Annotated in this window: 49 protein-coding genes, 17 tRNA genes, 1 pseudogene and 1 riboswitch (1 of these 68 only partly in view); of the genes and pseudogenes, 50 read left to right on the top strand and 17 right to left on the bottom strand. The window is 44.9% G+C overall.

The window, feature by feature from the left end; genetic code table 11:
- The first annotated feature begins 3 nt into the window (after nucleotides 1-3).
- The 22 genes and pseudogenes from M0696_RS15540 to glgP all read left to right on the top strand — a co-directional run bounded on the left by M0696_RS15540 (nucleotide 4) and on the right by glgP (nucleotide 9,730).
- Nucleotides 4-78 (top strand) — tRNA-Gly (locus M0696_RS15540).
- A gap of 14 nt (nucleotides 79-92) precedes the next feature.
- Nucleotides 93-178, top strand: a tRNA-Leu gene (locus M0696_RS15535).
- 9 nt (nucleotides 179-187) lie between these two features.
- Nucleotides 188-264, top strand: a tRNA-Arg gene (locus M0696_RS15530).
- 15 nt (nucleotides 265-279) lie between these two features.
- A tRNA-Pro gene (locus tag M0696_RS15525) sits at nucleotides 280-356 on the top strand.
- A gap of 5 nt (nucleotides 357-361) precedes the next feature.
- Nucleotides 362-434 (top strand) — tRNA-Ala (locus M0696_RS15520).
- Nucleotides 435-455: 21 nt separating this feature from the next.
- A tRNA-Met gene (locus M0696_RS15515) sits at nucleotides 456-532 on the top strand.
- Nucleotides 533-534: 2 nt separating this feature from the next.
- Nucleotides 535-611, top strand: a tRNA-Ile gene (locus M0696_RS15510).
- A gap of 6 nt (nucleotides 612-617) precedes the next feature.
- Nucleotides 618-710, top strand: a tRNA-Ser gene (locus M0696_RS15505).
- Nucleotides 711-727: 17 nt separating this feature from the next.
- Nucleotides 728-804: transfer RNA gene (locus M0696_RS15500), tRNA-Met, on the top strand.
- 54 nt (nucleotides 805-858) lie between these two features.
- Nucleotides 859-935 (top strand) — tRNA-Asp (locus M0696_RS15495).
- A 12-nt stretch (nucleotides 936-947) separates the two neighbouring features.
- Nucleotides 948-1,023, top strand: a tRNA-Phe gene (locus M0696_RS15490).
- A 21-nt stretch (nucleotides 1,024-1,044) separates the two neighbouring features.
- Nucleotides 1,045-1,120, top strand: a tRNA-His gene (locus M0696_RS15485).
- An 11-nt stretch (nucleotides 1,121-1,131) separates the two neighbouring features.
- Nucleotides 1,132-1,205: transfer RNA gene (locus M0696_RS15480), tRNA-Gly, on the top strand.
- 15 nt (nucleotides 1,206-1,220) lie between these two features.
- Nucleotides 1,221-1,297, top strand: a tRNA-Ile gene (locus M0696_RS15475).
- An 18-nt stretch (nucleotides 1,298-1,315) separates the two neighbouring features.
- Nucleotides 1,316-1,390: transfer RNA gene (locus M0696_RS15470), tRNA-Asn, on the top strand.
- 3 nt (nucleotides 1,391-1,393) lie between these two features.
- Nucleotides 1,394-1,484, top strand: a tRNA-Ser gene (locus M0696_RS15465).
- Between the two features lie 30 nt (nucleotides 1,485-1,514).
- A tRNA-Glu gene (locus M0696_RS15460) sits at nucleotides 1,515-1,586 on the top strand.
- Between the two features lie 232 nt (nucleotides 1,587-1,818).
- Complete coding sequence (gene glgB / locus M0696_RS15455) at nucleotides 1,819-3,702, top strand: 1,4-alpha-glucan branching enzyme (RefSeq protein WP_222143405.1); 1,884 nt, start codon at nucleotides 1,819-1,821, stop codon at nucleotides 3,700-3,702.
- Nucleotides 3,699-4,841, top strand: a complete 1,143-nt coding sequence (locus M0696_RS15450; protein ID WP_166849246.1) for a glucose-1-phosphate adenylyltransferase — start codon at nucleotides 3,699-3,701, stop codon at nucleotides 4,839-4,841. Before glgB ends, M0696_RS15450 begins: the two co-directional genes overlap by 4 nt.
- 22 nt (nucleotides 4,842-4,863) lie before the next feature.
- A complete protein-coding gene (gene glgD / locus M0696_RS15445; RefSeq protein WP_166849249.1) occupies nucleotides 4,864-5,895 on the top strand; it encodes a glucose-1-phosphate adenylyltransferase subunit GlgD in 1,032 nt (343 codons plus the stop codon).
- A pseudogene (gene glgA / locus M0696_RS15440) lies at nucleotides 5,892-7,347 on the top strand (glycogen synthase GlgA). The gene glgD and the pseudogene glgA overlap by 4 nt, the downstream one beginning before the upstream one ends.
- Nucleotides 7,334-9,730 carry a glycogen phosphorylase GlgP gene (gene glgP, locus M0696_RS15435; RefSeq protein WP_222143403.1) on the top strand — a complete coding sequence of 799 codons (2,397 nt, stop codon included), beginning with the start codon at nucleotides 7,334-7,336 and terminating at the stop codon, nucleotides 9,728-9,730. Before glgA ends, glgP begins: the two are co-directional and overlap by 14 nt.
- A gap of 27 nt (nucleotides 9,731-9,757) precedes the next feature.
- Here glgP and M0696_RS15430 read toward each other — a convergent pair whose 3' ends face one another.
- Both M0696_RS15430 and cotI read right to left on the bottom strand, forming a co-directional pair.
- Nucleotides 9,758-10,225, bottom strand: a complete 468-nt coding sequence (locus M0696_RS15430; protein ID WP_222143402.1) for a TspO/MBR family protein — start codon at nucleotides 10,223-10,225, stop codon at nucleotides 9,758-9,760.
- Nucleotides 10,226-10,316: 91 nt separating this feature from the next.
- Entirely contained in the window at nucleotides 10,317-11,390 is a 1,074-nt protein-coding gene (cotI, locus tag M0696_RS15425) for a spore coat kinase CotI (RefSeq protein ID WP_166849261.1), read from the bottom strand.
- Between the two features lie 189 nt (nucleotides 11,391-11,579).
- On the opposite strand from cotI, the gene cotSA reads away from it, so the two are divergent.
- From cotSA to M0696_RS15410, 3 genes are read left to right on the top strand one after another with little or no spacing between them, the layout of a single operon-like run.
- Nucleotides 11,580-12,713, top strand: a complete 1,134-nt coding sequence (cotSA, locus tag M0696_RS15420; RefSeq protein WP_166849264.1) for a spore coat protein CotSA — start codon at nucleotides 11,580-11,582, stop codon at nucleotides 12,711-12,713.
- A 14-nt stretch (nucleotides 12,714-12,727) separates the two neighbouring features.
- On the top strand, nucleotides 12,728-13,783 hold the full coding sequence (gene cotS, locus M0696_RS15415) for a spore coat putative kinase CotS (RefSeq protein WP_222143401.1): 1,056 nt from the start codon (nucleotides 12,728-12,730) through the stop codon (nucleotides 13,781-13,783).
- 1 nt (nucleotide 13,784) lies between these two features.
- Entirely contained in the window at nucleotides 13,785-14,207 is a 423-nt protein-coding gene (locus M0696_RS15410; protein WP_222143400.1) for a hypothetical protein, read from the top strand.
- A gap of 73 nt (nucleotides 14,208-14,280) precedes the next feature.
- Here M0696_RS15410 and M0696_RS15405 read toward each other — a convergent pair whose 3' ends face one another.
- Genes M0696_RS15405 through M0696_RS15395 form a run of 3 tightly spaced genes read right to left on the bottom strand, consistent with a single transcriptional unit; the run spans nucleotide 14,281 to nucleotide 17,740 of the window.
- A complete protein-coding gene (locus M0696_RS15405; RefSeq protein WP_248602127.1) occupies nucleotides 14,281-15,504 on the bottom strand; it encodes a glycosyltransferase family 4 protein in 1,224 nt (407 codons plus the stop codon).
- Nucleotides 15,505-15,506: 2 nt separating this feature from the next.
- The gene (locus tag M0696_RS15400; RefSeq protein ID WP_222143398.1) at nucleotides 15,507-16,457 is read right to left on the bottom strand and encodes an NAD-dependent epimerase/dehydratase family protein; all 951 of its coding nucleotides are present in this window, start codon (nucleotides 16,455-16,457) and stop codon (nucleotides 15,507-15,509) included.
- Nucleotides 16,454-17,740: a UDP-glucose dehydrogenase family protein gene (locus tag M0696_RS15395; protein WP_166849294.1), complete on the bottom strand. Its 1,287-nt coding sequence runs from the start codon at nucleotides 17,738-17,740 to the stop codon at nucleotides 16,454-16,456. Before M0696_RS15395 ends, M0696_RS15400 begins: the two co-directional genes overlap by 4 nt.
- A 171-nt stretch (nucleotides 17,741-17,911) precedes the next feature.
- Between M0696_RS15395 and M0696_RS15390 the strand changes: the two genes are divergently transcribed.
- On the top strand, nucleotides 17,912-18,715 hold the full coding sequence (locus M0696_RS15390) for a UTP--glucose-1-phosphate uridylyltransferase (RefSeq protein ID WP_248602126.1): 804 nt from the start codon (nucleotides 17,912-17,914) through the stop codon (nucleotides 18,713-18,715).
- Nucleotides 18,716-18,738: 23 nt separating this feature from the next.
- Here the strand turns inward: M0696_RS15390 and M0696_RS15385 are convergent, their stop codons facing one another.
- Entirely contained in the window at nucleotides 18,739-19,458 is a 720-nt protein-coding gene (locus tag M0696_RS15385) for a yteA family sporulation protein (RefSeq protein WP_166849299.1), read from the bottom strand.
- Between the two features lie 291 nt (nucleotides 19,459-19,749).
- Here M0696_RS15385 and M0696_RS15380 point away from each other — a divergent pair, with 291 nt between their 5' ends.
- The 10 genes from M0696_RS15380 (at nucleotide 19,750) to mntD (ending at nucleotide 31,393) form a co-directional block, all read left to right on the top strand.
- Nucleotides 19,750-21,165, top strand: a complete 1,416-nt coding sequence (locus M0696_RS15380) for an isochorismate synthase (RefSeq protein ID WP_166849302.1) — start codon at nucleotides 19,750-19,752, stop codon at nucleotides 21,163-21,165.
- On the top strand, nucleotides 21,162-22,904 hold the full coding sequence (gene menD, locus M0696_RS15375) for a 2-succinyl-5-enolpyruvyl-6-hydroxy-3-cyclohexene-1-carboxylic-acid synthase (RefSeq protein WP_222143395.1): 1,743 nt from the start codon (nucleotides 21,162-21,164) through the stop codon (nucleotides 22,902-22,904). Before M0696_RS15380 ends, menD begins: the two co-directional genes overlap by 4 nt.
- The gene (gene menH, locus M0696_RS15370) at nucleotides 22,892-23,716 is read left to right on the top strand and encodes a 2-succinyl-6-hydroxy-2,4-cyclohexadiene-1-carboxylate synthase (RefSeq protein ID WP_166849309.1); all 825 of its coding nucleotides are present in this window, start codon (nucleotides 22,892-22,894) and stop codon (nucleotides 23,714-23,716) included. Before menD ends, menH begins: the two co-directional genes overlap by 13 nt.
- A 34-nt stretch (nucleotides 23,717-23,750) precedes the next feature.
- Nucleotides 23,751-24,569, top strand: a complete 819-nt coding sequence (gene menB / locus M0696_RS15365; RefSeq protein ID WP_003219322.1) for a 1,4-dihydroxy-2-naphthoyl-CoA synthase — start codon at nucleotides 23,751-23,753, stop codon at nucleotides 24,567-24,569.
- 90 nt (nucleotides 24,570-24,659) lie between these two features.
- A complete protein-coding gene (locus M0696_RS15360; protein WP_166849312.1) occupies nucleotides 24,660-26,120 on the top strand; it encodes an o-succinylbenzoate--CoA ligase in 1,461 nt (486 codons plus the stop codon).
- On the top strand, nucleotides 26,117-27,232 hold the full coding sequence (gene menC / locus M0696_RS15355) for an o-succinylbenzoate synthase (RefSeq protein ID WP_222143394.1): 1,116 nt from the start codon (nucleotides 26,117-26,119) through the stop codon (nucleotides 27,230-27,232). Before M0696_RS15360 ends, menC begins: the two co-directional genes overlap by 4 nt.
- A 280-nt stretch (nucleotides 27,233-27,512) precedes the next feature.
- On the top strand, nucleotides 27,513-28,433 hold the full coding sequence (locus M0696_RS15350) for a metal ABC transporter solute-binding protein, Zn/Mn family (protein ID WP_222143393.1): 921 nt from the start codon (nucleotides 27,513-27,515) through the stop codon (nucleotides 28,431-28,433).
- 17 nt (nucleotides 28,434-28,450) lie between these two features.
- Complete coding sequence (gene mntB, locus M0696_RS15345; RefSeq protein WP_222143392.1) at nucleotides 28,451-29,203, top strand: manganese ABC transporter ATP-binding protein MntB; 753 nt, start codon at nucleotides 28,451-28,453, stop codon at nucleotides 29,201-29,203.
- A gap of 5 nt (nucleotides 29,204-29,208) precedes the next feature.
- A complete protein-coding gene (locus M0696_RS15340) occupies nucleotides 29,209-30,516 on the top strand; it encodes a metal ABC transporter permease (RefSeq protein ID WP_248602125.1) in 1,308 nt (435 codons plus the stop codon).
- Nucleotides 30,506-31,393, top strand: a complete 888-nt coding sequence (mntD, locus tag M0696_RS15335; protein WP_222143390.1) for a manganese ABC transporter permease MntD — start codon at nucleotides 30,506-30,508, stop codon at nucleotides 31,391-31,393. Before M0696_RS15340 ends, mntD begins: the two co-directional genes overlap by 11 nt.
- An 18-nt stretch (nucleotides 31,394-31,411) precedes the next feature.
- Here mntD and M0696_RS15330 read toward each other — a convergent pair whose 3' ends face one another.
- Genes M0696_RS15330 through M0696_RS15320 form a run of 3 tightly spaced genes read right to left on the bottom strand, consistent with a single transcriptional unit; the run spans nucleotide 31,412 to nucleotide 34,038 of the window.
- A complete protein-coding gene (locus tag M0696_RS15330; protein WP_003219337.1) occupies nucleotides 31,412-31,570 on the bottom strand; it encodes a DUF1540 domain-containing protein in 159 nt (52 codons plus the stop codon).
- Nucleotides 31,571-31,623: 53 nt separating this feature from the next.
- The gene (locus M0696_RS15325) at nucleotides 31,624-32,664 is read right to left on the bottom strand and encodes a cytochrome d ubiquinol oxidase subunit II (RefSeq protein WP_248602124.1); all 1,041 of its coding nucleotides are present in this window, start codon (nucleotides 32,662-32,664) and stop codon (nucleotides 31,624-31,626) included.
- 42 nt (nucleotides 32,665-32,706) lie between these two features.
- The gene (locus M0696_RS15320; RefSeq protein WP_248602123.1) at nucleotides 32,707-34,038 is read right to left on the bottom strand and encodes a cytochrome ubiquinol oxidase subunit I; all 1,332 of its coding nucleotides are present in this window, start codon (nucleotides 34,036-34,038) and stop codon (nucleotides 32,707-32,709) included.
- 205 nt (nucleotides 34,039-34,243) lie between these two features.
- On the opposite strand from M0696_RS15320, the gene M0696_RS15315 reads away from it, so the two are divergent.
- The gene (locus M0696_RS15315; RefSeq protein WP_003219346.1) at nucleotides 34,244-34,492 is read left to right on the top strand and encodes a type B 50S ribosomal protein L31; all 249 of its coding nucleotides are present in this window, start codon (nucleotides 34,244-34,246) and stop codon (nucleotides 34,490-34,492) included.
- 118 nt (nucleotides 34,493-34,610) lie between these two features.
- Nucleotides 34,611-35,174, top strand: coding sequence for a beta-class carbonic anhydrase (locus M0696_RS15310; RefSeq protein WP_166849337.1), 564 nt, complete (start codon nucleotides 34,611-34,613; stop codon nucleotides 35,172-35,174).
- Here the strand turns inward: M0696_RS15310 and yidD are convergent.
- A complete protein-coding gene (yidD, locus tag M0696_RS15305; RefSeq protein WP_222143388.1) occupies nucleotides 35,171-35,398 on the bottom strand; it encodes a membrane protein insertion efficiency factor YidD in 228 nt (75 codons plus the stop codon). The genes M0696_RS15310 and yidD overlap by 4 nt on opposite strands.
- Nucleotides 35,399-35,525: 127 nt before the next feature.
- On the opposite strand from yidD, the gene M0696_RS15300 reads away from it, so the two are divergent.
- Together M0696_RS15300 and M0696_RS15295 are read left to right on the top strand one after the other, a co-directional pair.
- Complete coding sequence (locus M0696_RS15300) at nucleotides 35,526-35,999, top strand: S-ribosylhomocysteine lyase (RefSeq protein WP_014114882.1); 474 nt, start codon at nucleotides 35,526-35,528, stop codon at nucleotides 35,997-35,999.
- Nucleotides 36,000-36,118: 119 nt separating this feature from the next.
- Nucleotides 36,119-36,559 (top strand): FixH family protein, encoded by a 441-nt coding sequence (locus M0696_RS15295; RefSeq protein WP_166849339.1) that lies wholly within the window; start codon nucleotides 36,119-36,121, stop codon nucleotides 36,557-36,559.
- Here M0696_RS15295 and ytzI read toward each other — a convergent pair.
- Nucleotides 36,553-36,693 carry a YtzI protein gene (gene ytzI / locus M0696_RS15290; protein ID WP_102702955.1) on the bottom strand — a complete coding sequence of 47 codons (141 nt, stop codon included), beginning with the start codon at nucleotides 36,691-36,693 and terminating at the stop codon, nucleotides 36,553-36,555. The two genes, M0696_RS15295 and ytzI, sit on opposite strands and share 7 nt — an antisense overlap.
- A gap of 130 nt (nucleotides 36,694-36,823) precedes the next feature.
- On the opposite strand from ytzI, the gene M0696_RS15285 reads away from it, so the two are divergent.
- The 3 genes from M0696_RS15285 to ytkD all read left to right on the top strand — a co-directional run bounded on the left by M0696_RS15285 (nucleotide 36,824) and on the right by ytkD (nucleotide 38,518).
- Complete coding sequence (locus tag M0696_RS15285) at nucleotides 36,824-37,261, top strand: Dps family protein (RefSeq protein ID WP_069840179.1); 438 nt, start codon at nucleotides 36,824-36,826, stop codon at nucleotides 37,259-37,261.
- Nucleotides 37,262-37,426: 165 nt separating this feature from the next.
- On the top strand, nucleotides 37,427-37,831 hold the full coding sequence (locus M0696_RS15280) for a phage holin family protein (RefSeq protein WP_166849342.1): 405 nt from the start codon (nucleotides 37,427-37,429) through the stop codon (nucleotides 37,829-37,831).
- A 210-nt stretch (nucleotides 37,832-38,041) separates the two neighbouring features.
- Nucleotides 38,042-38,518 (top strand): RNA deprotection pyrophosphohydrolase, encoded by a 477-nt coding sequence (gene ytkD, locus M0696_RS15275; RefSeq protein ID WP_166849345.1) that lies wholly within the window; start codon nucleotides 38,042-38,044, stop codon nucleotides 38,516-38,518.
- A gap of 26 nt (nucleotides 38,519-38,544) precedes the next feature.
- Here ytkD and M0696_RS15270 read toward each other — a convergent pair whose 3' ends face one another.
- From M0696_RS15270 to M0696_RS15260, 3 genes are read right to left on the bottom strand one after another with little or no spacing between them, the layout of a single operon-like run.
- Nucleotides 38,545-39,357, bottom strand: coding sequence for an ABC transporter permease (locus M0696_RS15270; protein WP_222143387.1), 813 nt, complete (start codon nucleotides 39,355-39,357; stop codon nucleotides 38,545-38,547).
- Nucleotides 39,332-40,114, bottom strand: a complete 783-nt coding sequence (locus M0696_RS15265) for an ABC transporter ATP-binding protein (protein WP_166849350.1) — start codon at nucleotides 40,112-40,114, stop codon at nucleotides 39,332-39,334. The genes M0696_RS15270 and M0696_RS15265 overlap by 26 nt, the downstream gene beginning before the upstream one ends.
- 12 nt (nucleotides 40,115-40,126) lie before the next feature.
- Nucleotides 40,127-41,131, bottom strand: a complete 1,005-nt coding sequence (locus tag M0696_RS15260; protein WP_222143386.1) for an ABC transporter substrate-binding protein — start codon at nucleotides 41,129-41,131, stop codon at nucleotides 40,127-40,129.
- 150 nt (nucleotides 41,132-41,281) lie between these two features.
- Between M0696_RS15260 and M0696_RS15255 the strand changes: the two genes are divergently transcribed.
- The gene (locus M0696_RS15255) at nucleotides 41,282-42,055 is read left to right on the top strand and encodes an alpha/beta hydrolase family protein (RefSeq protein ID WP_248602122.1); all 774 of its coding nucleotides are present in this window, start codon (nucleotides 41,282-41,284) and stop codon (nucleotides 42,053-42,055) included.
- A 51-nt stretch (nucleotides 42,056-42,106) separates the two neighbouring features.
- Nucleotides 42,107-42,349, top strand: coding sequence for a DUF2584 domain-containing protein (locus M0696_RS15250; protein ID WP_003223304.1), 243 nt, complete (start codon nucleotides 42,107-42,109; stop codon nucleotides 42,347-42,349).
- 38 nt (nucleotides 42,350-42,387) lie between these two features.
- Here M0696_RS15250 and pckA read toward each other — a convergent pair whose 3' ends face one another.
- Nucleotides 42,388-43,971, bottom strand: a complete 1,584-nt coding sequence (gene pckA / locus M0696_RS15245; protein WP_222143384.1) for a phosphoenolpyruvate carboxykinase (ATP) — start codon at nucleotides 43,969-43,971, stop codon at nucleotides 42,388-42,390.
- Between the two features lie 197 nt (nucleotides 43,972-44,168).
- Nucleotides 44,169-44,306: riboswitch (SAM riboswitch) on the top strand.
- A gap of 167 nt (nucleotides 44,307-44,473) precedes the next feature.
- Between pckA and metK the strand changes: the two genes are divergently transcribed.
- The 3 genes from metK to alaP all read left to right on the top strand — a co-directional run bounded on the left by metK (nucleotide 44,474) and on the right by alaP (nucleotide 49,251).
- Nucleotides 44,474-45,676 carry a methionine adenosyltransferase gene (metK, locus tag M0696_RS15240; RefSeq protein ID WP_166849363.1) on the top strand — a complete coding sequence of 401 codons (1,203 nt, stop codon included), beginning with the start codon at nucleotides 44,474-44,476 and terminating at the stop codon, nucleotides 45,674-45,676.
- A gap of 148 nt (nucleotides 45,677-45,824) precedes the next feature.
- Nucleotides 45,825-47,723, top strand: coding sequence for an asparagine synthase (glutamine-hydrolyzing) (asnB, locus tag M0696_RS15235; protein ID WP_222143383.1), 1,899 nt, complete (start codon nucleotides 45,825-45,827; stop codon nucleotides 47,721-47,723).
- A gap of 136 nt (nucleotides 47,724-47,859) precedes the next feature.
- The gene (gene alaP, locus M0696_RS15230) at nucleotides 47,860-49,251 is read left to right on the top strand and encodes an alanine permease AlaP (protein ID WP_248602121.1); all 1,392 of its coding nucleotides are present in this window, start codon (nucleotides 47,860-47,862) and stop codon (nucleotides 49,249-49,251) included.
- Nucleotides 49,252-49,507: 256 nt separating this feature from the next.
- On the opposite strand, the gene M0696_RS15225 is transcribed toward alaP, so the two are convergent.
- Nucleotides 49,508-50,023, bottom strand: a complete 516-nt coding sequence (locus M0696_RS15225; RefSeq protein ID WP_166849373.1) for a gamma carbonic anhydrase — start codon at nucleotides 50,021-50,023, stop codon at nucleotides 49,508-49,510.
- A 48-nt stretch (nucleotides 50,024-50,071) separates the two neighbouring features.
- Here M0696_RS15225 and ytpA point away from each other — a divergent pair, with 48 nt between their 5' ends.
- Nucleotides 50,072-50,851 carry a phospholipase YtpA gene (gene ytpA / locus M0696_RS15220; RefSeq protein ID WP_166849377.1) on the top strand — a complete coding sequence of 260 codons (780 nt, stop codon included), beginning with the start codon at nucleotides 50,072-50,074 and terminating at the stop codon, nucleotides 50,849-50,851.
- A gap of 20 nt (nucleotides 50,852-50,871) precedes the next feature.
- On the top strand, nucleotides 50,872-51,975 hold the full coding sequence (gene tbcS / locus M0696_RS15215; RefSeq protein WP_222143381.1) for a tetraprenyl-beta-curcumene synthase: 1,104 nt from the start codon (nucleotides 50,872-50,874) through the stop codon (nucleotides 51,973-51,975).
- On the opposite strand, the gene mnmM is transcribed toward tbcS, so the two are convergent.
- On the bottom strand, nucleotides 51,965-52,465 hold the 3' portion of the coding sequence (gene mnmM / locus M0696_RS15210) for a tRNA 5-(aminomethyl)-2-thiouridylate-methyltransferase MnmM (RefSeq protein WP_248602120.1). 84 nt of this gene lie beyond the right edge of the window; the window shows 501 of its 585 coding nt (coding positions 85-585); the start codon falls outside the window, past its right edge; it ends in the stop codon at nucleotides 51,965-51,967. The two genes, tbcS and mnmM, sit on opposite strands and share 11 nt — an antisense overlap.

Genomic DNA, 52,465 nt, shown 5'->3' with positions numbered 1-52,465 from the left:
TCTGCGGAAGTAGTTCAGTGGTAGAACACCACCTTGCCAAGGTGGGGGTCGCGGGTTCGAATCCCGTCTTCCGCTCCAACTATACCATCCACGCCGGGGTGGTGGAATTGGCAGACACACAGGACTTAAAATCCTGCGGTAGGTGACTACCGTGCCGGTTCAAGTCCGGCCCTCGGCATTAAGTTTTGCGCCCGTAGCTCAATTGGATAGAGCGTTTGACTACGGATCAAAAGGTTAGGGGTTCGACTCCTCTCGGGCGCGCCATGATTTACATGAAATCGGGAAGTAGCTCAGCTTGGTAGAGCACATGGTTTGGGACCATGGGGTCGCAGGTTCGAATCCTGTCTTCCCGACCATTCTTGGGGCCTTAGCTCAGCTGGGAGAGCGCCTGCTTTGCACGCAGGAGGTCAGCGGTTCGATCCCGCTAGGCTCCACTTGGTTTCAATAAAACATTTGGCGGTGTAGCTCAGCTGGCTAGAGCGTACGGTTCATACCCGTGAGGTCGGGGGTTCGATCCCCTCCGCCGCTACCAATGGACCTTTAGCTCAGTTGGTTAGAGCAGACGGCTCATAACCGTCCGGTCGTAGGTTCGAGTCCTACAAGGTCCACCACTATACGGAGGAATACCCAAGTCTGGCTGAAGGGATCGGTCTTGAAAACCGACAGGGGTGTCAAAGCCCGCGGGGGTTCGAATCCCTCTTCCTCCGCCATATATATTCTTAATCATCGCGGGGTGGAGCAGTTCGGTAGCTCGTCGGGCTCATAACCCGAAGGTCGCAGGTTCAAATCCTGCCCCCGCAACCAAAATACATGAATGAATTAAGGTGTACCCGATGGTTCACATGTAGATGTTAAAATGGTCCGGTAGTTCAGTTGGTTAGAATGCCTGCCTGTCACGCAGGAGGTCGCGGGTTCGAGTCCCGTCCGGACCGCCATTTAAATAATAAGGCTCGGTAGCTCAGTTGGTAGAGCAACGGACTGAAAATCCGTGTGTCGGCGGTTCGATTCCGTCCCGAGCCACCATTTATTCATATATATATTTTGGCGGTTGTGGCGAAGTGGTTAACGCACCAGATTGTGGCTCTGGCATTCGTGGGTTCGATTCCCATCAATCGCCCCAAATATAAAATTGCGGGTGTAGTTTAGTGGTAAAACCTCAGCCTTCCAAGCTGATGTCGTGGGTTCGATTCCCATCACCCGCTCCATTTCTATATTGTCATGGGCCTGTAGCTCAGCTGGTTAGAGCGCACGCCTGATAAGCGTGAGGTCGATGGTTCGAGTCCATTCAGGCCCACCATACCATGACCTTTAATATTCCACAGTAGCTCAGTGGTAGAGCTATCGGCTGTTAACCGATCGGTCGCAGGTTCGAATCCTGCCTGTGGAGCCAAATGGAGAAGTACTCAAGTGGCTGAAGAGGCGCCCCTGCTAAGGGTGTAGGTCGTGTAAGCGGCGCGAGGGTTCAAATCCCTCCTTCTCCGCCATATGATTACAGATATAAGTTCTCAACCATCGGCCCGTTGGTCAAGCGGTTAAGACACCGCCCTTTCACGGCGGTAACACGGGTTCGAATCCCGTACGGGTCATCCAAAAAACCTTGCATATCCTGCAAGGTTTTTTATTTTTTATAAATCCTGATATGTCATAGACTTCATTCTTTATTAAATATATAGCAACAAAAATCTCCATATATTTCGTTTTTCTCCGGAAAATGAAGTTAATTGTCAATAAGTATAAGCGCTTTCATGAAAGGGCTTTTTTTTATTTCTCCGAATAAATACTATAAATGAAAACTATGATGTCAGAAAGGATGATTACATGGCCGCTGCCAGCCTTACAGCACATGATGTTTATCTTTTTCACGAAGGCAGTCTGTTTAAAAGCTATCAGCTGTTTGGCTCGCATTACCGCGAGCTGAATGGCAAAAGCGGATATGAATTCTGTGTGTGGGCGCCTCATGCGTCAGAAGTAAGAGTGGCTGGGGATTTTAACAGCTGGTCAGGAGAACAGCATGTGATGCAGAGAGTGAACAATAATGGCATTTGGACGTTGTTTATTCCAGATTTAGGAGAAAAGGAACGATATAAATATGAAATCGTGACAAATAGCGGTGAGATCAGGCTGAAGGCAGATCCATATGCTTTTTATTCAGAAGTCAGGCCAAATACAGCGTCACTTACTTACAATTTGGCAGGATACAACTGGCTAGATCAAAATTGGCAAAAAAAACAGAAGGCCAAGACGCTGTATGAGAAACCTATATTCATTTATGAACTTCATCTCGGTTCCTGGAAGAAACATTCTGATGGCAGGCATTACTCCTATAAAGAATTAGGTGAGTCGCTTATTCCTTATATCAAAGAGCATGGGTTTACACATATCGAACTGCTTCCGGTGTATGAGCACCCTTATGATCGTTCCTGGGGATATCAAGGAACGGGTTATTATAGCCCGACAAGCAGGTTTGGCACGCCGCATGATTTGATGAAGTTCGTGGATGAATGCCATCAAGAAAACATCGGAGTCATTCTGGATTGGGTCCCCGGACATTTTTGTAAAGACGCACATGGTCTTTATATGTTTGATGGAAAGCCACTTTATGAATATCAAGAAGAACGTGATCGGGAGAATTGGCTATGGGGTACGGCAAATTTTGACCTTGGAAAACCGGAAGTTCATAGTTTTTTAATTTCTAATGCGTTGTACTGGGCGGAACTCTATCATATAGATGGATTTAGGGTTGATGCTGTGGCTAATATCCTGTATTGGCCAAATCAGGAGGAACGCCATACGAATCCATATGCTGTTGAATTTTTAAAAAAACTCAATCAAACCATGAGAGAGGCATATCCTCATGTCATGATGATTGCGGAAGATTCCACGGAATGGCCTCAAGTGACAGGTGCCGTTGAGGAAGGAGGGCTCGGTTTTCATTTTAAATGGAATATGGGCTGGATGAATGACGTACTGAAATACATGGAGACACCGCCAGAAGAAAGGCGGTATTGTCATCAGCTTATCTCTTTTTCATTACTATATGCGTTTAGTGAACATTTTGTATTACCGTTTTCTCATGATGAAGTCGTATACGGAAAAAAATCACTTCTTAATAAAATGCCTGGCGACTATTGGCAGAAATTTGCCCAGTATCGGCTTTTGCTCGTTTATATGACGGCTCATCCCGGAAAGAAATTGATTTTTATGGGATCAGAATTTGCTCAATTTGATGAATGGAAAGATACAGAACAGCTAGATTGGTTTTTAGAATCCTTCCCCATGCATCAGAAAGCCAGCGTTTTTACGCAAGATCTTCTCCGCTTTTATCAAAAAAGCAAAATCCTTTATGAACATGATCATCGTGCACAATCGTTTGAATGGATTGATGTCCATAATGACGAACAATCAATCTTTTCTTTTATTCGTTATGGCAAAAGGCACGGTGAGGCGCTTGTCATCATTTGTAATTTTACTCCCGCGGTCTATCATCAATATGATGTTGGAGTTCCTTTCCTTACACAATACATCGAGGTGCTGAACAGCGACAGTGAAGCTTATGGAGGCTCAGGACAAATCAACAAAAAGCCGTTAACGGCCAAAAAGGGAGCTCTTCATCATAAACCATGTTATATCACGATGACCATCCCACCTTACGGCATTTCGATTTTACGGGCGGTTAAAAAAAGAGGAGAGATAAAAAGATGAAAAAACAATGTGTAGCCATGCTCCTTGCCGGCGGGAAGGGCAGCCGTCTCAGCGGATTAACAAAAAATATGGCCAAACCGGCTGTATCTTTCGGGGGAAAATACAGGATTATTGATTTTACCCTCAGCAATTGTTCCAATTCAGGCATAGACACAGTCGGGATTTTAACACAATATCAGCCGCTTGAGCTGAATTCCTATATTGGCATCGGCAGTGCATGGGACCTTGACAGATATAATGGCGGCGTGACGGTTTTACCCCCTTATGCCGAGTCATCAGAAGTCAAATGGTATAAAGGGACGGCAAGCGCCATTTATGAAAATCTCAATTATTTAAATCAGTACGATCCTGAGTATGTGCTGATTTTATCAGGAGATCACATATACAAAATGGACTACGGCAAAATGCTTGATTTTCACATTGAAAAGAAAGCGGATGTGACCATCTCTGTCATCGAGGTGGGCTGGGAGGAAGCAAGCAGGTTTGGCATCATGAAAACCAATGCAGATGGGATGATCACACATTTCGATGAAAAACCCAAATTCCCTAAGAGCAATCTTGCCTCAATGGGAATTTATATATTCAATTGGCCGCTTTTGAAACAGTATCTTGAGATGGACGACCGGAATCCTTATTCAAGCCACGACTTCGGCAAAGACATTATTCCTCTGCTTTTGGAGGAGAAAAAGAAGCTTTCTGCTTATCCGTTCAAAGGATATTGGAAGGATGTCGGAACAGTGCAGAGCTTGTGGGAAGCCAATATGGATTTGTTAAAAGAGGAATCGGAGCTGAAGCTGTTTGAACGGAAGTGGAAAATTTACTCCGTCAATCCGAATCAGCCTCCGCAATTTATTTCATCTGACGCACAGGTACATGATTCGCTTGTGAACGAAGGCTGTGTTGTGTATGGAAATGTGTCTCATTCCGTTCTTTTTCAAGGTGTTACTGTCGGTAAGCATGCGAATGTCACATCGTCAGTCATTATGCCGGATGTGACGATCGGCGAGCATGTAGTGATTGAAAATGCTATCGTTCCTAAGGGTCTGGTGCTGCCGGATGGCGCAGTGATCCGATCCGAAAACGACATTCGGGAGGTGCTGCTTGTTTCAGAGGAATTTGTAGAAAAAGAATTGATCTAATACTGAAGAGGGGGCAGAGTCAGTGTTCAATAATCAAATGTTAGGTGTTATAGATGAAACCACATACAAGCATTCTCTTCAGGATTTAACGGCACAGCGGTCGCTGGGGGCGATCCCTTTTGCCGGGAGGTACCGTCTGATCGATTTTATGCTTTCCAACATGGTGAATGCGGATATTAGGAGTGTTGCGATTTTTCCGAAGTATCGCTATCGTTCGCTTATGGATCATCTTGGAGCGGGCAAGGAATGGGATTTGCATCGAAAAAAGGATGGCCTCTTTTTTTTCCCGTCCCCACACCTTCACCAAGAATACGATGAATTCGGTTCGTTTCGCCAGTTTTCCGACCATCTTGATTACTTCCACAGAAGCACACAGCAATATGCAGTCATCTCCAACAGCCATACCGTATGCAACATTCAATTTCAGTATGTGCTGAAACGCCATCAGGAGGTTGGCTGCGACGTCACCGAGGTATTTCAGGACGGCCAGTCGCTGCAAATCTATATCATGTCTACAACGCTTTTAAAGGATCTGATCTACGGGCATAGTGAAAAAGGCTATAAAACCATTCAGGAAGCTGTTGAAAAAGAATCCTCTTCCTTGACCATTTGCCCTTATGAATATTCGGGTTATGCGGCTGTCATTGATTCGGTGGAAAAGTATTATACCCACAGTATGGAGCTCATACAGCCTCGTTATTGGCAGCAGGTGTTTTTGCCGCAGCAGCCGATCTATACAAAAGTGAAGGATGAGCCGCCGACGAAATACGGAAAACACAGCACTGTCAAAAATTCTTTGGTGGCAAACGGCTGTGTGCTTGAAGGAGAGGTTGAAAACTGCATTTTGTTCAGGGCGGTTCATGTCGGAAAGGGTACGAAGCTGAAAAACTGCATTATTATGCAAAAAACGCAGATTGGCGAAGATTGCCTGCTTGAGCAGGTCATTTCTGATAAGGACGTTAAAATCGGCAATGCGACTGAGGCTGCGGGAACAGCTGAGCAGCCGCTTGTATTAAGAAAAGGTTTGGTGCAAGGAGAGCTGATGAATTCTTGAAGGTATTATTTGCTGTTTCTGAATGTACTCCGTTTGTTAAGTCAGGAGGTCTAGCCGATGTAGCCGGAGCTCTGCCAAAGGCACTTGCACGATTAGGGAATGAAGTAGCTGTGATGCTTCCGAAGTACAGCCGAAATACCTGAGCGATGGAAGAAGCGCATGGGAAAAACGGCTGAGTGTACGGTAGCCGTCGGCTGGCGTCAGCAATATTGCGGAATTGAACATATGACCGAAGATGATGTGAATTATTATTTCATCGACAATGAATATTATTTTAATAGGGATTCGTTGTACGGGCATTATGATGATGGTGAACGGTTTGCCTTTTTTTCAAGAGCTGTGCTGGAAGCCGCCTTAGCTATAAATATTCAAGCTGATATTGTTCATACTCACGACTGGCATACAGCGATGGTCAATTATTTGCTGAAGGAGGAATACAAAAAGCATCCTTTTTATGAGCAGATGAGAAGCGTGTTCACAATCCACAACCTGCAGTTTCAAGGCATATTTCCGCCTGATGTCACTCATGACTTGCTAGGGCTTGAGATGGATCATTTTCATTATGAAAGGTTAGAATGCAACGGATTTGTTAATTTTATGAAGGCGGGCATCATTGCGGCTGATCATGTAACAACTGTGAGCCCCACTTACAGAAATGAAATATTGACGCCATATTACGGTGAACAGCTTGAGCAGGTTTTGCGATATAGAGAAAATGATGTAACCGGTATATTAAACGGCATTGATGATACTTTCTATCAGCCGAAAAGCGATCCCTATATAGAGGCGCATTACGATTCGGAGCATCTTGCATGCAAGGAAGAAAATAAAACGAAGCTTCAGCGGCGGATGGGGCTTCCAGAGCGAAATGATATTCCTCTAATCAGTATGGTGACAAGGCTCACGAAACAAAAGGGGCTTGATCTTGTCCGCAGAATTATGCACGAACTTCTTGAGGAGCAAGACATACAGCTGATTGTGCTGGGCACAGGGGAACGTGAATTTGAAGATTATTTCCGATATACAGAATTTGCTTTTCATGAGAAGTGCCGAGCGTATATTGGATTTGACGAGCCGCTTGCCCATCAAATTTATGCGGGCTCTGATATGTTTTTGATGCCGTCGAAATTTGAGCCGTGCGGCTTGGGTCAGCTCATTGCTCTCCAATATGGCGCCATTCCGATCGTCAGGGAGACGGGCGGTCTTTACGACACTGTCCGTTCCTATCAGGAGGAAGAGGGAACGGGCAATGGCTTTACGTTTTCAGCTTTCAATGCGCATGATCTGAAATTTACGATTGAGAGGGCGCTGTCGTTTTATCGCCAAAAGGATGTATGGAAGAGCATCATGAAGACCGCAATGAATGCAGATTACAGCTGGGAGAAGTCAGCTAAAGAGTATCAGCGCATTTTCGAGCATGTGACAAGGAGTGGACGGGATGTTCTCGAGTAAAGAACGCTTTGCAGCCTTATTTTTGAAGCGTCTGGAAATGACGTGCGGAAAAAGCTTCAAGGACTCTGCCAAACTGGATCAATATAAAACGTTGGGCAATATGGTCAGAGAGTATATCAGCGCTGATTGGATCCAGACGAATGAAAAAAGCAGGTCCAATTCCGGGAAGCAGACATATTATTTGTCAATCGAATTTCTGCTGGGTCAGCTCCTTGAACAAAATTTAATGAATCTTGGCGTTCGTGATGTTGTAGAAGCTGGCTTGAAGGAAATCGGCATTCATTTAGAGGAGATCCTTCAAATGGAGAGTGATGCAGGTCTCGGAAACGGCGGACTTGGGCGTTTGGCCGCTTGCTTTTTAGATTCTCTCGCTTCATTGAATTTACCGGGGCACGGGATGGGTATTCGTTATAAGCATGGCTTGTTTGAACAAAAAATTGTAGACGGGCATCAAGTGGAGCTGCCTGAGCAATGGCTGAAAAACGGGAATGTATGGGAAGTAAGAAATGCGGATCAATCAGTTGACGTGCCGTTTTGGGGCGAGGTGCATATGACAGAAAAAAACGGGCGTCTGCATTTTCGCCACGAGCAAGCTACAATTGTTACCGCCGTTCCTTATGATATCCCGATCATCGGCTATAAAACGGGCACCGTCAATACGTTAAGGCTTTGGAACGCCGAACCCTATGCTCATTATCATGGCGGCAATATTTTGTCTTATAAGCGGGAGACAGAAGCCGTTTCTGAATTTTTATATCCTGATGATACTCATGACGAGGGGAAAATTTTACGGCTGAAGCAGCAGTATTTTTTAGTATGCGCAAGCTTAAAAAGCATTGTGAACAACTACCGAAAAACAAATAATTCTTTATCCGGCCTGCATAAAAAAGTAAGTATTCATATTAATGATACCCATCCTGCGCTGGCGGTGCCTGAGCTGATGCGGATTTTACTCGATGAAGAGAACATGAGCTGGGAAGAGGCCTGGCATATCACCGTACATACGATTTCTTATACAAATCATACGACATTGTCAGAAGCGCTTGAGAAATGGCCGATTCATTTGTTTAAGCCGCTGCTCCCACGAATGTACATGATTATTGAAGAGATCAATGAAAGGTTTTGCCGTGCGGTGTGGGAAAAGTATCCGGGAGACTGGAAAAGGATAGAGGACATGGCGATTACAGCGCATGGTGTTGTCAAAATGGCTCATCTGGCCATAGTAGGCAGCTACAGTGTAAATGGCGTTGCAAAAATTCATTCCGATATATTAAAGGAAAGGGAGATGCGCGACTTTCACTTGCTGTTCCCGAATCGTTTTAACAATAAGACGAATGGAATTGCCCACAGGCGCTGGCTGTTAAAAGCGAATCCAGGCTTGTCTGCCATCATTACAGAGGCGATCGGCGATGAATGGGTCAAACAGCCGGAATCACTGATCCGTTTAGAACCGTATGCCTCTGATCCTGCATTTATTGAACAGTTTCAAAACAACAAAAGCAAGAAAAAACAAGAGCTTGCCGATTTGATATTTTGCACGGCGGGGGTGGTTGTGAATCCTGACAGCATATTCGACGTTCAGGTGAAACGGCTTCATGCATATAAACGGCAGCTGCTGAATGTTCTGCACATTATGTATTTGTATAACCGTCTCAAGGAGGACTCTGGATTTTCAATCTACCCGCAAACCTTTATTTTCGGGGCAAAGGCTTCACCAAGCTATTATTATGCCAAGAAAATTATTAAGCTGATCCACTCTGTCGCGGAAAAGGTCAACTATGATCCGGCAGTCAAACAGCTGATCAAGATTGTTTTTTTGGAAAATTACGGAGTTTCTATGGCTGAGCGGATTTTTCCGGCCTCAGATGTAAGTGAACAAATTTCAACCGCAAGCAAGGAAGCATCTGGTACAGGAAATATGAAGTTTATGATGAACGGCGCTTTGACCATCGGCACGCATGACGGCGCAAATATTGAGATTCTTGAGCGGGTGGGGTCTGAATGTATTTATACATTTGGTTTAAAGGCAGATGACGTTCTATCGTACCAGGAAAACGGCGGCTATAGATCGAGGGAATATTATCAGCATGACCGCAGAATCAGACAAGTAGCAGATCAGCTGATCAACGGTTTTTTTGAAGGGGAAGCAGATGAATTTGAATCGATCTATGACTCGCTGCTCCCGCATAATGATGAGTATTTTGTACTTAAGGATTTCAGCTCATACGCAGATGCGCAGGAGCGTATTCAAGCTGATTATCGCGATCGGCGGAAATGGTCTGAGCGTTCGATTTTAAACATTGCCCATTCTGGATATTTCTCAAGTGACCGCACGATACAGGAATATGCGAAAAATATTTGGGGAATCCAGCCGATGATGTGAAAAAGCCGCTGTATAAGCGGCTTTTTTTTACAAATTCATTGAATAGATTGTAAAGGATAAGAACGTCGCAAATGCACTCCATAAAAAATAAGGCAATAGAAGATAGCTTGCAGCTCTGTTGTATTTTTTCGCTACGATCATTAATATGAGTGCTGTGATCGAGACAAGCAGGCAGTCAATCGATGCAGCCAGCAGATTCTTTTGGGTAAATTGAAAATAGCTGAAAGACTGATTAAGCACATAATTAATCAAAAGTGTAAGCCAAAAGCTTTTCGCATCTTTAAATGAAAACGCGGCATACACAATGGCAGCTGAAAGGGAGATCAGGGCAAACAGGATGGCCCAAATGATGCCAATCACAGATCCGGGTGGCGTCCAGTCCGGTTTTTTCAGTGAATTGTACCATTCTTGGTCAATTGGAAACAGATAGTCTGCGGCTGAAAACAGCGCATATGTAATCACAAAAACCGCGATGGCGCCGATAATCTTCTTCATATTTGAACCTCCGTATGTATTTATTTTACATTTGCACTTACCCTTTATTTTATAAAAATCAAACCCCCGATATGCGGGGGAAATGATGGTCTTAGATCAGCTGCTGCAATGCGTTCGCTTTAATGCGTTCATATTCAAATGCTGACTCTAATTCTTCCTTCGGTAAAGCAGACTTGCGGACATATTTTTCGCGAATGACATCGTAAAGCTCATAAGGAAACAGCATATCAATAAACATGACTTGTTTTTGTTCGTTAGTTAATGGGGCCCTGGATTCGTATGCGTTCAGCATGACATGAAATGTTTCTTCATCCCAAACGCCCGTCGTATCTAAAAGCGGAATAATCATTTTGCGCAAATCTCGAATAGGAAGATCAAATGATACGGTATCCAAGTCGATGACCCAAATTTGTTCATTTTCCCCCAAGAGGGTATTTCCGGTTCCGTAATCCTGGTGGCAAAGGTTAGGGCTTTTTTTCAGCTGTTCAGTCCATGGCACATAGGACGATTGCAAAAGCCGGTCTTTGATGCGCAGTCCGTCTTGAATAAAGCTGTCTATCTCCTGAAGATAAAGCTGTGAGAAAGGATCTTCTTTTTCCGTCTCCGCCATCAGCTTCCACGTTTCCATCTGTTTGCATCGTTTCGTGTAGTGATTCGGCCAGCGTCCTAATTTGGTAAACACTGGAACTCCATTTGGCGGCTGATACCCGACGGAAGCGATGTGGAAATCAGCAAGGCCTTTCATGATAAACTCCAAATCCTGCTTTACAGTCAGCTCAAACGGTCTTCCTTCGATCCAGTCATATACGACAAATAGAAAGGAGCCATGCTTGGAATATAGGCTGCCTTTTTTGTTCGGGAGTATGCCGGGAACGTTCATTCCTTTTTTTGCTAAATAATCTTGTGCGAAAATGGAAAACAAGGCTTTCTTTTCGGGCCTGTGTATTCGTTTCAGACAAACCGCTCCGGATCCTGTGTGTACCTTCCACACAAGCGCCATCTGGTTTCCTTGAATGACGTCTATTTTTTCAGCCTGCACATCCCATCCTTGAAGCACATTTTCAGCCAGTTCGGTTAATTTTCTTTCTTCTTCTGCTGATAAAGGAAGCTCTGATGAATTCCCCTCCTCAATGACTTCTTGGTTTTCTGCCATTAAAGGACACATCCTTACCTGTTTTACTCCTACCTTATGAATCAAAAGAAAAAAATGATTGAGATATTTGACTATATTTGATAGAAGAATCTGGTTGTTTACCCGTTTTGTTTTTAGGGCAGTCCCATTCCGCACAAGTTGGTTGTTCAGCCGTATCATGATTCTAACTAGTTAAAAATCATGCAGGAATGGAGGCTATGTATGAAAATAGCACTGATCGCCACAGAGAAGCTTCCTGTTCCCTCGGTTCGAGGAGGCGCCATTCAAATTTACCTCGAAGCAGTTGCCCCTTTGATTGCTAAGAAACACGAGGTGACTGTGTTTTCTATTAAAGATCCAAATCTCGCTGATAGAGAGACGGCAGACGGAGTCCATTATGTGCACTTGGATGAAGACCGTTATGAAGATGCTGTTGGGGAAGAGCTGAAAAAGAGCCGTTTTGATCTTGTGCATATCTGTAATCGCCCAAGCTGGGTGCCGAAACTGAAGAAACAGGCACCAGACGCTGTTTTTATTTTAAGCGTTCACAATGAAATGTTCGCTTACGATAAAATCAGCAAGGCAGAAGGCGAGATATGCATCGATTCTGTAGCACAGATTGTTACGGTCAGTGATTATATTGGCCGGACGATCACAAGCCGTTTTCCGTCAGCACGATCAAAAACAAAAACGGTGTATTCCGGTGTGGACTTGAAGACATACCATCCCCGCTGGACGAAAGAAGGACAGCGGGCTCGCGAAGATATGCGAAGCGAGCTGGAACTTCACGGTAAAAAAATTGTCCTGTTTGTCGGCCGGCTCAGCAAAGTAAAAGGCCCGCACATTTTATTGCAGGCGTTGCCGGACATAATCGAGGAGCATCCCGATGTCATGATGGTGTTTATCGGGTCAAAATGGTTCGGAGATAATGAATTAAATAACTATGTCAAACATCTTCATACCCTTGGTGCGATGCAAAAGGATCATGTGACATTTATTCAATTTGTGAAGCCAAAGGACATTCCTCGCCTTTATACCATGTCAGATGTATTTGTGTGCTCTTCGCAGTGGCAGGAGCCTTTAGCGAGGGTGCATTATGAAGCGATGGCTGCGGGACTGCCTATTATTACAAGCAATCGGGGAGGCAATCCAGAGGTCATAGAGGAAGGGAAAAACGGCTACATCATTCATGACTTTGAAAATCCTAAACAATACGCTGGATATATCAATGATTTGCTCAGCAGCTCGGAAAAACGGGAACGGCTTGGGAAATACAGCCGTCGTGAGGCAGAAAACCAATTCGGCTGGCAGAGAGTGGCGGAAAATCTGCTCAGCGTGTATGAAAAGAACAGATAGAAGGGGTGAACAGAGTGTACCAAAAAGAGCATGAAGAACAGATTGTGTCCGATATCCTCAGCTATTATCCATTCCATATCGATCATGTGGCGCTGAAATCAAACAAAAGCGGGCGCAAAATCTGGGAGATACAAACCGATCAAGGCCAAAAGCTATTAAAAGAAGCGCAGATGAAACCGGAACGGATGCTTTTTATCACCCAGGCACATGCCCATTTACAAGAAAAAGGGCTGCCAATTGCGCCGATTCATCAAACAAAAAATGGCGGGAGCTGCTTAGGCACGGATCGGGTTTCTTACAGTTTATATGACAAAGTGACAGGAAAAGAAATGATTTACTATGATGCAGAGCAGATGAAAAAGGTTATGTCGTTTGCCGGCCGTTTTCATCATGCGTCAAAAGGATATGTTTGTACAGATGAAAGCAAGAAAAGAAGCAGGCTCGGCAAATGGCATAAATTATACCGGTGGAAACTGCAAGAGTTGGAAGGGAATATGCAGATCGCAGCATCTTATCCAGATGACTTATTTTCGCAAACATTCTTAAAACATGCAGATAAAATGCTGGCAAGAGGAAAAGAAGCCCTGCAAGCGCTTGATGAGTCAGAGTATGAAAATTGGACAAAAGAAACGCTCGAACATGGCGGATTCTGTTTTCAGGATTTTACATTGGCGCGTTTGACTGAGATCGACGGGGAACCTTTTTTAAAAGAGCTTCACTCGATTACCTACGATTTGCCGTCAAGAGATCTGCGCATCCTGCTAAATAAAGTCATGGTTAAGCTTTCTGTATGGGATACCGATTTTATGGTAGCACTGCTTGCAGCCTATGATGCAGTGTATCCGCTCACAGAAAAACAGTACGAGGTGCTATGGATTGATCTCGCGTTTCCGCATTTGTTTTGTGCAATCGGCCATAAATATTATTTGAAGCAAAAGAAAACGTGGTCAGATGAGAAGTACAATTGGGCGCTGCAAAATATGATTTCTGTTGAAGAATCTAAAGATTCGTTTTTGAATAAAATGCCGGAGCTGTATAAAAAAATAAAAGCGTATCGGGAGGCGAATTGACATGAGGTCTTCGAGACAAAAAGCCTCCATTTCTAAACTCGATCTCGACCAATTCGTATTTACACCGCCCGGATCGATGGGATGGCAGGCACATGACACAAGCTCAGCTGAGAAGGAAGAAGAGGAAAAGCATTCGGCAGCGGGCAGTATCAGAGAGCTCCCTAACATCAATGCACCAAAAGAATTTCAAGAAGAGACGAAGGGAAAGGAAACAGACCACAAAGTTATGGATGAAGAGGAAACGAAATCCGAAACCATTCGTGAGTTTGAGGAGGAGCCAGATTACAAACGTTCAGCGCCTCCAATTGAAGAGGAGGATGAAGAACCAGAATTAGTGGAGGAAGCTAGAGTGGAAATTATTGTTCTTCCAAGTGAATCCGCACCGTCTCCATGGTTTTCTCAAACTGTAAAGCGCAAGGCATAAAATCACATTTATGCCTTTTTTCATGCGCTTTGCAGCGAAAAAAAAGCCCGTATTGCAGCACGAGCTGTAGGTTTTATGATTTTGCTTTCACAAAGAGCTGATTGATAAATGATAAATCAAGGTTTTTCGTTAGAAGAGGCGGCGAAAATTGTTTGATTTCCGGTGTCAGAACGGATTGGTAAACGGCATTGAGCCTTTTGGCAGCATGGGTAAAAGTAAATGAAGATTCTACATTGTGCCGGCCGTTTTTTGTGATTTTGTTCATTAATTCCTGGTCTGTAAAGGCTCTGTCAATTGCTTTCGCAAATGAAGAAGGCTTGTTGTAGCTGTCGATGACAAGGCCGTTGACTTCGTGTTTTACAACTTCCCCGTTTCCGCCCCGGTTTGTGGTAATTAAGGGCGTGCCGGCCGCCATTGCTTCATAATTCACACGGGCAAGGGGTTCATTCCACTGAGAGCTGCACACAAATACATCTGCCATCAGAAAGAGGTTTGGAATGTTGTCTGCGGGGATGAATTTCGTAAAAATCACATGGTCTCTGTATGGCAGCGCGAGCTTGCGCAGATAGGTTACATACTGGTTTTCACCGTCATCGCTGAACCACTTCCCGCCTGCTATGACCAGCACAGCGTCGGGATGCTGCTGCAAAATCCGTTTCATGCTGTGAATGAGAAGATGAGGCCCTTTTGTCGGGCTTAAACGGCCGGCGAATAAAATGACTTTTTTATCCTCAATGCCATATTTTTTCCGGTATGTTTCTCTGATAGCTGAACCCTTCATCGTCCAGACAGGCGGATAAGAGTGGATGTCAACGCCGGAGTATACGACTTGTGTAATGTCCTTGGCTTCGGGGAACCGTTCAATAACGGTTTGTTTAATAAATTCGCTGACGGTTGTGATCATTGAGACATTGTCGAGTACTTCTTTTCCTTGCGCGAAGGTCATCTTTTTTTCTGAAAACATTTCGTTATGCAGGCTCAAAACAATCTTGCTGTTTGGTGAAGCTTTTTTATATAAAGAGACATTCAAAGGCCTATTGAACACATGAATAAGGTCAAAGGAAGAGGCTCGCAGCTCCTTCGCTACCGCCTCGCGGTAATGCTCTTTTGGCAGATGAATATAATGTACGCCGTCTTTCGTTTCGTTTTTTGGAAGTGATGGATCTTCTATTGAATAAATGGTCAGATCGTACCGGCTGCTGAAGTAGGGCGTGACACCGTCAATCATCATTTGAATTGCGCCGCCGCGTACCGCGGGCGCCGGCAGCTTTTCTGTACAGATAAAGGCAAGCTTCATTTTCATTCCCCCTGATACAGCGACGTTAAATAGGCGATTTCGTTGGCCAAGCCATCCTTTAAGGACGTGGCGGGATCGTAATGTAAGAGCTGTTTTGCTTTTGAAATATCCGCCCACGTTTTGCTTGGTTCCCCTGCTATTTTATCCGAAAAGTGCAGTGTTGCTTTTTTACCGGAAATGTCTTCAATGAGGGAGACAACCTTTAAGACTGAGGCACGCTCTGCGCCGCCGATATTGACCGTTTCACCAATAAGATGGGGATTCCCAAGAACAGCAGTGATGCCTTTAACACAGTCGCCGATATAGGTGAAATCTCTTGACTGCTGCCCATCACCGAAGATGGTGAGCGGCTTTTGCTGAAGGTGCTGCTTGATAAGCCGGTGAAAAGCCATGTCCGGCCGCTGTCTCGGCCCGTATACGGTAAAGAATCGGAGAATCACAATCGGAATGCCAAAGCTATGTTGATACACATGGCAAAGCTTTTCTCCCGTAAGCTTTGTGACGCCGTACGGAGATAAAGGGGAAAGCGCCGCGTCTTCACTGACCTTCCCTTGTTTATCGCCATAGACTGAAGAGGTGGAAGCAAAGACGAATGTTTTAATCGGATGTTCCCGGCAGGCCTCAAGGAGCCTCTGGAGCGCTTGTATATTATGTGCGGCATATGGGTGGAAATGATCGCCCCAGCTTGAACGGACACCTGGTATGGCTGCCAAATGGAAGATGATATCCACTCCATCCAGCAAGGGGGAAAGATCTGCTGTCAACAGATTTTCCTTTATGAACGTAAATCGTTTTTCTGGCAGCAGGGCTTCAAGGTTTTTGAATTTTAAAGAAAATGGAGTCGGACCAATAAAGTCGTCGATTCCGATAATGTCAAGTGTCTTATCCTTCAGCAATTCTTCGCAGAGATGAGAGCCGATAAATCCCGCTGCACCTGTAACAAGTATTTTCATGGGCGACCAACTCCTGTGCAGATTAGGCCGCAGTCCTCGAGAAGTTCTTTTTTCAGTACGTTGCGCCCGTCGATCACAAGACGCCCTCTCATGATGCTTGCAGCCTTTTTCCAATCTAATGCTAAAAATTCAGGCCATTCTGTTGCCAAAAATAAAAAATCACTCTCTGTTATTGCATCAATAGCTTGAGATTGCTGAGTCACCAGTTGCCGCAAATGTTCTGGAAGAACAGCTTCCGGATCATATGCATGAACATGGCATCCCAGCTCTGTCAGCCTTTCCATCAGCCTGACGGCTTGAGAATTCCTGATGTCATCGGTATGCGGTTTGAAGGAAATGCCGAGTACAGCAGCTTTTTTGCCGTGAAGTGTATCGAAGAATGACTTTATTTTTTTGATATACAGGCCGAGTTGGGTGTCATTGATGTGCTGCACAGCTTGCAGCAGGTAGGTCTCCGTGTTTTTTTCTTGAGCAGCAAATTGCAGCGCCTGCAGATCCTTTGGAAAACAAGAGCCGCCGAATCCGATGCCGGCCTGTAAAAAGTGTGCTCCGATTCTCGGGTCTAGCCCGATGGCGCGGGAAATATCTGAGATATCTGATTGATAGGCTTCACATATGCGGGCCATTTCGTTAATGAATGAAATTTTCGCTGCTAAGAAGAAGTTATTGGCATATTTGATGAGCTCTGCTCCTGCTAAGCTTGTAATGATATAAGGGGTGTCAATGTGTTTGTAAATGGATTTGATGATTGCTGCTGATACGTGATCTCCTTCCTGAACACCGATGACTGTTTTGTCAGGATGCAGCATGTCATACAAGGCGTTGCCTTCCCGCAGAAACTCCGGATTGGATACGATGTTAAACAAGTTTTCGGACACTCCGGAGGCAATCAGCTGTTTTGCTATTTTTTCATTTGTCCCGGGCGGAACAGTGCTTTTCGTAATGATGGTTTTATACGATCCGATTGCCTGGCTCAAATCGCTGATGACGGATTCCAGTGCCTTCGTATCTGCTGATCCGTCCGAACGTGGAGGGGTTCCGACTGCGATAAAAATGACGGGGCATTCTTCCATGCTCGATTTCACTTCAGAAGAAAACGAGAGATTGCCGCAATGATGTAGTGCATCTGAAAGCCCAGGCTCGTAAAAGGGAATGTCTCCATTTTTTAGCTGCTCGATTTTTTTGACGTCTTTGTCTGTGCATATCATGTCATGCCCAATGGATGCCAGTGCCGCTGATAGGGTTAAACCGACATATCCGGCGCCTATTACACAAATTTTCATCACCTGAGCTCCTTTACAAGATTACTGGTCATATATCAATATCCTATTAAAAAAGGGCTGGTTCGTGATTCCGCTTTCTGCCCAGTTGCATCCGCCTAATTTCGGATGTACAAACATCGGGGGGCGCTCTTGGAATATCATGTAATAAACATGAGCTGAGGGGAAAATAACATGATAAAAAAAGCGATCATTCCTGCCGGCGGATTCGGAACGAGGAATCTGCCGGTGACGAAGGTGATTCCGAAAGAGATGTTTCCGGTAGGATCTAAGCCTGTGATTCACTATATTGTTGAAGAGCTGAAGGAGTCAGGCATTGAAGATATTTTAATGGTTGTATCAAGCCAAAAAAATTTGATAGTCGACTATTTTGATTCCTCTTTGGCGCTTGAAGCTTTTCTGGCCTCCCGGCATAAACTGCATTTACTCAGTGAACATCAGATTCCGGATATTCGGATTCATTATGTGCGGCAGCCTTATGCAAAAGGTCTTGGCGACGCGATTTCTTTGGGAAAACAATTTGCAGGCGGAGAATCCTTTGCCGTCGTTTTACCCGATGATCTGATCTTTACTGCTAATCAGCCGGCTTTGGGTCAGTTGATTGAAGCGCATACAAAATATCAGTGCAGTGTGATCGGCTTAAAAGAAACAAAAACGGAGAATTTGCACCATTACGGTGTGATAAAAGGAGAGGCTGTTGAAAAAGGGCTTTATCGCATTCAGGATATTGTGGAAAAGCCTAAACAAAACCCGCCTTCTCATTTTGCCGCAGCAGGACGTTATATTTTTACACCGGATATTTTTGAGAAGCTGGAGACATTAGAAGCTGATGCCGGAGGAGAAGTGCAGCTAACGGATGCGATTAAAGCTTCACTTGGGGCATGCGATGTTTATGGGAAATTGCTGGAGGGCAAACGGTATGACATCGGACTGCAAAAGGATTATCTGAAGCTGATTACCGAGATGCTGAAAACGTAAAAGAACCCCCAATAAGCGGGGGTTCAATCAGCGTGGAGATCGCCAAATGTTGTCATGATTCCCTCTTCATCGAGTTCTTCCTCATAGCGCTCATGAGCTCTGCTTTGATAAACTGTAATTTCTTTGCCTGTGATATCTGTTGCGATGAAATTTTCGTACGACTCTGTATTGCCAATATTTTCTTCGGCATTCATCGTCATATCATCATAGCTGAGCGGAGGGTTTTCCATATCCTGAGGTGTTTGCGAGTTTCCGTATTTTTCGACGTCCTGGTAGGAATCTTCACTGTCATAGGGCGCTCTGATTTCTTCATCATCGTCAAATTCAAATTGTCCGAAAGGTGTTTCTTCTTCGATCGGACGGTCTTTGGAAACGACATCCTGTGACGAATATTCTGCGAGCGTCGTGGCAGTTGGAAGCGCTTCAAGACGGTCATAAGGGATTTCCTTTCCGCTGACTTCACAAATACCGTACGTACCGTTTTCAATCGCTTTCAATGAATGCTCAATGTCCCGGAGATGCTCCCGCTCATGTAAGTCGAGAGCGATGTCTTTTTCACGCTCGTAAAGTTCGGTTGCATGATCTCCGGGGTGGTTATCATAAGCTGAAAGCTCACCCATTGAATCATAAGGAAAGGCTGAGTTAAGCTGAAAATGGTCATTGTCTTTGAAACGGTTTAAGATATCTTCTTTTGTTTGTTCCAGTTCATGTTTTAAATGTTGCAGCTGGTCTTTTGTAAGCAATGTGATCGCCTCGTTTCTCTGTGATGCATACCTTTAGTATGAACAGATCGTCTGAGAACTTTCATAAATGGCCTGTGGAGAAATATAGGAGATTTCCCTTATATGGTAAGCGGATACAACCTTTGCTATCAGTGGAGAAAATAATTTAAGGTTTGTTTCTTTTTCATTTCTGAAATTAGGTTTATAATAGGTAAGGCAGGCCATTTGGACTGCATGATCTGTGTGTTTGACACAAAGGAGACACAGGTGTATGGTATTAAAAGCATTTTAAGGATTATGGAGGAATGTCTCATGGTGACAACGGTGCAGCGTACGTTCCGAAAGGAAGTTCTACATGCATTACATAAAGCCAAAGAAGTCAACCATGCTGTCTTAATAAGCTATTCGAGACAAATCGAGTCTCTTGACCCTCTATCATTTTTCAATTACGGAGCAAAAAAATATACAGGCAATCGATTTTTTTGGTCAGATCCTGAAAGTGAATTGACAATAGTCGGTCTTGGCAAAGAAGCGGTTTTCCAGACAAATCAAAAAAACAGCGAGCGGTATCGCGAGGTTTCTAAACAATGGGAGCGCTTTAAAAAGACGGCTTTTCATATTTATGAAGAAGAAAAGCTGCAGCATTCTGCAGTGGGACCAGTGTTATTCGGAGGATTTTCTTTTGACCCTTGCGAAGAAAAAGGTACACAATGGGACCATTTCTCGGAAGGGGATTTCTTTGTGCCTGCGCTTATGCTTACGATGACTGCCGAAGGCCCGTTCTTAACAGTCAACAGATGGGTAAGCGAAGAGGAAGATGCAGAGGCAGTGTTGGAAGGTTTGAAGGCTTTTGCAGCCGAATTTATGGTTTCCGACTTAAATCAAGAAGATCAGGCTGTGATTGCAGCAGCTCAAGAGCTGGATAAGGATGATTGGCTGAAAGCAATCGAAACGGCAACAAAGCAAATTAAAGAGAAACAATATAATAAGGTGGTTCTTGCCCGAGAGCTGCTGCTCACGTTTGACGGCCCGGTCCAAATTGAACCGGTTCTTAAAACACTTCTGAACGATCAGCAGACAAGCTATGTTTTTGCAATCGAACAGGAAGGAAAAACCTTTGTCGGCGCGTCTCCGGAAAGACTGATCAAGAGAGACGGCAGCACTGTTATGTCTTCTTGTCTGGCAGGCTCCATTAAACGCGGCACGAATGAAGAAGAAGATCGCCGCATAGGCCTTGAGTTATTAAACGATGAGAAAAATCTGCTGGAGCACGATATTGTTGTAGGCATGATTCATAACGCTTTTGTATCAAGCTGTTCGGAGGTTGAAAAGCCTGATGGACCTGTATTGTACAAAACGAAAAGCGTTCAGCATTTATTTACGCCGATTGTCGGGCAGCTTCGTGAGTCTGCTTCGCTTTTTGACTTAATTGAGAAACTGCATCCCACACCGGCGCTTGGGGGAGCGCCTCAGAAAAAAGCTGTTGAAGTGATCAGAGATATCGAACCGCTGTCCCGCGGCTGGTATGCGGCACCTATCGGCTGGATTGACAGCCAGGATAACGGGGAATTCGCAGTGGCCATCCGTTCCGGACTGATCGAGGGCAGTACAGCAAGGCTGTTTGCCGGATGCGGCATTGTGGAAGACTCAGACCCGCAATCGGAATATGAGGAAACACAGATTAAATTGAAGCCTATGATCTCTGCATTAGGAGGTGAGAGGCGTTGACAGCCAACCCAATTACTCATTATATTGGAAGTTTTATTGATGAATTCGCCCTTTCCGGGATTACGGATGCCGTCGTTTGTCCGGGCTCAAGATCCACACCGCTGGCTATTCTTGCAGCTGCGCATCCCGATATCAGCATTCATGTCCAAATAGATGAAAGATCTGCCGGATTTTTTGCTTTAGGGCTGGCAAAAGCGAAGCAGCGTCCCGTGCTTTTGATCTGTACATCAGGAACAGCCGCGGCCAACTTTTATCCGGCTGTGATTGAAGCCCATTATTCAAGAGTGCCCATTATTGTGTTAACTGCTGATCGGCCTCACGAGCTGCGCGAAGTAGGCGCACCGCAGGCTATTAATCAGCACTTCTTATTCGGTAACTTTGTTAAGTTTTTCACAGACTCTGCTCTTCCTGAAGAGTCTCCGCAAATGCTGAGATATATTCGAACGCTGGCCGGCCGCGCCGCCGGGGAAGCACAAAAGCGCCCAATGGGACCTGTGCATGTGAATGTGCCGCTGCGTGAACCGCTGATGCCGGATCTTTCAGATGAACCGTTTGGAAGAATGAGAACAGGGCGTCACGTTTCTGTGAAAACGGGTACGCAGTCTGTTGACCGCGAATCCCTTTCTGAGATGGCTGCAATGCTGGCAGAGGCTGAAAAAGGAATGATCGTCTGCGGAGAGCTCCATAGTGATGCGGATAAGGAAAACATTATTGAGTTGTCAAAGGCGCTTAAGTATCCGATTTTAGCGGATCCGCTGTCTAATCTGCGAAACGGTGTTCATGATAAAAGCACGGTCATTGATGCGTATGATTCATTTTTAAAAGATGATGAGCTTAAGTCGAAACTTCGTCCTGATGTTGTCATCCGTTTTGGACCGATGCCTGTTTCAAAACCGGTTTTCTTATGGCTCAGAGATGCTCCGGCAATTCAGCAGATTGTGATTGACGAGGATGGAGGATGGAGAGATCCCACACAGGCAAGCGCGCATATGATTCACTGCAATGCATCTGCTTTTGCTGAAGCAATCATAGCGGAACATGCTGATATGGCCAGATCAAAAGAATGGCTGGAAAAGTGGCAGTTTGTCAATGAACGGTTCCGTGCGCATCTGCAAACAATCAGCAGTAAAGAGGTTTCGTTTGAAGGCAATCTCTATCGAATCCTTCAGCATCTTGTGCCTGAAGACAGTTCTCTGTTTGTCGGTAACAGTATGCCGATCAGGGATGTTGATACGTTTTTTGAAAAGCAGGAACGCAATTTTCGGATTTATTCAAACAGGGGCGCAAACGGGATAGACGGTGTCGTCTCCTCTGCTATGGGGGTATGTGAAGGAACAAAAGCACCTGTTACCCTCGTGATTGGAGATTTATCTTTTTATCACGATTTAAACGGACTGCTGGCTGCCAAAAAGCTGGGCATTCCTCTTACTGTCATTCTCGTGAATAATGACGGCGGAGGGATTTTCTCATTTTTGCCGCAGGCTTCTGACAAGACACACTTTGAAGATTTGTTCGGCACGCCGACAGGGCTCGATTTCAAGCATGCGGCTGCACTATACGGCGGAACATATTCATGTCCTGCCTCGTGGGATGAATTCAAAGCAGCTTACGCACCGCAGGCAGACAAGCCCGGGCTACATTTGATAGAAATCAAAACGGATCGCCAATCGAGAGTTCAGCTCCATCGCGATATGCTGAATGAGGCTGTGCGGGAAGTGAAAAAACAATGGGAACTGTAAACATAGCTGTTTCAGATGGTGTCCAATATGCTGTGACAGACGAGCGGCCGAATGCTTCCGAAGCCGTCGTCTGCCTGCACGGGTTTACCGGCAGCAAACAATCATGGACTTTTCTTGATGGACTGCTGCCTGATTTCCGGTTGATCAAAATTGATTGTTTAGGGCATGGCGAAACCGATGCCCCACTGAATGGGAAAAGATACAGCACAAGCCGGCAAGTTTCTGACCTTGCCGAGATTTTTGATCAATTAAAACTTCACAAGGTGAAATTGATTGGGTATTCTATGGGAGGCAGGCTTGCTTATTCTTTTGCGACGGCATATCCCGAACGGGTATCGGCACTTGTGCTTGAAAGCACAACACCGGGGCTTAAAACGCTTGAGGAACGGCGGGACCGGATCATGCGGGACCGGAAGCTTGCTGATTTTATTTTGAGTGATGGGATCAATGCTTTTGTGCAGTATTGGGAGAACATCCCTTTGTTTTCATCCCAGCAGCGGCTGGGTGAAGATATTCGGCACAGGATACGGTCTGGCCGTCTGCGAAACAATAAGATTGGGCTTGCAAATAGTTTAACGGGTATGGGCACTGGTTCACAGCCGTCCTTGTGGAACCGTGTAGAAGAAATAGCCGTACCCGTGCTTCTGATCTGCGGAGAATGGGACGAAAAGTTTTGCGCCATCAATCAAGAGGTGCATAAGAAGCTTCCATCTAGTAGAATAGAGATTGTTCCAAAAGCCGGCCATACGGTCCATGTGGAACAACCGCGATTTTTTGGTAAAATAGTGAGTGAGTTTTTGACAAGCATCTGACACACTCACATAGAGAATAAAAGGAGGTCATCATATGGCTGCAGAATGGAAAACAAAACGGACATACGATGAAATATTGTACGAAACGTATAATGGTATTGCAAAAATAACAATCAACCGCCCTGAGGTACATAACGCGTTTACCCCTAAAACGGTTGCTGAAATGATTGATGCGTTTGCTGACGCGAGAGACGATCAAAACGTTGGGGTTATCGTGCTTGCCGGTGCCGGAGACAAAGCATTTTGTTCAGGCGGAGACCAAAAAGTGCGCGGCCACGGCGGATATGTAGGAGACGACCAGATTCCGCGTCTAAATGTACTGGATCTTCAGCGTTTAATCCGTGTCATTCCAAAACCGGTTGTCGCAATGGTGTCCGGGTATGCGATCGGCGGAGGCCATGTGCTTCACATCGTATGTGACTTGACAATCGCTGCCGACAACGCGATTTTCGGACAAACAGGCCCTAAAGTGGGAAGCTTTGACGCTGGTTATGGTTCTGGCTACCTGGCTCGAATCGTAGGACATAAAAAAGCCCGTGAAATCTGGTATCTGTGCCGTCAGTACAACGCACAGGAAGCGCTTGACATGGGTCTTGTCAACACAGTCGTTCCTTTGGAACAACTTGAAGAAGAAACGATTAAATGGTGTGAAGAAATGCTTGAAAAAAGCCCAACCGCACTTCGTTTTCTTAAAGCTGCGTTTAACGCGGACACAGACGGACTTGCTGGAATTCAGCAGTTTGCAGGGGATGCCACCCTTCTTTACTACACAACTGATGAAGCAAAAGAAGGCCGTGATTCCTTTAAGGAAAAACGCAAACCTGATTTCGGACAGTTCCCTCGTTTCCCGTGATCAGCAATACTTAGTAAACAAACAGCTTGAGACTTTGCGGTCCAAGCTGTTTTCTTTTCAATACAGACATTTTACCTCGGAGATGATGACATGCTGACAGAACAGCCTAACTGGCTCATGCAGCGGGCACAGCTGACACCTGAGAGAATCGCTCTCATCTATGGAGACCAAACCGTGACCTTTGCAGAATTGTTTGCTGCGTCTAAGCGAATGGCGGCGCAGCTTGCTGCTCATTCGGTTCGGAAAGGAGATACTGCGGCTATTTTGCTCCAAAACCGTGCAGAAATGGTATACGCCGTTCATGCTTGTTTTTTGCTTGGTGTTAAGGCGGTGCTTCTGAATACGAAGCTGTCAACACATGAAAGGCTGTTTCAACTGAAGGATTCCGGCGCCCGCTTTTTACTGACAGATTCAAACGTTGACAAGCAAGATTATGAGCAAACCGTTCAAACCATTGATGTGGACGAACTGATGAAAGAAGCCGCAGAGGAAATTGAGATCCAAGCTTATATGCAATTGGATCAAACGGCAACGCTGATGTATACGTCGGGTACGACTGGCAAGCCCAAGGGAGTTCAGCAAACGTTCGGAAACCATTATTTCAGTGCGGTGTCATCCGCGCTTAATTTGGGTATAACAGAACAAGACCGCTGGCTTATCGCATTGCCGCTCTTTCACATAAGTGGATTGTCCGCGCTATTTAAATCTGTGATCTATGGAATGACTGTCGTGCTTCACCAGCGTTTTTCAGTAAGCGATGTGCTGGATTCTATCAACAGGTATCAAGTGACAATGATATCTGCGGTGCAGACAATGCTGGCCAGTCTTTTGGAAGAAACAAGCCGCTGTCCTGAATCCATCAGGTGCATTCTGCTCGGCGGAGGTCCTGCACCGCTGCCATTACTGGAGGAGTGCCGTGAGAAAGGATTCCCTGTTTTTCAGTCATACGGAATGACAGAGACATGCTCACAAATTGTTACCCTGGCGCCGGAATTCAGTATGGAAAAGCTCGGATCTGCAGGTAAACCGCTGTTTTCATGCGAAATCAAAATAGAGCGGGACGGACAGGTGTGTGAACCGTTTGAACACGGTGAAATCATGGTCAAAGGCCCGAATGTGATGAAAAGCTATTTTAACCGGGAGAGCGCAAACGAAGCCTCCTTTCAAAATGGCTGGCTGAAAACAGGTGATCTTGGGTATTTGGACAGCGAAGGCTTTTTATATGTACTGGACAGACGTTCAGATTTGATCATATCAGGCGGAGAAAACATTTATCCAGCTGAAGTGGAGTCAGTGCTGCTTTCACACCCTTCTGTAGCCGAAGCCGGTGTTTCAGGGGCAGAGGACAAAAAATGGGGGAAAGTGCCCCACGCCTATCTTGTCCTTCACAAGCCTGTGAGCGCAGAAGAATTGACCGCCTACTGCAAAGAACGCTTGGCGAAGTATAAAATTCCGGCAAAATTCTTTGTACTGGACAGCCTGCCGCGCAATGCGTCTAATAAGCTCATGCGAAATCAGCTGAAGGATGCGCGTAAAGGAGAACTGCTATGATCGAAATAGAGAAAATTACGCTTTACCATTTGAACATGAATTTAAAGAAACCATTCAAAAACAGTATTGAAACGCTTCAGGAGCGTAAATTTCTGATCGTGGAAGCTATTGATACATCCGGTGTCACAGGCTGGGGAGAAGTGTCTGCGTTCTCTTCGCCTTGGTACACCGAGGAAACCATTGGAACATGTTTGCACATGTTAAAGGACTTTTTTATTCCCAATGTTGTGGGACGTGAATTCAATCACCCTTCCGACGTGCCGGACAGTCTGGCGCGCTATAAAGGAAATCGGATGGCAAAAGCAGGACTTGAATCGGCCGTCTGGGATATCTATGCGAAAAAGAAGGGCATACCCCTCGCCGAGGCATTGGGCGGGACAAGAGATAAAGTGCCTGCTGGGGTTGTTGTCGGCCTGGCGCCTCTTGACGATATGCTGAAGGAAATTGAGAGCTATCAAAAAGAAGGATATCAAAGAATAAAAATAAAAATTCAGCCGGGGCAGGATGTGGAATTGGTCAAGGCCATCCGCAGCCGATTCCCAAACATCCCGCTCATGGCCGATGCTAATTCCTCCTATGAGCTGAAGGATATCAGCCGCTTAAAGGAGCTTGACGAGTACCATTTAATGATGATTGAGCAGCCGCTCCAAGCTGATGACATCGTGGACCACCGCCACTTGCAGAAACATTTGAACACGGCCATTTGCCTTGATGAAAGCATTTGTTCAGCTGATGATGCAAGACGGGCGATTGAGCTCGGAAGCTGCAAAATCATTAATATTAAACCTTCACGTGTCGGCGGTTTAACAGAAGCCTTAAAAATTCATGATTTATGCAGAGAGCATCATATGCAGGTTTGGTGCGGCGGAATGCTGGAAACGGGCATTTCCCGAGCCCAAAACGTGGCGCTTGCTTCACTGCCGCAATTCACAATACCTGGTGATATTTCATCATCTTCACGTTATTGGGATGAAGATATTGTAACCCCTGATATCCGTATTGATAATGGATTTATATCTGTGTCGAAACAGCCTGGTTTAGGGGTTGAAGTGAATCAGGACATTATGAGAAAATATGTGACCAAAATGGATGTTTTCACACAGCATGGATAAGAAAAAAGCATTTTGCCATTTTGAGAGAATGTCAGTGTGCTGTTATAGTAAAAGCGTTCGTTGAATACATCCCTTCTCGTTTGGACCGGCTGCTAACCCAGCCGGTTTTTTTATGTAATTGTTGCTTGACAAAAGTGGACAAACGCGATATTTTTGCACAAGGGAAACTTTTTGTCCTATATAAATAAAATATGCTTTTAGCTAATTTAATGTCACATGTCTAAGAAATAAAAACATAAGATAATACAATCAGACATTGGTGGCAAAGAGGAGGGAATATATGAAACAGGGACTGATGGCAGCAATGCTTTTTGCCTGCTTTGCTTTAACGGGATGTGGTACGGATTCAGCTGGAAAAAGCGCCGATCACCGGTTACAGGTAACGGCAACAACATCCCAAGTTGCCAATGCAGCCGAAAACATTGGAGGGAAGCATGTAAAAGTCACCTCTTTAATGGGACCGGGGGTTGATCCGCATCTTTACAAAGCATCACAAGGTGATACGAAAAAATTAATGTCAGCCGATGTTGTGTTGTACAGCGGATTGCATTTGGAAGGGAAAATGGAGGACGTTCTCCAAAAAATAGGCGAACAAAAACAAACAGCGGCTGTCGCTGAGGCCATACCTAAAAGCAAGCTTATTTCTGCCGGAGAAGGCAAGACGTTTGATCCGCACGTTTGGTTTAGCATTCCGCTATGGATCTATGCAGTGGATGAAATCGAAGCGCAATTCAGCAAAGCGATGCCTGAGCATGCGGATGATTTTAAGAAAAATGCCAAAGAGTACAAAGAAGATTTGCAATATTTAGATAAGTGGTCGCGTCAGGAGATCGCACATATTCCGGAGAAAAGCCGTGTGCTTGTTACAGCTCACGATGCCTTTGCGTATTTTGGAAAAGAGTATGGTTTTCAGGTGGAAGGCCTGCAAGGACTCAGCACAGATTCGGATTACGGATTGAAGGATGTTCAGGAGCTGGTCGATCTCCTGACAGAAAAACAAATAAAAGCTGTTTTTGTAGAAAGCAGCGTATCTGAAAAATCAATAAATGCGGTGGTGGAGGGGGCTAAAGAAAAAGGCCATACAGTCACAATCGGCGGTCAGCTCTATTCGGATGCCATGGGCGAAAAGGGCACAATAGAAGGCACCTACGAAGGAATGTTCCGCCACAATATCAACACAATTACTAAAGCGCTTAAATAAAGAAAAGAGGTGAAGGTATGTTCCCTGTTGAGCTTGATAATGTGACGGTCGCTTATCATAAAAAGCCTGTTCTGCAGGAAATTTCGCTGCAGGTGCCTGAAGGAAAACTGATTGGCATTATCGGTCCAAACGGTGCGGGAAAATCGACTTTGATCAAAACCATTCTCGGTCTTGTGCCCTGCGCTTCAGGAGACATCTCTATTTACGGCAAAGACTATAAAGATCAGCGGACAAGAATCGGATACGTACCGCAGCGCGGCTCGGTTGACTGGGATTTTCCCACAAACGCGCTCGATGTGGTGCTGATGGGAAGGTATGGCCGTATCGGTTTATTGAAAAGGCCCAAAAAAGCCGATGTGGATATGGCGAAGGCTGCTTTAGAAAAAGTCGGGATGCTTGATTATGCGAAAAGGCAGATCAGCCAGCTGTCAGGAGGCCAGCAGCAGCGGGTGTTTCTTGCCCGGGCACTATGCCAGGACGCCGACATTTATTTTATGGATGAACCGTTTGCCGGCGTTGATGCAGCGACGGAGCGGGCAATTATGACGCTTTTAGCGGAACTCAAAGAAAAAGGAAAAACAGTGCTTGTCGTCCACCATGACCTGCAGACCGCCGAGGATTATTTTGATTGGATCCTACTGCTTCATCTAAGAATAATCGCTTTCGGACCGGCGGAAAACGTTTTTACGATCGAAAACCTGCAAAAAACGTATGGAGGAAGGCTGACGTTTCTAAAAGATAAAGTGCTGGCAGAAGGACATAAGGGGTGAGCGCATTGTTTGAAAGTTTGTGGCTGCAGCTCCAGCATCCGAATACACAGTGGGTGCTGGCGGGTACGCTTTTGCTCGGGGCGGCAAGCGGTGTTTTGGGCAGTTTTGTGCTGCTGAGAAAGCAAAGTTTAATTGGTGATGCGATGGCCCACTCAGCTCTGCCGGGAGTGTGTCTCGCTTTTTTGTTAACCGGGCAAAAATCACTGTCTTTCTTTTTGCTGGGGGCAGCGCTTGCCGGGCTGCTCGGAACGTGGTGTATTCAACTGATTCCGCGGCTTTCAAAAACAAAAGAGGATTCTGCAATCGGGATTGTTCTCTCTGTGTTTTTTGGCGTCGGGATCATACTGCTGACATATATTCAGCAGCAGGGAACGGGAAGCCAAAGCGGGCTTGATTCTTTTTTGTTCGGCCAGGCCGCTTCGTTGGTCAGGGCGGATATCATTTTGATTGCCGGAATATCTGCTGTTCTATTACTCCTTTCCATGGTTTTCTTTAAGGAGTTTACGTTGATAACTTTCGATCTCGCGTTTGCAAAGGGATTGGGACTGCCGGTGCGTTTTTTAAACGGGCTTTTGGCTTGCCTTATCGTCTGTGCTGTCGTCATCGGGCTTCAGACAGTTGGTGTAATATTAATGGCGGCTATGCTGATTACGCCTGCCATAGCTGCAAGGTATTGGACCGAACGATTAACCGGAATGATAGTCATTGCCGGGGTCACAGGCGGGGTCAGCGGCGTGGCTGGAACCTTGCTGAGCACGACGATGAAGGGAATGGCGACAGGGCCATTGATGATCTTATCAGCAACGATGATCTTTTTATTTTCAATGATTTGCGCGCCTAAGCGGGGATTGGCTGCAAAAGCAATAAGGCTGATCAGGCTGCGGCGCAAAACAAGCCGGGAGCAGGTGCTGCTGACGATTTATGAGCAGTATGAAAAGAACGATCTTTATGTAACAGCTGAAAATGTAAGAAAAAAAAGGCGGCTATCCCCTTCATTATGCCATAAGGTATTGAATGACTTGGAAAAAGAGAAGTGCATCGTGCGTGTTGAAAATGGGATTTGGCAAATGACACGCACTGGGATCGAAAAAGGCTATCACATGGCTTTGAAGCATCGGATGTATGAAATGTACCTGATGCACGAAAGGGAGCTTGCGAATATAGAAATTGACCAGGATCATTTTGACCCGGATCGTTTGCCTGGGGAAACAAGAGCGCGGCTTTTTTCACTCTTAAAGCTGTATGGCCGGATGCCTGAGCTTCAGAAGACGGCCCCCGATGCCGAGAAGGGACAGATCGTAAATGAGTTTTGAAGCATGGATTATAGCGACCGGTGTATTAGTCGGTGTAAGCTGCGCATTGATTGGCACATTTCTCGTGTTGAGAAGAATGGCGATGCTGGCCGACGCGATCAGCCATACAGTGTTGCTTGGCATTGTCGGTGCTTTTCTTGTGACAGGAAGTCTTGATGGGATTTCTATGTTTATCGGCGCGGCTGTATCTGGACTGTTAACGGCATTTTTGGTTCAGCTTCTCCACAGCAAGGGGGTTCAATCAGATGCCGCCATAGGGGTCGTTTTTACATCCTTATTTGCGGTCGGTGTCATTTTGCTTTCTGTGTACGGAGCGAATGTTCATCTTGATATTGAGCACTCGTTAATGGGAGAAATCGCTTTTGTGCCGTGGAGTACGGTGACGGTATTCGGAGTTGACATCGGGCCGAAAGCGTTTTGGATGCTGGCATCTGTTTTGGTTTTAAATGTATTGTTGATCAGTGTGTGCTATAAGGAGTTCAAAATCGCTTCGTTTGACCCGCAAATGGCTTTAGCTCTGGGAATACCAGTTTTGCTGATTCATTATGTGCAAATGGGCATGCTGTCGCTGACCACCGTTGCTTCTTTTGATTCGGTTGGTGCTGTATTGGTTGTAGCCATGCTGATTGTCCCGCCTGCTGCGGCTCATTTGCTGACAGACCGGCTGCTTTTTATGCTGATTATCAGCGCGGTGATTGGAGGGCTGTCGGCGGTTATGGGCTATTTCTTCGCAACGTGGCTCAATGTTTCGATTTCCGGAGCGATGGCGGCCATGACAGGTGTATGTTATGCTGGCGCCTTTTTGTTTTCACCTGCAAACGGGGTCGTGACTAAAAAGCTGAGAACACTGAACATGCAAAAAGAAAGAGCTGGCTGATGCAGCTCCTTCTTTTGATTACAAATCATGCGGCTTAAACGTTTTGCAGTCCGTTTCCTGGCTGTTTTCAGCCGTTTCACCAGTATGGCTGACAACATAAATGGCATCAGCGGTGCATTTGTTTCCTTTGCCCCAATAAGAACAGTTGTTGACTTCGCATAGAATTTTCTGCTCCATGCCATCCCCTCCTTATAAAGGTTCTGGCTTAGTATAGCCGGTGGGCTTGCCCTCTATTCCTCCTGGCGGATATACCGTTTATCTCGCATAAACATTTTCCAGAAGAAATAGAAGCCAGGAAAGAGAATGATAAATGCAACGATATACGTCGCAAACAGCGCTCTGAACGTTGCTGGCTCTGTAAAGCCTGACATGACAGTCACATCGGGATAAATCATATACGGGAGATGCGCCCGCCCGTACGCGTAGCTTGCCAAAAAGTACTGGATCGCAATCGCAACAAGTGCAAGCCGCGGCTTTCCGATGTTTTGGCCAAAGCTCTTGTTAGGCAGAAAAAGAGCGATTCCCGCAATGACAAATGTAATGAATGATGCAATAATCCAAGAGAAATCATTCATCATTCCGCTGTACAGCCAGTTTGCTTCATTCCGCATTGTCAGCATAATGCATACAGCAAACAGGAGTGAAATCGGGCCGGTAATTAAGGCGCTTTTTCTGTAGGCGCGGTACGCATCCTGTTCCTCCGCCACATTTGAAAAATCAGCAAGCAGCAGTGAGGACAAAAACAAAGTGCTTAAAATCGCAAATCCGATAAATGAATAGGCATTGGGGCTTGAAAAGATTTTAGACATGTTCAAGTTGTAGATTCCATCCGTTTTTTCTATAAACCCTCCATGTGTCACAGGAAGCACTAAAATTAAAATAGCAGGAATGATAAAGCCGGAGATGCCGGAAATATATCTTAGCATTTTCCGCTCTTTTGCTGTGTTTGAAAAAACGAGAAATCCGCTTCGGATCGCTAAAAACAGTAAAATCATACTGCCGGGAATTAATAAAACGGTTCCGAGCACAAATGTCGCGCCAGGAAAAAAGCTGAAAAGCGCCACGACGATGGCCACAATAAAGACGTTTGTGACCTCCCAAGTCGGGGACAGAAAGCGGTTCGCAATATCGGTGGCCTTCATACGCTCCTTATTTAAATAGATCATAGACCAAAATCCCGCTCCAAAATCCATTGTCGCCATGACGGCGTAAATAAACACAAAGCCCCAGATAATTGAGATGGCGATCAGAGCGTCAGTTGAGATGTCCATTTGTCGATCTTCCTTCCATTTGGTTTCCTGTTTGCGGAGCCATTACGACTCCGCTGTATTTAAATCTTCTTCAACCGGGTGCTTGCGGAAATAGTACAGAAGCACATAGACGACAGCTGCGCCTAATACGGCGTAAACAAATGTGAAAAATAAGAAGAGCACCCCGATCGAGCCAGTCGTTGTTACGACATCTGACGTTTTCAAGAGATGATAGATGACCCAAGGCTGCCTCCCTGTACAGGCGAAAATCCAGCCGAATTCAATGCCGATGAGACTAAAAGGGCCTGCTGTCATGAAAATGACCAAAAGCCACGTTGGGAAGCGGTCTTTCTTGAGCACCTTTTTCCAGACCACACCGATAATGGAATAAAGGATAAGCAGCATTCCTACACCGACCATCGCATTAAACAGCGTGTGAATGAAGAGCGGCGGCCACTCATCTCTAGGAAATGCATTTAATCCCTTTACGACAGTATCAAAGCGGTTCGCTGCCAGAAAACTTAACGCCCATGGAATCTCGATGGCCCACTTTACTTTCTCTTCATTCGGGTCGGTAAAACCGCCGATAGCAAGAGGGGCGTGAGATCTTGTTTCAAACAAGCCTTCGGCGCCGGCTAATTTTTCGGGCTGATATTCGTACAGCATTTGTGCAGATTCGTGCCCGTTCAAAGCGGTCAGCAGTGAAAAAATACCGCCGATCGTCAGTGCGAGCAAAAGGGCTTTCCGGTGAAAGCGATAGACCTTTTCCTTTTTTCTCGACCGAATCATTTTATATGCAGCAACAGAAGCAACGATAAACGCTCCCGTCATAAATGCGGATAAAACAACATGGCCTGCGGTGATAAAAAAGCTTGGATTGAAGAACGCAGCCCACGGATCAACATCTGTAATTTTCCCGTTTAAAATTTTAAAACCGGCCGGCGTACCTTCAAATGCATGGACATTCGTGATCAGAACAGCCGACGCTGCAGCCCCGACTAACACAAAGAATACGGCAACAATCCTCATTGCCGGTGACAAGCGGTCTGCGGCGTATACATAGATCGACATGAAAAGGGCTTCAACAAAAAAAGCGTAGATTTCAATTTGAAACGGCAGGGACATGACCCGGCCGATGACTTCCATAAAACCCGGCCATAAAAGCGCGAGCTGAGTGCCCGCAATAGTCCCGGTCGGTATGGCGACCCCCAGCAAAACGGCTTGTGCTTTCGTCCATCTTTTCGCCATGATCGCGTAATGGTCATCTTTCGTTTTTTGATAAATCAATTCCGCCACTAAAATCATGAGCGGCAGACCCACTCCAAGCGTTGCGAAAATGATATGAAAGCCCATTGTCGTGCCAAAAAGGCTTCTGGCCAAAACTAAATCATCCACAATCGTAAACCACCTTTCTAAAAAGACGTTCTGTATGTATTTTGGGTTTATTATTTGCTTCCTCGGTTAGATTATTCTTCCTATTCTTAAATGCAATGAGGTTTACAATGCGAAAACGCAGGGAAGGATGTAAGGAGATTGACAAAACGTTTGTGAGGATATAAAATAAAACGTAATTATTACGATTTGAAGAAAGGGGATACACATGAAAGAAGGAATTCATCCAAAGAACCACAAAGTCATCTTTCAGGATGTCAACAGCGGCTACCGTTTTCTCAGCACCTCTACTAAAACATCTAATGAAACAGCAGAGTGGGAAGACGGCAACACATATCCGGTCATTAAAGTAGAGGTCAGCTCTGACACGCATCCGTTTTATACCGGGCGCCAGAAATTCAATGAAAAGGGCGGAAGAGTCGAGCAGTTCAAAAAACGATATAATATGGGGAAATAAGGCAGACCTTGAGGGTTTGTCTTTTTTTCTTACCCAGTTTCATTTTGATAAGATGACGAAAAGACAGATGCTGTGATATATTGAAGAGAAAAAAGACAAGGAAGGAATACAACTAGCTATGAGCCTGCTAAATGATATTCTTGAATTTAACAAGACTTTTACTGAAAAAAAGGAATACGAAAAGTATCAAACATCAAAATTTCCTGATAAAAAAATGGCGATTCTTTCTTGCATGGATACTCGTTTGGTTGAATTGCTGCCGCATTCGATGAATCTGCGAAACGGTGATGTGAAAATCATTAAAAGTGCCGGTGCGCTTGTGACACACCCATTCGGAAGCATCATGAGAAGTTTGCTCGTCGCAGTGTATGAGCTGAACGCCGATGAGGTATGTGTGATCGGGCATTACGATTGCGGCATGAGCAAAATCAGCAGCGAAAGCATGCTTAACAGAATCAAAGAAAGAGGAATTCCGGAAGAACGCATCGAAACATTAAAGTATTCCGGTGTTGACTTTGATCAATGGTTTAAAAGCTTTGATTCAGTGGAAGCAAGTGTGAAAGACAGCGTAAAAGTCATTAAACATCATCCGCTGTTTCCGGAAAATGTTCCTGTCCATGGTCTAGTCATTGATCCTGAAACAGGAAAACTGGATCTTGTCGTAAACGGCTATAACGCTTAATGTTTTCGTTTCTTTTCAGGAACGGGATCGACTCCTCCCGGATGGAACGGATGGCATTTCAAAATCCGTTTGATTGTCAGCAAGCTGCCTTTTAAAGCCCCATGTGTTTTAATCGCTTCGATTCCATATTGGGAGCAAGTCGGATAAAAGCGGCATGTTGGCGGCGTCAAGGGTGAGATGAATTTTTGATATCCTCTGATCAGAGCGATAAATAGGGTTTTCATATGTCTTCAGCAACCTTTCTGATGCAAGTATAAGAAAAAAAACGCAGATTGAAAAGTTATTCGATAATCCTTATCGGAAAGGTATGTTATAATGAATGTACATTTTTAAAAAGAGGAGAGTGCCATTATGCCTTCAGTAGAAAGTTTTGAGCTAGATCATAATGCGGTTGTTGCTCCATATGTAAGACATTGCGGCGTGCATAAAGTAGGAACAGACGGCGTTGTAAATAAATTTGATATTCGTTTTTGTCAGCCAAATAAACAGGCGATGAAGCCTGACACCATTCACACACTTGAGCATTTGCTCGCGTTTACGATTCGTTCTCACGCTGAGAAATATGATCATTTTGATATCATTGATATTTCTCCAATGGGCTGCCAAACAGGCTATTATCTTGTGGTGAGCGGAGAGCCGACACCAGCGGAAATCGTTGATCTGCTAGAAGACACAATGAAGGAAGCTGTAGAGATTACCGAAATTCCGGCTGCGAATGAAAAGCAGTGCGGCCAAGCGAAGCTTCATGATCTGGAAGGCGCTAAACGTTTAATGCGCTTCTGGCTGTCACAGGATAAAGAAGAATTGCTGAAAGTATTTGGTTAAACAGAAAGGGACCTTTTTGCGCTTATGCAAAAAGGTCTTTTTTGTGACGTATCATCTTTTATGTACCATTTGCTGTAAGCGTTTGCTACTATTTAGGTAAACGATGAAAGGGTGATGGCATGAAAAAGATGTTAGTTGTTCTGCTTTTTTCTGCTCTTTTGCTTAATGGATGCGGATCAGGTGAAAGCAAAGCAAATTCTGCAGCTGAGACACCTGAGGTATTGGATGTCAAGCTGACCGGCCCTGAAAAAGTAAATCCCGGTGAAAACGTAGCATATGAAGCAGCGGTATCATATGGTGACGAAGCGGTGACGGATGCTGATGAAGTAGAGTTTGAAGTGTGGAAAGAAGGAGAAAAAGACGCCAGCCACATGTTTAAAGCAAAGCAAGAAAAAGGCGTATACCGATTGGAAACAACGTTTAAGGAAGATGGTGTATACACTGTCCAATCCCATGTCACAGCAAAAAAACAGCATAGCATGCCGACCTTGAAAGTCCAAGTCGGTGACGCCGATGCTGCCAGCAATCAGTCTGAAGATGAGCATTCACACAATCATTGATTTTTTGACTCAGAACGAGTTTCTTGCGGAGGATCAATGGTGTGCTTTACATTATAGGCTTTCACAGTCGTCCAAATGGTGACAAACAAAACAGCCAGCACAATCAAAATACTTACCGTAATGAGAAGCGTCATGACATTCCACCTCCCGTTTTTTAACAATTGTAGCATAGTAAAAGATGTCGTGACAGATAAGGGTAAAAAAGAGGTTTTAACGTACGATATAAAGGGTATACATAGTCATATAACAAGGAGGAAGATAATCATGTCAGAACAATTGATTCAAGCAGTGAACAAACAAGTAGCTAACTGGACAGTCATGTATGTGAAACTACATAATTATCACTGGTATGTGAAAGGGAAAGATTTCTTCACTCTTCATGAAAAGTTTGAGGAGCTGTATAACGAAACGGCAACTTATATTGACGACTTAGCAGAACGTCTTTTGGCGCTGGACGGAAAACCGATTGCGACAATGAAGGAATCCTTGGAGACGGCTTCTGTAAAAGAAGCGGCAGGAAATGAAACAGCTGAACAAATGGTTCAAAGCGTATATGATGATTTCACAGTTATCGCGGAAGAGCTGAAAAACGGCATGGATTTAGCTGATGAAGTCGGTGACGAAACAACAGGGGACATGCTTCTTGCGATCCATCAGAATATTGAAAAACACAACTGGATGCTGAAAGCTTACCTGGGTTAGATCCAAAAAAGAAAGGCCGGATGTCTTATAAAAGACGTCCGGCTTTTGATTTTGCATCCGAAAAAATAGGCGACAACCAGTCCATTTTTCTGAAAAATCCAATCCGTTCGGCTTGTTTTCCATAGAATATCGTAAGGCCGTTTCTGTGAAAGGATGTTGGGAAAAATGGATAGAGACTTTGGCATCTTTTCGTTTTTAGCAGTCAGCGTTTCAGCAGCGGGGTTTTTCTTCGGAGGTTTTCAGTATTCATTTCTGATTTTGCTCTCTCTTATGGCAATTGAATTTACCAGTACGACCTTGAAGGAAACGATTATTCACAAACTGGCGTTTAAAAAGGTATTTGCCCGGCTTGTCAAAAAATTAGTCACGTTGTCTCTGATCTCTGTATGCCACTTTTTTGATCAGCTGCTGAATACACAGGGGTCAATTCGTGACTTGGCTATTATGTTTTATATTCTTTATGAATCTGTGCAAATTGTAGTGACAGCCAGCTCTCTCGGCATACCGGTTCCTCAGATGCTTGTCGATCTTTTGGAAACGTTAAAAAATAAATTCAAGCGCAAACCGTAACTTTTACCTGTTCACGGGTCATAATAAAGCCCAGAGCGTCAGTCGCACATTCTGGCAAAAGGCACGGCAAAAACTGTACGAGCTGGTCTGCATGCTTTAGACCTTGGTGGCGTGCTGGGTTTCCCTTATTTTTTGATAAAAGGCTTCCGATGAAACATAACTGTGGTATGATGTATGGAAGATAGCTAGGAACGGATTTGAGGGATAAACATGTACGAGTTTAAAGATTATTATCACAATACTGTTCAGCTTTCCTTTGACGATCAGCCTTTCTCGGACAGTCCGAAGCATGTCTGGGTGATTTGCCGTTTTGGCGGCAAATGGCTTTTAACAGAACATGAGGACAGGGGCTATGAGTTTCCAGGCGGGAAAGTAGAGCCGATGGAGTGCGCAGAAGAGGCGGCGCTCCGGGAAGTAAAGGAAGAGACGGGTGCAAGAGTGAAAAGCCTCAAGTACCTCGGACAGTATAAAGTTCTCGGTAAAGAAAAAGTGATTGTAAAAAATATATATTTTGCAGATATAGAAAAGCTTGAAAAGCAAGCTGATTACTTTGAAACGAAAGGCCCGGTTTTGTTTCATGAGCTTCCGGAGAACCTTTCCCGCAATAAAAAGTTCAGCTTTATTATGAAGGATTCCGTTCTTCCGATCAGTTTGAAAAAACTGAAAGAAGCTGGATGGATCGAATAAAAAACCCGGCTCATGTGCCGGGTTTTTTATGTCCTGCCCTTCGTCCATTTCTTTTCCAGCAGCTCTACGCCCTGATACATTAAAGTGGCGAATACGGCGATGATCAGCAGGCTTAAGAAGACGAGTGTAAAATTGAAGACTTGGAAACCGTAAATAATCATATATCCTAATCCGACCTTAGAAACAAGGAATTCACCTACAATGACGCCAACCCATGATAAACCGACGTTTACTTTCAGTGTTGAAATAATAGCGGGGGAGGATGCGGGAAGAATCACTTCTTTAAATATCACCCATTTTTTTGCGCCGAATGTTTTCATGACTTTTATATAGTTTTCGTCAACCTCTTGGAAAGCGGTGTACACGACGATGGTTGTGATAATAACGCTAATGATGGCTCCCATCGCAATAATGCTGATAAAACTGGGACCGAGCGCGACAATCAGGATCGGGCCCAGCGCCACTTTCGGCATTGCATTCAAAATCACAAGATACGGATCTAAAATCCTGGCAAGCCGGTTGGACCACCATAACAAAGCAGCGAGGCACGTGCCCATAAACGTCCCAAGCAAAAAGCCAAGCACCGTTTCAAATAAGGTGACGCCGATATGTGACAGTAAAGACCCGTCACCGAGCTTCTCCAGCAATAAATGCCATACAGCTGACGGAGAGCTGAAGATCAGCGGATCAATCCAGCCGAGCCTGCTGGAGATTTCCCAACCTGAGAAAAAGAGAATAAATATGGCAAGCTGAAAGGAATGGACATTCCATTTTTCCTTTTTCTGTTTGAATTGATATTGCTCGTGGAGCAGATCAATCGTTTCTTTGCTGTTTCTCAAGAGAATTCAGCTCCTTCCATATCGTTTGAAACAGCGTCTGGAAGGATGGCTCCTGGCGGGCGTCAAAAGGCATCATCGCGGCCAATTCTTTAGGAATGGTAAAAATCTGATGGATGGTGCCCGGCTGGTTTGAAAATAAAAAGATCGTATCGCTCATCGCTATCGCTTCCCCAATATCATGTGTGACAAGCACTGCAGTTTTTTGATACTCCTTTAATGTACGGAATACCAGGTTTTCCAGTGACAGCTTTGTCTGAAAATCAAGCGCGGAAAATGGCTCATCCAGCAAAAGCAGACTTGGATTTGGCGCAAGAGTTCTTGCAAGCGCGGCACGCTGGCGCATTCCGCCCGACAGCTCTTTCGGATATTTTTTCTCCACATCTATGAGACCGAACTCCGGCAATAGACTGAGTGCAGCAGCCTTGCTTTCTTCTGTCAACGTGTCGGCGATTTTTAAGCCGAGAAGCACATTTTCCTCGATAGATTTCCAGGGAAATAAGTAATCCTGCTGAAGCATGTAGCCGATGTTATGTTCTTTTTGATTCGGCTCACTTCCTTCAATCAAAACTCTGCCTTCCGATGGTTCAATCAGGCCGGCAATAATGGAAAGCAGTGTTGTTTTGCCGCAGCCGCTTGGGCCGAGAAATGAGATGAAATCACCTTTTTCGGCATTGAAATGAATGTCCCGTACGGCCGTCGTTTTTTCTTTAATAGAAAAATAAGTATGGGTTACATGGTCGACATGTAAAAAAGACATAGATGGCGCCTCCTATTTTTCCAAGGTGACTTTTTCGGCAATTTGTTTATTTACAAGCTGATTGTATGGAATGTGCTTCGGCAGTTCTCCCGATTGATCCATAATGGTCTGGAGCAGCTCCCATTCTTTTTCGTTTAGCAGGGGATCTGGCGAATACGATTGCTGCTTTTTATAACGTTCGATGGATGTTTCGATGACTTCTGGATCGGTATCATCAAATTCATCTTTGATGGCATCTGTGATTTCTTTCGCCGAGTGATTTTTCACCCACTGCTGCGCCTTATAAATAGCTCTTGTAAACTTGACGGCTGTGTCTTCATTTTTTTTCAGATAGCTTTGTTTTGCCATAAAAGTTGTATAAGGAACCTGGCCTGATTCTTCTCCGAACGAAGCCACGATATGGCCGATGCCTTTTTTCTCAAAGAGAGAAGCTTGCGGTTCAAAAAGCTGCACATATTCGCCGGTTCCAGAAGCAAATGCATTGGCGATATTGGCGAAGTCTATGTTCTGGATGAGGTTAATATCCTTATGCGGGTCAATCTTATGGTTGTTCAGTACATACTCGCCGACCATTTGCGGCATGCCGCCTTTTCTCTGGCCGAGAAACGTTTTTCCTTTCAGCTGATCCCAATCGAACTGTTTGACATCTTCTCTTGCGACAAGAAATGTTCCGTCTGTCTGAGTCAGCTGGGCGAAATTAATGACAGGGTCTTTAGCCCCTTGCGCTTCGACATAAATAGATGTTTCTGACCCGACAAGTGCAATGTCTGAGCCGTTTGAAAGAAGCGATGTCATCGTTTTGTCGCCGCCCCAGGTCGTATTTACATTGACATCAAGCCCTTCTTCCTTGAAAAATCCTTTTGACTCAGCAACATATAAAGGCGCGTAAAAAATCGAATGAGTCACTTCGGCTACTTTGACTTTGGTGAGCGTTTCTTCTTGGTTGCAAGCCGCCAGGGCGATCATCAGAAATATACTGCCAACACAGGCGCAGCCCAGCCTTAACCATTTATTCACATAGACAACCTCCTTATTTAGCATCAAGTTAATATCCTTTTTTGCTTTACATATCGTATGATGGGTATAAAAATGTGTGAATGCCTAATCAGGTTCTCAGGATGTAATTTTGGAGTAAGGAAAGCATATAGAAAAAAGGAGGCGGCTGCCTTGATTGTTGAGAAAAGAAGATATCCGTCGCCGAGCCGGCATGTGCGTCTGTTTACGATCTGCTATCTTTCAAATGGCTTACGGGTAAAGGGGCTTCTGGCTGAGCCGGCGGCACCGGGACAATATGACGGATTTTTATATTTGCGCGGCGGGATTAAGAGCGTGGGCATGGTTCGGCCAGGCCGGATTATCCAGTTTGCATCCCAAGGGTTTATTGTGTTTGCTCCCTTTTACAGGGGAAATCAAGGTGGAGAGGGCAACGAGGATTTTGCCGGAGAAGACAGGGAGGATGCTTTTTCCGCTTTTCATCTGCTTCAGCAGCATCCAAATGTTAAGAAGGACAGAATCCATATCTTCGGTTTTTCCCGCGGTGGAATTATGGGAATGCTCACTGCGATTGAAATGGGCCGGCATGCGGCTTCATTCGTTTCCTGGGGAGGCGTCAGTGATATGATCCTTACATATGAGGAGCGGCAGGATTTACGGCGAATGATGAAAAGAGTCATCGGCGGAACACCGAAAAAGGTGCCTGAGGAATACAAATGGAGAACACCGTTTGACCAAGTAAACAAAATTCAGGCACCCGTGCTATTAATTCATGGAGAAAAAGACCAAAACGTTTCGATTCAGCATTCCTATTTATTTGAAGAGAAGCTAAAACAGCTGCATAAGCCGGTGGAGACGTGGTACTACAGCAAATTCACACATTATTTCCCGCCAAAAGAAAACCGGCGTATCGTTCGGCAGCTCACGCAATGGATGAAGAACCGCTGACGGTGAAATATGGTATGATAAAGAAAAAAGAGAACGAAAGGGGATTTCACTTTGGGAATGCCTGTTGAATTTAATACATTGATTGTGACAAAAGGAAAAGAAGTTCGCATAGATGAAAATATTTTCACGTTAGAGAAAGACGGATACCGTGTGTATCCGATGGAGATTCCGATGGATGTGCGCAAAACAAAGTTCGGCGAAAAGTCGGGAACAGCTGAAGTGCAGAAGCTTCAATGGGAAGACGGCCGGACCATCATTACATACAAGCTGACTTCTCTGCATTCTGTGAATTAAAACAAGCCAAGAGCGTAATTGCTCTTGGCTTTTGCTTTTTAAACGAGAGGGCCGCCTGCCTGTGCAATCGCATCTGTATGTGCGAACTTTTTAAAGTTCTCTTTGAATTCATTCGCGAGGTAGACAGCCTTTTCTCTGTATTTTTCCTTGTTGTTCCATGTGTTTTCCGGCTGAAGGATATGATCAGGAACGCCAGGAACTTGAACCGGAATGTGCAGGCCGAAAATATCGTCAGTCATCATTTCTGCATCCTCTAATTTGCCTTCAATCGCTGCTTTGACCATCGCCCTTGTGTAAGAAAGCTTCATGCGTTCGCCTGTGCCGTAGCCGCCGCCGGTCCAGCCGGTATTGACCAAGTAAACGTCTGCGCCGTGTTCATCGATCTTTTTGCCGAGCATTTCAGCATAGACGTGAGCAGGAAGCGGCAGGAATGGTGAGCCGAAGCATGTGGAAAACGTCGTCTCAGGAGACGTCACACCGCGTTCGGTTCCAGCAAGTTTGCTCGTATAACCGCTTAAGAAATGGTACATCGCCTGTTCCTTCGTCAGTTTGCTGATCGGCGGCAGGACTCCGAATGCATCAGCCGTCAAAAATACAATTGCTGAAGGGTGGCCTGCCATGCTTGGTGTCACGATGTTGTCAATCATATGAATCGGGTAAGCCGCCCGCGTGTTTTCGGTATAGAAGGAATCATCATAATTGGCTTCGCGTGTATCATCATCAACAACAACATTTTCAAGAACAGACCCGAAGCGGATCGCGTTAAAGATCTGAGGCTCCTTTTCTTCGCTTAAATGAATGCACTTGGCGTAGCATCCGCCTTCAATATTAAAGACGCCTGTGTCAGACCAGCCGTGTTCATCATCACCGATCAGTTTGCGGTCAGCATCGGCTGAGAGGGTGGTCTTGCCTGTTCCGGACAGTCCGAAGAAAAGGGCGACATCGCCTTTTTCACCGACATTGGCAGAGCAGTGCATGGATAGAATATCTCTTTCAGGGAGCAGGAAATTCATAATGGAGAAAATCGATTTCTTCATTTCTCCAGCATACTCTGTTCCGCCGATTAAAATCGTCCGCTTTTCAAAAGAGACAATAATAAAGGTTTCAGAATGTGTGCCGTCTGTTTTTGGATCCGCTTTGAAATGCGGAGCAGAAAGAATGGTAAACGGTTGTTCAACTGTTTTCTTATCATTGCCCTCCGGTCGGATAAACAGCTGTCTGGCGAATAAATTGTGCCATGCGAACTCATTTACGACGGTGATCGGCAGCCTGTATTTTTCATCTGCTCCGGCAAATCCTTCGAATACAAACAGCTCATCTCGCTGTTTCAGATAGCTGACAACTTTCGTGTACAGCCGCTCAAATGCTTCTTCTGAAATGGGCTGATTCACCGTACCCCAATCGATCTTATTTTTCGTGCTTTCTTCCTTCACGATAAATTTGTCTTTAGGCGAGCGTCCTGTATAAGCTCCTGTTGTCGCCCGAACAGCGCCTGTGGAAGTTAAAATGCCTTCGTTCCGGGATAGTACTTTTTCTGTAAGCTGTGCTGCTGATAAATTATGACGCACATTTGGGCTTGTTAATAAGGCTTGTAGATCAGCGGTTAAATCAACTGAGTTCATATGAAACCTTCCTTTATCGTTTTTTGTGTTTTGCTAATTGTGAATTAGTATAACATATATTTTCAAATAGTCTATACTATTTAACGTTTTTTGTGTGTGCGTTTTCCAATGTTTTCCCTCAATATAGGTGCCTATTTCTTCTGAATCATATTGACATTGCAAACCCTTTTACGATAAGATATTTCATTGAGCGGATACTCTTATCCCGAGCTGGCGGAGGGACAGGCCCTATGAAGCCCAGCAACCGGTTTCTCTGTTATTATTATGTTCAACTGTGTGAGACAACCAAGGTGCTAACCTGTTGCAAGGTTGTATGATTCCTTGAGCGATAAGAGTGAAAGGCACAAAGACCAAACCCTTTCCTCGATGGAAAAGGTTTTTTTATTTCATAAATATGCCAATTAACATTCTCTAATATAACGTTACATTGTATAAGAGGGAGCGAGTTCCGTATCATATATACAAGGTCTTTCGGGAGGCCTTGTGCAGGAGGAAGCAAATCATGAGTAAAAATCGTCGTTTATTTACATCAGAATCTGTTACGGAGGGGCATCCGGATAAAATCTGTGACCAGATTTCTGACAGCATTTTAGATGAAATTTTAAAGAAAGACCCTAACGCGCGTGTTGCTTGTGAAACGTCTGTGACAACTGGTTTGGTTCTTGTCAGCGGAGAGATCACAACATCTACGTATGTTGACATTCCGAAAACGGTTCGTCAAACCATTAAAGAAATCGGATACACACGTGCGAAATACGGATTTGATGCGGAAACTTGTGCAGTTTTAACATCAATTGACGAGCAGTCTGCTGATATCGCAATGGGTGTAGACCAGGCGCTTGAAGCCCGTGAAGGCACAATGAGCGATGAAGAAATTGAAGCGATCGGTGCGGGTGACCAAGGTTTAATGTTCGGTTACGCGTGCAACGAAACAAAAGAGCTTATGCCTCTTCCAATTTCACTTGCTCATAAATTGGCCCGCCGCCTGAGTGAAGTCCGTAAAGAAGATATTCTTCCGTACCTTCGTCCTGACGGCAAAACACAGGTAACAGTTGAGTACGATGAAAATAACAAACCTGTCCGCATTGACGCGATTGTTATTTCAACTCAGCATCACCCTGAAATTACGCTTGAGCAAATCCAGCGCAACATTAAAGAACATGTTATCAATCCGGTTGTTCCTGAAGAGCTGATTGATGAAGAAACAAAATATTTCATCAACCCTACAGGACGTTTCGTTATCGGAGGCCCTCAAGGGGATGCGGGACTTACAGGACGCAAAATCATTGTTGATACGTACGGCGGCTATGCACGCCACGGCGGAGGCGCGTTCTCAGGTAAGGATGCAACGAAGGTAGACCGTTCTGCGGCTTATGCAGCGAGATACGTTGCGAAAAACATCGTTGCGGCTGAGCTTGCTGATTCTTGCGAAGTACAGCTTGCTTACGCGATCGGTGTTGCACAGCCTGTGTCAATCTCAATCAACACATTCGGTTCCGGAAAAGCTTCTGAGGAAAAATTGATTGAAGTTGTTCGCAATAACTTTGATTTACGACCTGCCGGCATTATCAAAATGCTTGATTTACGCCGTCCGATTTATAAACAAACTGCTGCGTACGGCCACTTTGGACGCCACGATGTTGATCTTCCGTGGGAGCGTACAGACAAAGCAGAGAAGCTGCGTGAAGAAGCGTTAGGAGAATAATTTTATAGCCGCTTACTGGTTAAGCGGCTTTCCCTTTTTTACGTTGTATTCATGTTTATTTTTTTACATAACCGTGAAACCAAATACTATTCACAGCGTCTATAAATAGGGGTTCAATGATGACAATTTTAATTATGGAGGCAATACTATGTGTGGATTTGTCGGGGTTTTTAACAAGCATCCGTTAGCTCAAACCGCTGATCAAGAAGAACTAATCAAACAAATGAACCAAATGATCGTTCACCGCGGTCCTGACAGTGATGGATATTTCCATGATGAGCACGTTGGATTCGGTTTCAGACGGCTCAGCATTATTGATGTAGAAAATGGCGGACAGCCTTTATCATATGAAGATGAAACATATTGGATTATCTTTAACGGAGAAATCTATAACTATATTGAATTGAGAGAAGAACTTGAAGCAAAGGGGTATACATTCAACACGGATTCGGACACAGAGGTTCTTCTTGCGACTTACCGTCACTATAAAGAAGAAGCTGCGTCCAAACTGCGCGGTATGTTTGCCTTTCTGATTTGGAATAAAAACGATCATGTGCTTTATGGAGCAAGAGATCCATTCGGCATTAAACCGTTGTACTACACAACGATCAATGATCAGGTTTATTTTGCCTCAGAGAGAAAAAGTTTAATGGTTGCTCAGAATGATATTGAAATAGATAAAGAAGCATTGCAGCAGTACATGTCTTTCCAATTCGTTCCTGAACCAAGCACGCTCGATGATAATGTGAAAAAAGTAGAGCCGGGTTCACAGTTCACAATCCGCCCGGATGGCGATATCACATTCAAAACGTATTTTAAAGCGAACTTTAAGCCAGTTCAGACTGAAGAAGATAAGCTTGTAAAAGAAGTCAGAGACGCGATCTATGACTCTGTAAACGTTCATATGCGAAGTGACGTTCCTGTCGGTTCATTCCTATCTGGCGGAATTGATTCTACTTTTATTGTATCCGTTGCGAAGGAATTTCATCCAAGCTTAAAAACATTCTCTGTCGGATTTGAACAGCAGGGCTTCAGTGAAGTCGATGTAGCGAAAGAAACTGCAGCGGCACTTGGCATTGAAAATATCAGCAAAGTCATTTCGCCTGAAGAATACATGAACGAGCTTCCGAAGATTGTATGGCATTTTGATGACCCGCTTGCTGATCCGGCAGCGATTCCATTGTACTTTGTTGCAAAAGAAGCGAAAAAACATGTAACGGTTGCTTTATCAGGTGAAGGTGCGGATGAGCTCTTCGGCGGATATAACATTTACCGTGAGCCGCTTTCGCTTAAACCGTTTGAACGCATTCCGTCAGGCCTGAAAAAGATGCTTCTGCACGTTGCGGCTGTTATGCCTGAAGGTATGAGAGGAAAGAGCCTGCTTGAGCGCGGCTGTACTCCGCTCCAAGATCGTTATATCGGTAACGCGAAAATCTTTGAAGAATCTGTTAAAAAGCAGCTGCTGAAGCATTATAATCCGAACCTTTCATATCGTGATGTGACAAAGACTTACTTTACAGAAAGCAGTTCATACAGCGATATTAACAAAATGCAATATGTCGATATCCACACTTGGATGCGCGGGGATATTTTATTAAAAGCAGATAAAATGACGATGGCCAATTCTTTGGAACTGCGTGTGCCGTTCTTGGATAAAGTCGTATTTGACGTCGCTTCAAAAATTCCTGATGAGCTGAAAACGAAGAACGGCACGACGAAGTATCTTCTTCGCAAAGCGGCTGAAGGAATTGTGCCTGAGCACGTATTAAACCGCAAAAAACTTGGTTTCCCTGTACCGATCCGTCATTGGCTGAAAAACGAAATGAACGAATGGGTGCGGAACATTATCCAGGAAAGCCAAACGGATGCTTATATCCACAAGGATTATGTCCTTCAGCTTCTTGAAGATCATTGTGCGGACAAGGCTGATAACAGCCGTAAAATCTGGACTGTACTGATCTTTATGATCTGGCACAGCATCAATATCGAAAAACGGTATATGCCTGAAGAGTTGAGCCATCAGCCTAAAGAAGTCATCTTTGTGTAACAGACAACAAGGCTTTCGATTCGTCGAAAGCCTTGTTATTATCCTTTTATTTCTCCATCATCATTGATTTACCCAATCCACACGGAAAATTCAGAAAAATGATTTATTGATATTTTTTTCTAGGGGAGAAGAAAGCATGCAAAAACAAAAACAAGAGCTACACCGCGGACTCGAAGAAAGGCATATTTCTTTAATGTCTTTAGGAGCTGCCATAGGGGTGGGATTGTTCCTTGGCTCCGCATCAGCTATTCAATTAGCAGGTCCGGGTATTTTGGGAGCGTATGCCATAAGTGGCATGGTCATGTTTTTTATTATGAGAGCGCTTGGAGAAATGGCCATTCAAAAACCGGTCGCTGGCTCTTTCAGCCGCTATGCCCGTGATTATTTGGGACCGCTTGCAGGCTATTTAACAGGATGGAACTACTGGTTTTTATGGGTTGTAACCTGTATGGCTGAAATCACTGCTGTCGGGATTTATATGGGGTACTGGTTTCCGGACGTGCCAAACTGGATTTGGGCATTATCGGCGCTGGTCATTATGACGGGTGTTAATTTCTTGGCTGTCAAAGCCTACGGAGAGCTGGAATTTTGGTTCGCTTTGATTAAAATTGTCGCGATCTTATCTATGATTGCTGTCGGTTTATTGATGATCATCGCAGGGGTCGGCAATGGAGGCATTGCAACCGGAATCAGCAACTTGTGGAACAACGGAGGATTTTTTCCACATGGAATAAAAGGGGTCTTATTGTCACTTCAAATGGTGATGTTCGCCTATTTAGGGATTGAAATGATCGGGGTGACAGCTGGCGAGGTGAAAAACCCGCAAAAATCGTTAGCCAAAGCAATTGATACGGTATTTTGGCGTATTTTGATTTTTTATGTAGGCGCTTTATTTGTCATTATGTCTATTTACCCATGGCAGGAAATTGGCTCACAAGGAAGTCCATTTGTCCTCACATTTGAAAAGGTGGGCATTCCATCGGCAGCAGGCATTATTAACTTTGTCGTTTTAACGGCCGCGCTGTCTTCATGCAACAGCGGCATTTTCAGCACAGGGCGGATGCTGTTTAATTTAGCGGAGCAGGGTAAGGCGCCGCAAGCATACGGGCAGCTGACGAAAGGCGGTATTCCGGGGAAAGCTGTTCTGGCTTCAGCGGGTGCTTTATTAGTCGGAGTGCTGTTAAACTATGTTGTACCTGCAAAGGTGTTTACTTGGGTCACAAGTATTGCGACATTCGGAGCGATTTGGACGTGGGCGATCATTTTGCTTTCTCAAATTAGATACCGGAAAAGCTTGCGGCCGGAAGAAAAGAAACACTTAAAATACAAAATGCCTTTCTTTCCGTTTACGTCTTATGTATCATTGGCATTTTTAGCATTTGTCGTTATTATTATGGCTTACAGTCCCGATACAAGAGTAGCCGTGATTATCGGACCGATTTGGTTTCTTATCTTGCTTGCCGTGTATTATGGAAAAGGTTTTCATAAGAAAAATGCGGCTGCTGCCAGCGAACGAAATATCAGCTAACAAAAAGAGCTCCCAGCGAGCTCTTTTTGTGTGTTGTCATAGAAACTAGAGAAAAGGAAAGAATAGGAATATGTTTTTTGCAGAGGCAGCTTACAGTTGCGGATCAAGTTTTATGATAAGATAAAAGTCATACGTTTGATGCCATGTGAACGTTTTATGGAGAAACCAAAACCCGAACTGTCATTACGTCCGGGTAAACAAAGGTTATTGCTTTCAAACATAATTTGAAAAATGGTAAAGTAAGACGAAGCAGGTCTTATGTTTTTTGAAGTGATTTATAATATTGGCCCTTTGCTACATATTCCGACCGTATTCTTTGCATATCTTGTCGGTCTTCTTCGGTCAAAGGGCGGATGACTTTTGCAGGACGGCCAAAAGCGAGATGGCCAGGCGGAATGATTTTTCCCGGCGGGACAAGACTGCCGGCGCCAATAAAGGCACCTTCGCCAATCTCGGCTCCGTCTAAGATGATTGAGCCCATGCCGATTAAGGCGTTCTTGCGGATAACAGCACTATGAAGTGTAACCTGATGGCCTATCGTGGCGTCATCTTCAATGAGAAGCGTCCGGTTCGGGCTTTGATGGAGGCAGCTTAGATCTTGGATATTGACTCTGTTTCCGATTCTAGTCGGCGCGACATCTCCCCTTATGACAACAGAAAACCAAATGCTGGACTGTTCTCCGATAACGACATCACCGGTAATAGTTGCATTATCAGCTACAAAGGCTGTTGGGTGGATATCTGGCATGTGTTCCTTATAAGGGTAGATCATAGTATTCATCCTTCTTTCTCTATTTAAATTTCGTATGAGGTGAAGAGCATGTGGACCTGGAAAGCAGACAGACCTGTTGCCGTGATTGTGATGATCCACGGGGCAAGTGAATATCACGGACGATATAAATGGCTGATTGAAATGTGGAGATCTTCGGGTTATCACGTTGTCATGGGCGACTTGCCGGGTCAGGGGACAACCACAAGGGCCAGAGGTCATATTCGCTCATTTCAAGAATACATTGATGAAGTAGATACTTGGATAGATAAAGCACGAACCTTTGAGCTGCCGGTTTTTCTTCTCGGTCACAGCATGGGCGGCCTGGTTGCGATTGAATGGTTTAAACAGCAAAGAAATCCCCGTATTACGGGAATTATTTTATCATCACCGTGTCTGGGACTGCAAATTAAAGTGAATAAAGCGCTTGATCTTGCATCACGAGGCCTGAATGTCATCGCTCCGTCGCTTAAGGTTGATTCGGGATTATCAATTGATATGGCGACGCGCAATGAAGACGTCATCGAGGCCGACCAAAATGACTCGTTATATGTCAGGAAAGTATCTGTCAGATGGTACAGAGAACTGTTAAAAACAATTGAGTCAGCGATGGTGCCGACAGATGCGTTTTTGAGAGTGCCGCTCTTTGTGATGCAGGCCGGTGACGATAAGCTTGTTGACAAAACGATGGTCACCAAGTGGTTTAATGGTGTAGCTTCCCACAATAAAGCGTACAGAGAGTGGGAAGGGCTTTATCATGAAATATTTAATGAACCCGAAAGAGAAGATGTCTTTAAAGCAGCAAGAGCGTTTACTGATCAATATATTTGAACTAATTGGGGGTGCATGTGTTGACAGTACCGGAACATCCTTTTGGATTAATGGCAAAAGTATATCGAGATATTTTTCCGCTCGTTCATCAAGAGCTGGACATATGGAAGCAAAAATCAGAATCAATTCATAACAGTGAATTAAAAGCACAGGCAACCGCAAGTATTCGAGACAAGACATTTCACTGTGAAGGCGGCGGCATACTAGCCTTGTTGTCAGGCAATCAAAAGCAGAAATGCGTCGAGTTTATCATCGCGTATCAAACGATCAGTGATTATCTGGACAATCTGTGCGACCGCAGCACCTCACTTGACCCGCAAGATTTTCGGATGCTCCACGCCTCAATGCAGGACGCACTGACAGTCGGGGCGGAACCGCAAAATTATTATCAATTCAGAGAAGAACAGGATGACAGCGGGTATTTGCATGAGTTGGTCAAAACGTGCCAGCGTGTTCTTGGTTCAATTGACCACTACGACATGATTAAACCTTATCTGCTTGAACTGTGCGGCTATTATTGCGATTTGCAGGTGCATAAGCACGTCATTGAGCATGAGCGTGTTCCGCGGCTTGAGAAGTGGTTTACTCAATATGAGTCAGAGCTGCCTGAGATGGAATGGTATGAATTTTCAGCCTGTGCAGGCTCGACGTTAGGCATATTCTGTCTTGTTGCGTATTCGTTCCAGCCTGATTTCACAGAAAACACCGCTAAAAAAATCCGCAATAGTTATTTTCCTTACATACAAGGTCTTCACATTCTGCTCGATTATTTAATTGATCAAGAGGAGGACTTGCTGGAAGGGGACTTGAATTTCTGCTCGTATTACGAGTCGCATGAAGAAATGATGAAGCGGCTTGAACATTTTATCCAAAAAGCAGACGAACATTTACAAGGCATTCCGCATGAAAACTTCCATCGTTTAATCAATCGCGGCTTGCTTGGCGTTTATTTGTCAGATGATAAAGTGGCGGGCCAAAAGGAGATGGGCCGGCTCGCGAAGAAGCTGATCAAAGCAAGCGGAAAAACCTCCTTTTTCTTTTATATCAACGGCAGAGCCTACCGGAAATTTCAAAAAATGGCCTGGATGAAAAACTCAAAGAAAAAAGCTCAAATCATTTGCTGATTTGAGCTTTTTTTTCGATGGCGACAATAAATGGCGGGTCATTTTGCTGGTTGATAAATCCGTATGTTAACACGCGGGCTGTTTGCTGGTCCAAGCTCCGGCAAAAGTCGAGCACGTCGTTTTTTTCAGCTTTGCCTTCCGGGTGGCCATGATAGACGACCAAAACAATCAGGCCTTCATCTTTCATGATGCTGAGAAGCTGTTCAATTGCTTTGATCGTTGAAATGCCGTTCGTCGTAATCGATTTGTCCCCGCCCGGCAGATAGCCGAGGTTAAACACAGCGGCCGCCACTTTGCCGTGTGTTTCCGGCGGAAGGGATTCAGCGATTTTGTCATGGCTTTCGTGAAATAACGTTGTTCGCGCTTGATATGTCTCACCGAGCCGTTCCTTCGTATTGGCCACGGCTGATTCTTGGATGTCGAATGCGTACACATGGCCGTTTTCACCGACAAGCTCCGCTAAGTACTGCGTATCGTGCCCGTTGCCCAT

The organism is Bacillus rugosus, assembly GCF_023238245.1.
Lineage (GTDB): Bacteria > Bacillota > Bacilli > Bacillales > Bacillaceae > Bacillus > Bacillus rugosus.
This window is presented reverse-complemented; position numbering and strand designations above follow the sequence as displayed.

Bases quoted from the DNA above. Each gene is read 5' to 3' on its own strand.
- glgB (WP_222143405.1), top strand. From the start codon at position 1,819: ATGGCCGCTGCCAGCCTTACAGCACATGATGTTTATCTTTTTCACGAA.
- M0696_RS15450 (WP_166849246.1), top strand. From the start codon at position 3,699: ATGAAAAAACAATGTGTAGCCATGCTCCTTGCCGGCGGGAAGGGCAGC.
- glgP (WP_222143403.1), top strand. From the start codon at position 7,334: ATGTTCTCGAGTAAAGAACGCTTTGCAGCCTTATTTTTGAAGCGTCTG.
- M0696_RS15430 (WP_222143402.1), bottom strand. From the start codon at position 10,225: ATGAAGAAGATTATCGGCGCCATCGCGGTTTTTGTGATTACATATGCG.
- cotI (WP_166849261.1), bottom strand. From the start codon at position 11,390: ATGTGTCCTTTAATGGCAGAAAACCAAGAAGTCATTGAGGAGGGGAAT.
- cotSA (WP_166849264.1), top strand. From the start codon at position 11,580: ATGAAAATAGCACTGATCGCCACAGAGAAGCTTCCTGTTCCCTCGGTT.
- M0696_RS15410 (WP_222143400.1), top strand. From the start codon at position 13,785: ATGAGGTCTTCGAGACAAAAAGCCTCCATTTCTAAACTCGATCTCGAC.
- M0696_RS15405 (WP_248602127.1), bottom strand. From the start codon at position 15,504: ATGAAGCTTGCCTTTATCTGTACAGAAAAGCTGCCGGCGCCCGCGGTA.
- M0696_RS15400 (WP_222143398.1), bottom strand. From the start codon at position 16,457: ATGAAAATACTTGTTACAGGTGCAGCGGGATTTATCGGCTCTCATCTC.
- M0696_RS15395 (WP_166849294.1), bottom strand. From the start codon at position 17,740: ATGAAAATTTGTGTAATAGGCGCCGGATATGTCGGTTTAACCCTATCA.
- M0696_RS15390 (WP_248602126.1), top strand. From the start codon at position 17,912: ATGATAAAAAAAGCGATCATTCCTGCCGGCGGATTCGGAACGAGGAAT.
- M0696_RS15380 (WP_166849302.1), top strand. From the start codon at position 19,750: ATGGTGACAACGGTGCAGCGTACGTTCCGAAAGGAAGTTCTACATGCA.
- menH (WP_166849309.1), top strand. From the start codon at position 22,892: ATGGGAACTGTAAACATAGCTGTTTCAGATGGTGTCCAATATGCTGTG.
- menB (WP_003219322.1), top strand. From the start codon at position 23,751: ATGGCTGCAGAATGGAAAACAAAACGGACATACGATGAAATATTGTAC.
- M0696_RS15360 (WP_166849312.1), top strand. From the start codon at position 24,660: ATGCTGACAGAACAGCCTAACTGGCTCATGCAGCGGGCACAGCTGACA.
- menC (WP_222143394.1), top strand. From the start codon at position 26,117: ATGATCGAAATAGAGAAAATTACGCTTTACCATTTGAACATGAATTTA.
- M0696_RS15350 (WP_222143393.1), top strand. From the start codon at position 27,513: ATGAAACAGGGACTGATGGCAGCAATGCTTTTTGCCTGCTTTGCTTTA.
- mntB (WP_222143392.1), top strand. From the start codon at position 28,451: ATGTTCCCTGTTGAGCTTGATAATGTGACGGTCGCTTATCATAAAAAG.
- mntD (WP_222143390.1), top strand. From the start codon at position 30,506: ATGAGTTTTGAAGCATGGATTATAGCGACCGGTGTATTAGTCGGTGTA.
- M0696_RS15330 (WP_003219337.1), bottom strand. From the start codon at position 31,570: ATGGAGCAGAAAATTCTATGCGAAGTCAACAACTGTTCTTATTGGGGC.
- M0696_RS15325 (WP_248602124.1), bottom strand. From the start codon at position 32,664: ATGGACATCTCAACTGACGCTCTGATCGCCATCTCAATTATCTGGGGC.
- M0696_RS15315 (WP_003219346.1), top strand. From the start codon at position 34,244: ATGAAAGAAGGAATTCATCCAAAGAACCACAAAGTCATCTTTCAGGAT.
- M0696_RS15310 (WP_166849337.1), top strand. From the start codon at position 34,611: ATGAGCCTGCTAAATGATATTCTTGAATTTAACAAGACTTTTACTGAA.
- yidD (WP_222143388.1), bottom strand. From the start codon at position 35,398: ATGAAAACCCTATTTATCGCTCTGATCAGAGGATATCAAAAATTCATC.
- M0696_RS15300 (WP_014114882.1), top strand. From the start codon at position 35,526: ATGCCTTCAGTAGAAAGTTTTGAGCTAGATCATAATGCGGTTGTTGCT.
- M0696_RS15295 (WP_166849339.1), top strand. From the start codon at position 36,119: ATGAAAAAGATGTTAGTTGTTCTGCTTTTTTCTGCTCTTTTGCTTAAT.
- ytzI (WP_102702955.1), bottom strand. From the start codon at position 36,693: ATGACGCTTCTCATTACGGTAAGTATTTTGATTGTGCTGGCTGTTTTG.
- M0696_RS15285 (WP_069840179.1), top strand. From the start codon at position 36,824: ATGTCAGAACAATTGATTCAAGCAGTGAACAAACAAGTAGCTAACTGG.
- M0696_RS15280 (WP_166849342.1), top strand. From the start codon at position 37,427: ATGGATAGAGACTTTGGCATCTTTTCGTTTTTAGCAGTCAGCGTTTCA.
- ytkD (WP_166849345.1), top strand. From the start codon at position 38,042: ATGTACGAGTTTAAAGATTATTATCACAATACTGTTCAGCTTTCCTTT.
- M0696_RS15265 (WP_166849350.1), bottom strand. From the start codon at position 40,114: ATGTCTTTTTTACATGTCGACCATGTAACCCATACTTATTTTTCTATT.
- pckA (WP_222143384.1), bottom strand. From the start codon at position 43,971: ATGAACTCAGTTGATTTAACCGCTGATCTACAAGCCTTATTAACAAGC.
- metK (WP_166849363.1), top strand. From the start codon at position 44,474: ATGAGTAAAAATCGTCGTTTATTTACATCAGAATCTGTTACGGAGGGG.
- asnB (WP_222143383.1), top strand. From the start codon at position 45,825: ATGTGTGGATTTGTCGGGGTTTTTAACAAGCATCCGTTAGCTCAAACC.
- alaP (WP_248602121.1), top strand. From the start codon at position 47,860: ATGCAAAAACAAAAACAAGAGCTACACCGCGGACTCGAAGAAAGGCAT.
- M0696_RS15225 (WP_166849373.1), bottom strand. From the start codon at position 50,023: ATGATCTACCCTTATAAGGAACACATGCCAGATATCCACCCAACAGCC.
- ytpA (WP_166849377.1), top strand. From the start codon at position 50,072: ATGTGGACCTGGAAAGCAGACAGACCTGTTGCCGTGATTGTGATGATC.